A 57,671-nucleotide genomic window follows, 5' to 3' on the forward strand; every position below is an offset into this window, starting at 1 on the left:
AAACCAAGTCTTAATAGGGCGACTAGTTGCATGCTGTAGACCCGAAACCGGGTGACCTATCCATGGCCAGGTTGAAGCGAGGGTAAAACCTTGTGGAGGACCGAACCACGTTGCTGTTGAAAAAGCATGGGATGAGCTGTGGATAGCGGAGAAATTCCAATCGAACTCGGATATAGCTGGTTCTCCTCGAAATAGCTTTAGGGCTAGCGTCGGAAAATGTGAGTAGTGGAGGTAGAGCACTGAATAGGCTAGGGGGCATAGAGCTTACCGAACCTTATCAAACTCCGAATGCCATATACTATCAGTCCGGCAGTCAGACTATGAAAGATAAGTTCCATGGTCAAAAGGGAAACAGCCCAGATCGTCAGCTAAGGTCCCAAAGTGTAAGTTAAGTGGAAAAGGATGTGGGATTTCTAAGACAACTAGGATGTTGGCTTAGAAGCAGCCACTCATTAAAAGAGTGCGTAATAGCTCACTAGTCAAGAGATCCTGCGCCGAAAATGTCCGGGGCTCAAACTTACCACCGAAGCTACGGGTTCATACTTTAGTATGAGCGGTAGAGGAGCGTCGTAATTGGGTTGAAGTCGTACCGTAAGGAGCGGTGGACTGATTACGAGTGAGAATGTTGGCATTAGTAGCGAGATGTAGGCGAGAATCCTACAGGCCGAATATCTAAGGTTTCCTCAGGAAGGTTTGTCCTCTGAGGGTTAGTCGGGACCTAAGCCGAGGCCGAAAGGCGTAGGTGATGGACAATTGGTTGATATTCCAATACCACTACCATCGTTATTATCGAGGGTGTGACGGAGAAGGATAAGATGTGCTAGCTATTGGACGCTAGTCTAAGCATTTAGGGAGTAGGAACAGGAAAATCCGTTCCTATAATTCTGAGGTGTGATGGGGAAGGTTCCTTGTGAACCGAAGTATCTGATTCCATGCTTCCAAGAAAAGCATCTAGAGAGAGAAGTAGTGCCCGTACCGCAAACCGACACAGGTAGATGAGGAGAGAATCCTAAGGCCGACGGAAGAATTGCAGTTAAGGAACTAGGCAAATTGACCCCGTAACTTCGGAATAAGGGGTGCCTGCGAGAGCAGGTCGCAGAGAATAGGCACAAGCAACTGTTTAACAAAAACACAGGTCTCTGCTAAAGCGTAAGCTGATGTATAGGGGCTGACGCCTGCCCGGTGCTGGAAGGTTAAGGGGAATACTTAGCGCAAGCGAAGGTATGAACTTAAGCCCCAGTAAACGGCGGCCGTAACTATAACGGTCCTAAGGTAGCGAAATTCCTTGTCAGGTAAGTTCTGACCCGCACGAATGGCGTAATGACTTGTGCACTGTCTCAACTGCAAATCCGGCGAAGTTGTAGTACGAGTGAAGATGCTCGTTACCCGCGATTGGACGGAAAGACCCCGTAGAGCTTTACTGTAGCTTAGCATTGAATTTCGGTATTGTCTGTACAGGATAGGTGGGAGACTGGGAATTCAGGTCGCCAGATCTGAATGAGTCGTTGTTGGGATACCACCCCGACAGTACTGAAGTTCTAACTGGATGCCATGAAACTGGTGACAGGACATTGTTAGGTGGGCAGTTTGACTGGGGCGGTCGCCTCCTAAAATGTAACGGAGGCGCCCAAAGGTTCCCTCAGAACGGTCGGAAATCGTTCGAAGAGTGCAAAGGCAGAAGGGAGCCTGACTGCGACACATACAGGTGGAGCAGGGACGAAAGTCGGGCTTAGTGATCCGGTGGTACCTCGTGGGAGGGCCATCGCTCAACGGATAAAAGCTACCTCGGGGATAACAGGCTGATCTCCCCCAAGAGTTCACATCGACGGGGAGGTTTGGCACCTCGATGTCGGCTCGTCGCATCCTGGGGCTGAAGTAGGTCCCAAGGGTTGGGCTGTTCGCCCATTAAAGCGGCACGCGAGCTGGGTTCAGAACGTCGTGAGACAGTTCGGTCCCTATCCGTCGCGGGCGTAGGAAATTTGAGAGGAGCTGTCCTTAGTACGAGAGGACCGGGATGGACTGACCTATGGTGTACCAGTTGTTTCGCCAGAAGCATAGCTGGGTAGCTAAGTCGGGACGGGATAAACACTGAAAGCATCTAAGTGTGAAGCCCACCTCAAGATAAGATTTCCCATAGCGTAAGCTAGTAAGACCCCTTGAAGACGACAAGGTTGATAGGTCAGGGGTGTAAGTATAGTAATATATTTAGCTGACTGATACTAATAGGTCGAGGGCTTGACCAAATTAAAAAAGTTGTAATACATGATTTATATGCAATTTTGAAAGAACAAATCTTTCAAAAAAGTTTGACAAACTTAAATATTTGTAATATAATATTAAGTGTTGTAAATCTGGTGATGATGGCATAGAGGTAACACTCCTTTCCATACCGAACAGGACAGTTAAGGTCTATAGCGCTGATGGTACTGCATGGGTGACTGTGTGGAAGAGTAAGACGTCGCCAGGTATTCTTGTAAATACAAGATTGTTAATTTTATAAATTAGCAAATGGATCTTTAGCTCAGTTGGTTAGAGCAACCGGCTCATAACCGGTAGGTCTAGGGTTCGAGTCCCTGAAGGTCCACCATACGGGGGTATAGCTCAGTTGGGAGAGCACCTGCCTTGCACGCAGGGGGTCAAGAGTTCGAATCTCTTTATCTCCACCATTAAAAGTTATGATTTATTCATAACTTTTTTTTATTACAAAAAATTATTTTGTTATTATTTGATATAATATAAGTATATTTATATTAATAATAAGGAGAAATATAAAGTGGAATCAAAGCAAAGAAGAGAAAATATTTATAAATTATTAGTGGAAAGCAATGTTCCTATAAAAGGAAGTGAAATTGCAAAAAAGTATAATGTAACAAGACAGGTAATAGTTAAAGATATTGCAATATTGAGAGCAAAAGGCGATAAAATAATAGCTACTCCAGATGGTTATATTATACATACACATACAGATTCTGAGAGAGTAAAAGCAGTTATAGCTGTAATGCATAATGATAAAGGATTATATGATGAGATGAGTACTATAATTAAATATGGTGGAATTGTTGAAGATGTAATTGTTGAACATCCTCTTTACGGAGAAATAAGAGGTATGCTTATGGTAAAAAACTATAATGAAGTGACTAAATTTTGCGATAAATGCAAAAAGAAGAAAGCAAAGCTTTTGTCAGTTTTAACAAATGGAATTCATCTTCATACAATTTCAGCAGAAACAAAAGAACAAATTAATGATATAATAAAAGAGCTTAAAGAGAAAAAAATTATTATTTCAGAGTAGGGGATATTAAAAAATGGATTATGATGTATTAATTTTGGGCGGAGGAATTATAGGATGTGCTATAGCTTATAATTTATCTAAATATAATATAAATATAGCACTTATAGAAAAGAAATCAGATATAGCTGATGACATATCTGTAGCTAATACTGCTGTAATATATGATGGAGCAGAAACAGATGATGACATAATGGCTTCTTTAGAAAAGTGTGGTATGGAAATAATAAAAAATGATTGTAAAAAATTTGATGTTTATTACAAAAAAACTGGAGCTTTTAGAATTTCAAAAGATAAGACTGAAGTTAATAAAATTGATAAGATATTAAATCGTGCAGTTGGAAGAAATATAAAAGGAGTATCAATAAAATACCCTGAAGATATAAAAAAAATAGATCCAAATTTTAATATAAATGTTAATAATGCATTGTATTCAGAGAATGTATCGGTTATAAACCCTTATGATCTTACTATTTCATATGCAGAAGTTGCTGCAGATAATAATGTAACATTTAAACTTGAAGAAAAAGTAATTAATATAAAAAGTATATCTCAAGGTTTTAAAGTTACTACGAATAAAAATAAATTCACATGTAAAATAGTAATTAATACAATACCAAGTGAATTTTGTGAAAATATTGATAAAGATGATACTTATAAGAGTTTAGACAGAAAAATGAATTATATTCTTTTTAATAATATGGATAATGCGCATATGCCTGATAGTGTAATAATAAATGATATTAATAGTAATTTATTTATTATAAGTATTCCTACATCATCTAAAGCTACTCTTATAGGAATAAAAGGAAAAAAACAGAAGCCTACTCTTAATGAAAGTATTAATTATGCAAAGCAGATTTTTGGCAATATAAAACCTGAACAAATATTAAATGTTTTTACTGAAAATTATGGTAAAGATAATATTCGTATAGATAATAGTAATATAGATGAGGGTTATATAAAAGTTACTGGAAGTCATTATAGCAAAATAACAATTGCTCCTGCGATTGCATCTATAATTGAAAAAAATTTAAAAAATAAAATTAATATAACATTAAAAAAAGATTATGTGGATAAAAGAAGAGAAACTTATGTTTTTAATAATATGACTAATGAGGAAAGAAATAATATTATAAAAATAGATAAAAGGTATGGGAATATAGTATGTACATGCCATAATATAACAGAAGGTGAAATAATAGATTCTATTAGAAGACCTTTAGGTGCAAGGACGTTAAAAGGAGTAAAAAGACGAACAGGTATATCTATTGGAAACTGTAATGGCTCATATTGTAATATGAAAATAATGAAGATATTAGCTAGAGAGATGGATACAAGTTTAATAAATATAGTTGAAGATTCAGCAGATTCACAAATTATAACTAGCAAAATAAAACAATTTAATGAAATATAGCATAAATGTAATGAGATAGGGTGAGATTCATGAAAGAAGATATATTTACAAGTGTTGTAAGAGTAAAAGGAAATGATAAGTATAAGATAGTTCCTGTAAAGAGTAGTAAAAAAATGCGATTATCATTATGGAAAGAAGTTTCAAAAGTATTAAGCAGAATATATGTAAGTACTCCTATAGAAAGTGGAAGTATAATTTGTAAAAATATATTAAATACAGGAATAGATATAATTGCCGTTAAAAATATATTGACATAATTATATATTGATGATATAATAATATTTGTGTTGGAAATGGAAAGATGGTCGAGTTGGTTTAAGGCACCGGTCTTGAAAACCGGCGTGCGCGTAAGCGTACCTAGGGTTCGAATCCCTATCTTTCCGCCATTTTTTTTTATATTTTTTAATTGTAGAGCATGGAGAATTACTCAAGTGGTTGAAGAGGCGCCCTTGCTAAGGGTGTAGGTCGGGATTAACCGGCGCCCGAGTTCGAAACTCGGATTCTCCGCCAAGCATCTAACGAAAGTTGGATGCTTTTTTGTTTACATAAAAAAAGTTATATAAACATATTGACAGTTTCCAAGTTGGTTGTTATAATAGTATATGTCTTGGAAAGATGGTCGAGTTGGTTTAAGGCACCGGTCTTGAAAACCGGCGTGCGCGTAAGCGTACCTAGGGTTCGAATCCCTATCTTTCCGCCATTTTTTTATATTTTGAATTGTAGAGCATGGAGAATTACTCAAGTGGTTGAAGAGGCGCCCTTGCTAAGGGTGTAGGTCGGGATTAACCGGCGCCCGAGTTCGAAACTCGGATTCTCCGCCAAACATCTAACGAAAGTTAGATGTTTTTTTTTATTTAATTTAAAATTAGAATAAAAATATTAGAGTATAATTAGATTAAGAAAGAAATTCTAGAAGGGGTTAGTGTTATGAGTTTTAGGTTTATTTATGGAAGATCAGGTTCAGGCAAAACAATGCAATGTATATTAGAGATAAAAAACATTATAGACAAAGCTGAAAATGATTCTAAACTTCTTTTAATAGTTCCAGAACAATATACATTTGTTACTGAAAATAAAATACTAAAATATATAGGTGAAAAAGCTCTTTTAAGGACACAGGTATTAAGCTTTAAAAAAATGGCTCATATGGTGTTTGATGAGATAGGTGGAAGAGCTAAAAGTATAATCAATGAATCAGGAAAAAGAATGCTTATAAATAAAGTTTTAAATCAAAATATTGAATCACTTGATTATTTAAAAAAAATATCAAAAAGACATGGTTTTAATGATGTTGTCTCTGAAATAATATCAGAATTTAAAAAATATAATGTATCATATGATAGCCTTTATAATGTTTCACAGGAAATAGATAAAAAGGAACTATCGGAGAAATTAAATGATCTTGCAACTATCTATCAGAAGCTAGATGAAAAAATGCATGCAAATTATATAGATAGTGATGATGAGCTTACTTTATTATATAAGCTTCTCATGAAAGATAATATATTTAAAGATTCTTATATATGGGTGGATGAATTTTCTACATTTATTCCGCAACAGCTTAACATATTAGAAATACTTGCAAAAGGTGCTAAAGAGATGAATGTTACTCTTACTCTTGATAAAAAGTCTTCTAATGAATCGATATTTTTACCAGTATTAAAAACAGAATCAAAATTATTAAAACTTGTAGAAAATAATAATATATCATATAAAAAACCTATGTTTCTAAGTGAAAGTGATAATTTTAGATTTAAGAATAGTAAAGAACTTTTATATATTGAAAAGTATTTTTTTGCTTATCCAATAAAAACATATGATGGTAAAGTAAATAATGTTTCCATATATAAGGCTAACAATACTTATGAAGAGATAGAAAAAGTGGCTCAAAGAATTATAGAATTTGTAAGAGATAAGAATTATAGATATAAAGATATTTGTGTAGTATGTAGAAATATTGATGATTATGATAAAATAACTGCTGCTATTTTTGACGAATATGATATTCCATATTTTATAGATAGAAAATTAAATCTTGCAGGAAATCCTCTTATTATTTTTATAACTTCTATTTTTGAAATTCTTATTAGTAATTTTTCATATGAAAGTATGTTTAGATATCTTAAATCTGGACTTTTAAATATTGATAGGGCTGATATTGATAATTTAGAAAATTTTGTACTTGAGCGTGGCATAAAGGGATATTCATGGATTGAATACAAAAAAGATGATCAAATTGAGGAAAATGAAAAAGAAATGTGTTGCCTTATGAAAAAAATTTCTCATCCGCTTAAAGATTTTTTTGATAAAATATCTAAGAAAAATACTGTGAAAAATATTTGTACAAATTTATATAATTTTTTAAATGATATGAACGTATTTGAAAAAATTGACTCATGGATAGATGAGTTTAGTGAAAAAAAACTTGAATATAAAGTAAGAGAATATAGTCAGATAGAGCAAATAGTAATGGATACATTAGATCAAGCAGTAGATGTTATTGGAGATGACATTATTGATGTAAAGGAATTTTATCAGATACTCAATTATGGATTTTCAAATCAAGAAATAGGAGTTATTCCTGTAGCGCTTGATCAGGTAAATATAGGAGATGTAGGAAGAGTAAAGGGCAAAGATGCTAAGATAGTATTTATTGTTGGAGTAAATGATGGTGTATTCCCTAGTAATAGAAAAGAAGAGGGAATATTAAAAGATGATGATAGAAATATTTTAAATTCATTAGGAATTACTCTTGCGTCTGATACTAGAAAAAAAGTTTATGAAGAAGAATTTACTCTTTATACAGCACTCACTATAAGTAGTGAATATTTATTTTTATCATATCCAATTGCGGATTTTGAAGGAAAATCTTTAAGACCATCAGTAGTAATTCCTAAAATGAAAAAAATATTTAAAAATATTCATGAACAAAGTAGTATTTATGATTTGCAAAATGAAGATAATAATTATAAAAAAATTGTTGCACCAATACCAACTTTTAATGATCTTATTCTTGCAATAAGAAGGGACTTTGAAAAAAAAGATGTAGAAAGATATTGGCCTTCAGTTTTCAAATGGTATAAAAATGATGATAGATTTAAAGGCAAAATAGAAATAATGTTTGATGGTATTAATTATACTAATATAGGAGATACTGTTAATAAAAATAAACTTAGAGAATTATATAAAAATGATGTAGGAAAACTTTCTTTTAGTGTATCAAGAGTAGAAAAGTATGCATCGTGTCCATTTTCATATTTTATACAATATGGTTTAAAAGCAAAGAATAGAAAATTATATGAGTTTACCCCACCAGACATTGGCTCATTAGTACATGATATATTAGATAGATTTACGAAGAGAATAAAGAGTGAAGGGATATTATGGTCAGAACTTGATAATACTAAATGTAAGAATTATGTTGATTCATTGATTCAAGAAAGACTTGATCAAAATAATAATTCTATTTTATTGAGTTCTAAAAGGTATAAACATTTTGCTAAAAGAATTACAAATGTAATTTCAAAATCAATTTTAGTATTATCAAAACAGATATCTAATGGACAATTTGAAGTTTTTAAAACAGAATATCCATTTACAGATAAATCTCTAGAACTTAATGATAATGAAAAAGTATATTTTGAAGGTAGAATAGATAGAATTGATACTTTGGATTTAGATGGAAATGTTTATATAAGAATAATAGATTATAAAACAGGGAATAAAAAATTTGATTTAAATGAATTATATTATGGCATTCAGATTCAGCTTCTTGTATATCTTGATATTCTTTTAAAGAATTCAGAAAAAATATTAAATTCTCAGGCAAGGCCAGGAGCAGTATTATATTTTAAAGTAGATGATCCTATTATACAAACTAATTCAACAATATCAAAAGAAGAGGCTGAACGTAAAATATTAGAAAAATTGAAATTAAAGGGGCTTCTCATAAAAGATATAAAGGTTATTAAAGCGATGGATAAAGATATAGGAACTTCATCTCTTATAATTCCGGCTTCTATAAAAAAGGATGATAGCTTTTATGCTAAAAGTAGTGTAATTACCGAAGATGATTTTGACATATTAAGAAATTATGTAAATAAGAAAATGAAAGATTTATGTGAAGAAATGCTTAGTGGTAAGATAAGCATTAATCCTATAAAGAATTGTAATATAACATATTGCAGCTATTGTGAATATGCAGCTATATGTCAGTTTGATACTAATATTTCTGGCAATAAATATAATGCTATAAAAGCAAGGTCTAAAAAGGAAGTTTGGCAAGATATAAAAGATAAATTAGAAAAGGAAAAAAAGTAGGGGAGAAGGTATTATTTTATGGGATGGACAGATGAGCAGTTAGATGCGATAAAAACAAGAGGGAAAAATCTCTTAGTCTCAGCAGCAGCAGGTTCAGGAAAGACAGCTGTATTAGTTGAAAGAATAATAAAAATTATAACAGATTCAGATATTGGGGTTTCAATAGATAAACTTCTTGTTGTGACATTTACAAATGCAGCAGCATCAGAGATGAGAGAGAGGATAGCTTCTGCAATTTCAGAAAAACTACAAGAAAATCCTATGTCAGAGAATTTAAAACATCAACTTACTCTTTTAAATAGAGCGAATATTACTACTATGCATTCATTTTGTCTTGATGTAATAAGAAATAATTTTTATAAAATTGATATTGATCCAACTTTTAGAATAGGTGATGACACAGAAATAAGATTAATAAAAAGCGATATTCTAGATGAGTTATTTGATGAAAAGTATGAGAAAGAAGATGAAGAATTTAATAATCTTGCAGAAGTAATAAATACCTATAGAAGTGATGATAAATTAAAGGAACTTATTTTAAATGTATATAATTTTGTAATGTCAAATCCATGGCCTGAAAAATGGCTAAATGAGAAGTCAAATGATTTTAATATAAGTACCGTTTCTGAGCTTGAACATACTAAATGGATTACTGTTTTAAAAGAAAATATGAAAATTGAATTAGATGGAATGATAAGGCTTTTAGAAAAAGGCGTTGAAATTATAAAAGATACTCCTGAACTTAATGCATATTTAGATACATTTAATGATGATCTTTTAAGAATAAAGAATGCATATTCAAGTATTGACGAGGGATTAGATTTATTATATAAAAATCTTTTAAAAATGAATGATTTTGGAAGATTAAAAACAATAAAAAAGAATACAATTTCTGATGAAAGAACATTAGATTCTGTAAAAGGAATACGAGATAATGTAAAGAAAAAAGTAAAAGAATTATTAAATGGAGTCTTTTCTCAGAGTCCTGAAGATATGGCTAATAATATAAAAAATTGTTATCCTTATATGAAAGAATTATCGAAGGTTGTTATAGACTTTAAAAATAAATTTACTGATAAGAAAAAGGAAAAAAATATAGTTGATTTTAATGATCTAGAACACCTATGTCTTGAGATTTTATCAGAAAAAGATGAGGATGGAAATATAAAGCCTTCAGAAACAGCTTTAAGTTATAGAGATTATTTTGATGAAATTCTTATAGATGAATATCAAGATTCAAATGATGTACAGGAGGAAATAATTAATTTAATTTCAAAAAAACATTCGACTGAGCCTAATGTTTTTATGGTTGGAGATGTAAAGCAGAGCATATATAGATTCAGACAGGCAAAACCACAGTTATTTATAAAAAAGCAGAATGAATATGCAAGTGAGATTAACCAAACAAATAAGTTAATAAGACTTAATAAGAACTTTAGAAGTAGAGAAGAAATAATAAATGGAATTAATTTTCTTTTTAAAAATATTATGTCTCCTATAGTTGGTGAAGTAAACTATGATGAAGATGAAAAATTGAATTTAGGAGCAGAATATGATGAAGTTTCAGATGATTCATATTCAGGAGGAGCTATCGAGGTTAAGATAATAGATAAAGGTTCAGATGAAGTTTTAGATGATGATTCAGATAATGATTCAAATGTTGATTTAGAAGAGGTTCAAAATTCAAATATTGAAGGTATTGTTATAGCTGAAAAAATAAATAACCTTATGTCTCAATCTGAAAATAAGAAATTTAAAATATATGATAAAAATATTAGTAGTTATAGAGATTTGCAGTATAAAGATATTGTTATTCTTTTAAGAGCAACAAAAAATTATACAGAAGGTATTATGGAAGAGCTGGGCAAGAGGGGAATTCCTGCATATGCAGATACAGGAACAGGATATTTTGATACGATTGAAATAAAAACTATAATGTCACTTCTTAAGATAATAGATAATCCAATTCAAGATGTTCCACTTATTGCAATATTAAAATCTCCTATTATGAACTTTACTATGGAGGATTTAAGCAGTATACGTCTTGTAAATAAAAATGATTATTTTTATAACAATATAGTACAAATAGCTGATAATGAAGATACTCATAATGAATTATCAGGTAAATGCAAATATTTTTTAACAAAGCTTATTCAGTGGAGAAAAAAATCATTATATGTTTCTATTGATGAATTTATATGGTATTTATATATGGATACTTCATATTATGGTTTTGTAGGAGCTATGCCAAATGGAGTTTTAAGACAGGCTAATTTAAGAATATTATTTCAAAGAGCAAGGCAGTTTGAATCAACAAGTTTTAAAGGATTATTTAACTTTATAAATTATATTAATAAGTTAATAAAATCTTCAGGTGATATGGGTAGTGCTAAAATTATTGGTGAGAATGAAAATGTAGTAAGAATAATGAGTATTCATAAAAGTAAAGGGCTTGAATTCCCTGTAGTGTTTTTAGCAGGAACAGGTAAAAGATTTAATCTTATGGATATGAACGGCTTAATACTTTACCACGATGAGCTTGGTTTTGGACCTGATTATGTTGATTTATATAATAGAACAAGTATAGGAACAATAGCTAAAAATGCAATTAAGAAAAAAATAAAATTTGAAACTTTATCTGAAGAAATGAGAATACTATATGTTGCATGTACAAGAGCACGTGAAAAGCTAATTATAACAGGTTGCCTAAAAAATGCTTCTAAAAGTATAGAGAAATGGTTTAATTCTTCATGTATTAATGAAGGAAATATTCTTCCATCAGAGATATTAAGATCAAATTCATTTTTAGATTGGATAGGAATGGCTCTTTGCAAGAATCAAGAGGGAAATAAGATGTCTCAATATATAGGAGCTACTCAAAATACATTTTCTCTTTCAGAATCAAAATGGGATATTGATATAATAAAAAATGGCAGTATACAGATTGAAAATGAAGATGATTCTGAAGATAAAAAAGAAGTATATGAGATTAATGATGAGACAAGAGCTCAAGATGATAAAGAAGTTCAGCGTAAACTTGGCTTTGAATATAAATTTAAAGAATTAACAACATTAAAAAGTAATGTATCTGTTTCTGAATTAAAGAGAAAAAATGAAGAACAAAATTATGAGATATCAGATAATATATTTAGAAAGAAGAATAGGAATGTCTTAGTTCCTAAATTCTTGAGAGAAGATAAAGGATTATCTGCAAGTGAAAAAGGAACAGCTATGCATTTTGTTATGAAAAAATTAGATTTCTCTAAAGCTGATAGTGAAGAAAATATAAAGAAACAGATAGAGGATCTTTATAATGATAAATTTATTACTAAAAAAGAAGCAGAAAGCATAAATGTTAAAAAAATAATTATGTTTCTTAAAAGCAAGCTAGGAAAGATGATGCTTGAATCATATAAAAATAATGAAAAAATATATAGAGAATTTTTATTTTACACTAATATAAGTGCTTTAAAAGTTGATAAAAATCTAGGCGAAAAATATAAAGATTCTACAGTTAGACTTCAAGGAATAATAGATTGCTTTTTTGAATATAAAGGAAATATAATACTTTTTGATTATAAAACTGATTATGTTAAGAATAATGATGAACAAAGTTTAATTTTGAAATATAATAGTCAGATAGATTATTATAGCAATGCTATATTAAAAGTAACAGGCAAAAAAGTCTATAAAAAATATATATATTCATTCTATTTAAATAAAGAAATAGAAGTTAGTTAATAATTACTTTGGTATCTTTTGGAATGTTTTTAAAAATCCATTTTGAATTATCAGTTGATAGCCTAATACATCCGTGAGAAAGTGGAGTACCTAAAGTACTATCAATAATGGTTTCTTTATCTTTAGAAAATGGATATGAATGAAAAAGTATATTCCCATTTATTTGAGACCAATATTTTGCTCCTTCATTATACTTTTTTGAAAAGAACCAGTTACCTTTTTGCTGTATTGAAAAAATGCCTTCAGGAGTTTTATTTTGTTTAGTTCCTGTTGAACATGAAAATGTTTTTAATTTGTTCCAATTATTTTTATCACCTTCATATATATAAGTTTTTTGAAGGTCGGTGTCTACAAATATTAAATAATCTGTATTACTTTCTATATATGATGAATTTATATTTGAATCTGAAATACTATTAATATTATTTAAACATGATTTTGCTAAATAGTCATCTTTGGTAGTTTCTATTGTACTTTTACTATTTTCTATTTCAGAGTCATTTGGAAATAGGATGGACATTTTGTCTAAGGTATTTAAGGCTATAGAATAATAATCTTTTTTTACAAGTAATGATATATGGTTTAAAAGAATTTTTTTAACTGTACTTTTTGAGTATGTGTAATTACAAAGTTCATAAAGATGCCCTAATGCTTCATCATCAGAAATTTTATCTTCATTTATTTCATAAAATACTTGGAGAACTTTCCTATTAAAAAAATTATTTAAATCTTTATCTAAAAAAAGTTTTTTATAAGGGTTAAAGTTATCATTATGCATTAAAATAGAGTTTGCATATGAAAGATTTCTATTATTATAAGCAGTTTTAAATTCTTCTAAAAAAAGTTTATATGATATAAAACTTTTATAATTAAAAAAGCTGAAAGTAATAAAAAATATTAAAAATAGATTTATAAAATGTTTGTGAGTTTTATTAAGTTTCAAAATTATCATCCTATTCTATCAAATTATATATATTTAATTATTGACACAAAACATGATTTATAAACATATCGGGTTTAATGTATTTTGATTATGTGGTAATATAATTTAGTAAGTCTTACAGCATAAGGAGGAGTTTAATGAAAGGAAGGACAGATTTTTTTAAAAAGTTTATTACTTCAATATACGATTTGAGATTTTTTCCTGAATATATTCAGGAAGGCTTAAAAAAAACTATAATATATGGATTTTGTATATGTTTAATTTTAGGAACTGTGAAAGGTATATTCTTAGCAAATAGAATAAATAGCGAAGCAGATCTATTTTATAATAAATTAAGTAATTATGAATATAATATAAATATAAAAGATGGAACTTTAAGTTCTCTTAAGTCACCGATAGTATTAAAAAATAGAGATATTTTACTTTATTTAGATAATAATATAAATTGTGATGATTCAGAAAATATAAAAATTATATCAGTAAATCAGAATGTTAATTTATTTTTCTTAAAAGATGGATTATTATTAAAGAGTGATAAAATTAATAAAAAAATTAATTATAAAAATTATCTTAATAATATTACTTTAGGTACAGATAAAGCAAATAAAATGTTTAAAAGCGGTAAACTTATAATTATGGCTTCGGCATTAGTATTTACTATAGTAGAAACTTTTGCATCGCTTATATTAAATTGTATTATAGTAGCATGCATTACATATCTTATTGCCATTTTTATGAAGATGATTGTGAAGTACATGGCGTTATTTTCAATTTCGGTATATGCAGCAACACTTCCACTTATTATTACTACGATATTAGAATGTTTTAATTTAGGTGTAAATTTGGATATAGTATTTATAGTTGGAAATACTATGTATGTATGTTTTTCACTTTTTAATATAAAACAAGAATTAATTAATAATTTAAGGAAAAAGAATAAATTTAAATAAGAAAATGGTCTGAGGATAGATTTATCTTCAGACCATTTTCTTTAAGTTTTAAGTTTTAAGTATTTGCGAGTTGTATTTATATTACATACACATGTGTTTTGTATAAATACAATATACACTTTTATTTGGAATAAGTCAATATTTATATAAAAATATAAAAAAAACTTGTGGAAAAAAAAGGAACATGATATTATAGTATATAGGGTTGTATTTAATAAATTAAAGGAGAAAAATTAATGGTGGATAATAAAGTTTTAGACTATAGGGACTCAAAAGAAGAGATTAACTTAAGATTAGAACTAAAGAAATTATCAAAAGATGAACTTATAGACAAAGTAATTAATGTTTGTGATAAAGAAAAGAAAAAACAAGATTTTATTCTTAACATATCACATGATTTAAGAACGCCATTAAATATAATACTTAGTGTACTTCAGTGTTATAGAGGGGATTTTAATGAGGGGAAAAATACCGAGAAATATTTATCATGCATAAAAAGAAACTGCTATAAGATATTAAAACTTGTTAATAATCTTATAGATGCAACAAAACTTGAAAGTAATTATTATCATTTAAAAAAAGTAAATGTAGATATAATAAATATAATTGAATGGAATGTTTCTGCAATTGATAAATATGCAAAGCAGAAAAACATATCGCTTATTTTTGATACTAACGTTGAGGAATGTATAATGGCAGTTGATGTAGAGGCTCTTGATAGAATAATTGTAAACCTTTTATCAAATGCTATTAAATTTTCGAATAAGAATGGAAATATTTATATAAATGCTCTAAAAAAGAACAATAATATTTGTATCTCAGTTAGAGATGAAGGTATAGGTATACCTAAGGATGAGCAAAAAAACATTTTTTCAAGATTTGTAAAATCAAGAAAGAACAAAGAAAGTGAAGCTTGTGGAAGTGGAATAGGTCTAGATTTAGTTAGATATCTTGTTAATGCTCATGGTGGTGACATAGCATTAAAAAGTAAGGAAAATGTAGGATCAGAATTCATAGTATCGTTACCAATAATTAAGTTTAGTGATTCTAACGGAAATGATAATAAAAAAATAGTAAGCAGAAATAAAGTTGATATTTTAGATGTCGAATTTTCTGATATATATCTTGAATAGAATTCTATATAAAAAATAAAAAGGCCTGCATCAAAATGATTTTTAAAAATCATTTTGATGCAGGCCCTTTTGTTTTAAATTATTTAGTTTTAATATATCCTGCTGCTGTTAAAAGTTCTGCGGATAAAACTCCGCCGCCAGCTGCACCTCTTAATGTATTATGTGATAAACATACGAATTTGTAATCATAGAGTACATCTTCTCTTAATCTACCCATGCTGATTCCCATTCCGTTTTCATAATCACGGTCAAGTTTTGGCTGAGGTCTATTATCTTCCTGCATATATCTTAAAAATTTCTTTGGTGAAGATGGAAGATTTTTAACTATTTCTGGTACTTTGTAATTTTCCCATGCCTTTATTATTTCTTCTTTTGAAGGCTTCTTATCGAATTTAACAAATACGGCTGCAATATGTCCATTACTTACAGGTACTCTTAAACACTGTGTTGTAATAACTGGATTAGTTGCATTTACAATCTTTCCATCTTGAACTGTTCCCCAAATTTTAAGTGGTTCTTTTTCACTTTTTTCTTCTTCACCACCAATATAAGGAATAACATTATCAAGAATTTCAGGCATTTCTTTAAAAGTTTTTCCTGCTCCTGATATTGCTTGATATGTGCATGCTAAAATAACCTTTGGACCATATTCTTTTAAAGCATTAATTGCAGGAACATAACTTTGTATTGAGCAATTTGGTTTTACTGCAATAAATCCTCTCTTTGTACCAAGTCTCTTTTTCTGAGTTTCAATTACTTTCATATGATCTGAATTGATTTCAGGAATCATCATTGGAACATCTTCTACACCTCTATTTGCAGAGTTATTTGATACAACTGGTGTTTCATGTTTTGCGTATTTTTCTTCAAGCTTTTTTGTATCTTCTTTATTTAAAGATACTGCACAGAAAACAAAATCAACCTTTTCACAAACTGCATCTACATCATCTGCATCCATTACTACCATATTTTTAGCAGTCTCTGGTATATCAGAATCCATTTTCCATCTTCCGTCTACTGCCTTTTCATAAGGTACTCCTGCAGATCTTTTACTTGCAGCTAAAGCAGTAACTTCAAACCATGGATGGTTTTCAAGTAAAGTTATTAACCTTTGACCTACCATTCCTGTGGCTCCTATTACTCCAACTTTTAGTTTCTTTTCCATTATAAAATCACCCCAAATATTTATTTCTTTATTTATGTTTATATGATATCATTTAATTATAAATTAGTAAAATTGATAATTTTTATTGTTTGTATCAATTTTTTTTGATAATGGAGATGAATATATGGACTTTAGAGAACTTACAGCTTTTGTTACGATAGGAAAGCTTCAGAGCTTTACAGATACTGCAAATGAACTTGGATATGCACAATCAACTGTTACTACGCAGATTAAAAGTTTAGAAACAGAGCTTGGTGTAAAGTTATTTGATAGAATAGGAAAAAATGTTACTCTTACACATGAAGGAAGAAAAATACTTCCTTATGCTAAACAGATACTTAAATTATCAAACGATATAAAGACAGAACTTTCTGATGATAAAGTTCCGTCAGGTACAATTACAATAGGTGTTGCAGAATCTCTTTGTGTAATAAGGCTTCCTGAAATATTGAAAGAGTATAGAAAAATGTATCCTCAGGTAGAAGTTTCTTTGAAATTTGGAAGTTGTGCAGATTTTAGACATTATCTTAGAAATAATGTAATTGATGTTGCATTTTCACTTGGAGTTAAAATTGATTCAGAAGATTTTATATCTGATGTAGAAATAGAAGAGCCGATGCTTCTTCTTACATATAAAGATCATCCTCTTGCACATAAATTAGAAGTTACACCACACGATATAGTAGATGAACCTCTTGTTTTAACTGAAATGGGATGCAGCTATAGAGCGGCATTTGAAAATCTTCTTACTCAGTGTAATATAAAGCCTAATGTAGTTCTTGAAACAGGAAGCGTTCAGGCAATTAAGCAGCTTACAATAAGTGGTCTTGGAATTACACTTCTTCCTGAAGTTGCTGTAGATGATGAGATAAAGAGTGGAAGGCTTATTCCTCTTAACTGGACAGGACCTAAACTGCATGTGATTTCACAAGTTTTATATCATAAAGATAAATGGATTTCGCCTGCACTTAGTGAATTTTTAAAACTTAGTAAAAAAATAATAAAATCAAAATCAAGATAAATGAAAGATTTAAACTGCTGAATTTATTAATATAAGTTCAGCAGTTTTTTTATAAAAAATATATATTACTGTTGACAAGTACATATTATTATATTATTATAATATTGTATTAAGTAATTAGTACAATAATTCAATAGGAAGTGACTTTATGACATGGCAGTTTAATGGAGATAAACCAATATACCAACAAATTATGACATATATTAAACTAAAGATAATATCAGGAGTATATAAGCCTGGGGATAAGCTTCCTACAGTCAGGGAACTTGCAAATGACGCAGCAGTTAATCCTAATACGATGCAAAAAGCACTTACAGAGCTTGAAAGGGAAAATCTTGTATTTAGTGTTCGTACAACAGGTAGGTATATAACAAAAGAAAAAGACATAATAAATAATGTAAAAAAAAGCATGGCCGAAGGCGAGATAAGAAAGTTTATTAAGACAATGAAAAGCATAGGTCTTTCTAAAGAAGATATACGTATTCTTGTGTCTGATATGTTAAAGGAGATGTGAAAATGGAAAATGTAAATAATAATGTAAATAATAACGAAGTACCAATTCTTGAATGTAAAAATTTAAAAAAAATATTTTCTAATAAAAAAGCATTAAAGGGGATAAATTTAAAGTTTCCAAGAGGTAAAATAGTTGGACTTTTAGGACCAAATGGAAGTGGTAAAAGTACACTTATTAAACTTGCTAATGGGCTTCTTACCCCTACATCAGGAAAAATATTGATTAATGGAGAGGAACCTGGCATTAAGTCTAAGTCAGTAATATCATATCTTCCAGAAAGAACTTATTTGAATGACTGGATGAGAGTCAGAGAAATAATTCAATTTTTTTGTGATTTTTATAAGGATTTTGATAAAGAGAGAGCATATAAAATGCTTGAAAATTTAGATATAAATCCAGAAGACAAATTAAAAACAATGTCAAAAGGAACTAAGGAAAAAGTACAGCTTATTTTAGTAATGAGTAGACGTGCTCAAATTTATTTTCTAGATGAACCTATTGCTGGAGTTGATCCTGCTGCAAGAGACTACATTTTAAATACTATAATAAATAACTATGATAAAGATGCTACTGTAATAATATCTACTCACTTAATAAGTGATATTGAAAGAATATTAGATGATGTTATTTTTATTTCATATGGAGAAATATATCTTCAAAAAAGTGTAGATGAAATAAGAGAAAAAGAAGGGAAAAGCGTTGATGCTTTATTTAGGGAGGTATTTAAATGTTAAAAAATCTTATAAAATACGAATTTAAAGCGACAGGAAGACTGCTTATTCCTGCATATATAGCACTTATAGTACTTGCATTTTTAAATAAATTTTTAATATCATATCAACTTGTAGAATCAATAATGCACAGTTATACAGCAATAATTCAAGTAATAACTATGAGTGCATATGTTGGTACTATGGTTACTACAATAGTAATTACGCTTCTAATAATAATACAGCGTTTTTATAAAAATCTTTTAGGAAATCAAGGATATTTAATGAATACATTGCCTGTAAAAACATGGCATAATATTACAGCAAAACTTATAGTATCATCAATTTGGACTATAGCAAGTGGGTTTGTAGCTATAATATCTGTTCTTTTAATGTTCTCTAACTTTTCAGATTTTGGATGGCATGTAAGAAATTTTTTTACTTCAGTCTCTTATGCATTAGAAGAAGTGTATTTGCATGTTGGTATAAATATGTTTTTCTATTTTGCTGAAGCACTTATTTTATTTATAATTGTAGTTGCATCATCTATACTTAGAATATATAGTGCTATAGCAATAGGACATCTTGTATCACATAAAATAATAGCATCTTTTGGTGCATATATAGGACTTGGATTTATTTTCTATATATATCTCTTCATTTCACAAATAATAGGTATATTTGATGAAAATATTAGTGATAATATAAGTATATTTATAAAGAACAATCCTAATACTAGTGCTCACATAATTCTTTGGGGAATAATACTTGCAATCGGAATAGTAACAGCAATTTATTGGATTATTACAAATTATATTTTAAAAAATAAATTAAATCTTGAATAATAAAAATAAGCTATTACACTAGTTGCGTTTAGTGTAATAGCTTATTTATTATATAGAAGTTAAATTTATTTTTTGTATTATTCAGCTACTGCTTCTAAATCTTCTGAAGATTCTGCTTCAATTTTTTTCTCTTTTCTTTTAAGAAAATAATCTATTATTAAAGCAAGTGCACCATCTCCTGTTATGTTAGTTGCAGTTCCAAAACTATCTTGTGCAGAATGAAGAGCAATCATTATAGGTTTTTCTATATCACCAAATCCAAGCATACTTTCAAGAAGTCCTAATGCTGCCATAACTCCACCACCTGGAACTCCTGGAGCAGCAACCATTGTTATACCAAGCATAAATATAAATGGCATAATTACTGCAAATGTAGGATTATCTCCTCTGAGAAGCATAACTCCCATAGAAGCAAGAACAAGTGTTATTGTATCTCCTGCAAGATGTATAGTTGCACATAAAGGAATAACGAGTTCTGCAACTTCTGTCTTTACATCATTATTTTTAGTACATTCAAGTGTAACTGGTATTGTAGCAGCTGAAGACTGAGTACCTACTGCTGTTAAATATGCAGGGATCATTGTTTTAATTTTCTTAAATGGATTTTCTTTTCTAAATATAGCGGCAACTGAATATTGTAATATAATATAGAATATATGAAGGGAAAATATTATAACATAAACAGCTGCAAATGATTTTAATGTTGTAAAGATTTCGCCTGTCATACTTAGTTTAGCAAAAACTGTTCCTATATATACTGGAACAAGAGGAATTAAAATTTTGTTAATTATCATTGCAATTACTTGACTAAATTCTTCAAATCCCTTTAAAAGAGAACTATTTTTTATTTTTGAAAGACCTATTCCGAATATAAAAGCAAAAACTAATGCTGACATTACATTTAACATCGGTGGAATATCTATTTTAAAATATGGATCAATATTAAATGATGATTCAGAAGCGAGCGAAGCATTTGTTATTAAATTAGGAAGAAAAGTTGTACCTAATACGAATGCTAAAGTTCCTGCTATTATTGTTGATGTATATGCAAGAATAGTTGTACCCAAAAGGACTCTACCAGATTTTTTACCAAGTGAAGCTATTCCAGGAACTATAAATGCTATTATTATTAGAGGAATTACAAAGGAAAGAAATGTTCCAAACAATGTTCCGAATGTTGAGCATAATTTTATAGGGAATTCGAAACTTGCATTTCTACATAAAAGACCAAGTGAAATTCCGAGTATTAGTGCTATTGCTATACGTTTTATAAGTGTAAAATTTTTCAAAAAAATTCCTCCCTAGATTATTAATTTCTGTTTTTATATAACGAACATATGTGTTTTTTGCAAAAACATATGTATTCCATCTAAGTACAATATACTACAAAAGTAAGTAGTTAGTCAAATGAACTTGATTAATATAATTTTATGTGCTATGATAAAAGCTGTATTATGGAGTGTTAGTTAAACGGATATAACACACCGCTACGGACGGTGGGTTGAGGGTTCGATTCCTTCACGCTCTACCAGATTGAATGAAGAAACGGCTTAACTATGAGGGTTGAGCCGTTTTTGTTTTGTCATAAGGGGACAAAAAGGGGACACTTAAGAATAAAAAAATTTTAGATGATTTATTCAAAAATATCATCTAATAAATTTGCAGTTTTACTTTTCATATTTTCCATTACATGAGTATATGTATTTAAAGTCATTCTTATATCAGTATGTCCTAGCCTTTCGGACACAACCTTTATGTTTTCACCGCTAGATATTAATATTGTAGCATGGGTATGTCTTAATCCATGAAATGAAATTTGACTAAGATGTTTATAGCCTTTTGAAATATTTCTTTTTTCTTTTTTTATATCGTCAATTGATTTTTTATATTTAGTAATTTTTTTAGTAAAGTTCATTGATAAACTTCGAGGTATATACCTTTGTCCACTTTTATCAAGTACCACATAATCTAAATTATCTGCATTTCGGTTTTTTTTAAGTTCTATTAAGTGGCTTATTAATACTTTAGGAATACTAATAATTCTATAACTTGATGAGGTTTTTAAATCAGCTAACATTAAAACTTTTAAACTCTTATCATGGACAAGCTGATTATTAACTGTAATAGTTGCTTTTTCTAAATCAATATCACACCATCTTAATCCACATAATTCTCCGATTCTTAATCCCGTAAGGACATCTATAAATATAGGTGTATATAAATAATTGTCTTGTATTTCTGATAAAAAGAAATTAACTTCATCTTTTGTCCAATACTTAATTTTAGGTTTTTCTAGTTTTTGCTTTTGTATATCGGTAGGTAATTCATAAATTAATTTACTTGTTTTTGCATACTTTAAACAACCAGTTATAATATCCATAACCTTTTTAGCAGAAACAGCCTTAATTTTTTTCTCATTAATCAGCTTATTATAAAATTCTTGCATTACTGATGTGGTTAATGCAGTTAATTTATAATGTCCTAACATTGGGATTATGTGTGTATTCATTCGACTAATGTAATCATTTTTGGTATTCATAGATATAAGATGTACTTTATATTCAGAAAACCATTTATCAACTAAATAATCTTTAAATAATATATTGCTTTCAGTTGTAGCTACATAACCTTTATGTTTTTGGGAAGTAATTTCAGTTGCCCATCTTTCAGCCTCCTTTTTTGTTACTCAACACATAGCTCAAGCAGCGGCATTAGCGGCTATTATTCCAAAAGCTTTTGTAGGTGCAGCAAAGCATCATAAAAATGGTTTGATAAATTATAAAGTTGGAATATATTTAGCTATTGGAGGCATTATTGGGAGTCTTATTGGAGCAAATTGTGCAAATATACTTAGTGAAGATATGTTGTGTAAAATTTTTAGTGTCTTTTTTGCAGTCATAGGAATTCAATTATTAATAACTTCATTTAAAACAGTAGAAAAAAATAAAATTTAGACTTATAAAAATAAAGTTTTACAAATGAATAAGAAGTTTATGTTAATCATGGATGAATTATATGATACGTGAGTGATAAATTTACTAAAATTGAATACTAAGTTAAGGAAAAAGCTTGCCATATTCAATGTAATATGGTGAGTTTTGTTTTATTTGAATATAATGATTAGTAAAAACATCAGAAATAAGTTGATAAAGTCAAACAATATGATTGACAAAAGCAAGCATTTTTTATTATAATTTCATTATAAGTGGTAGGAGGTTATTTTGCTATGAATAAAAATCTTAAACGAAGTATTAGTGTTATTAGAAGATTCAATCGCTATTATACAAATGTATTAGGTCTATTAGACCAACATATTTTAGAAAGTGACTTATCATTATCAGAAGTACGTGTCTTACATGAAATTGAAAAAACGGAGCAATGCACGTCTAGAAGGCTATCAGATATTTTGTGTATGGACTCAGGATATTTAAGCAGAATACTGAAAAAGTTTTATAAAATGGGCTTTTTGACGAAAGAAAAATCATCTAAAGATGGTAGAGTACAATATTTATATCTTACATCAGATGGAAAAGAAAAAATGGATGATTTAAATAATAGTTCAGATGAACAAATTGCTCAAATTATAAAGTCATTGCCAGAAGCTGATAGGAATTGTTTAGTTCAGAATATGACATCAATAGAAACTATTTTAACGAATGGTGCAAATATTAAGTTATAGGACATTACTATTCGCACAGATATTCGTCCTGGAGATATAGGGTATATTACATATATGCATGGATGGATTTATCGAGAAGAATATGAATATTCTACTGCTTTTGAAGGATATGTAGCTGAATCATTTTATAAGTTTTGGCTCAATTATAATCCTGATAACGACTGTTTATGGTGTGCAGAACATAATGGAATTATAATAGGTTGTATTGGTATTGTAGGTTGTGGAGAACGTGCACAACTCCGATGGTTTTTGATTGACCCACATTATCGTAGTATTGGTCTTGGTAAGAAACTATTAGAGGAATCACTTGATTTTGTAAAAATGAAAAACTATAAGAGTGTTTATTTGGATATAACAAATGATTTAGAGAAAGCAATTAGCATGTATACAAGAGTCGGTTTTGTAAAGAAATTAGAGAAAGCAAATAATTTATGGCGAGAAGGGTTGACTGAACTTGAGTTTCAAATGAAGTTGTAGTAAAAAATTAAAATTCCAATTTATGTTTGAGTTTTATAAATAGTAAATTCGAAAGGAAATTATAATATGGAAATAGAAATTAAACTTGCTTATGAAAATAATAGAGAAATTAAAGAATTGTTTTTAGAATATATAGAAATGTTGCTTAAAAATGACTCGGATTTTGCAAAATACTTGGAATTGCAGAATTATGATTCTGAACTTCAACATTTATCAGATAAATATGGATTACCAAATGGTAGATTGTATATAGTAAAAGTCGAAAATGAATTTGCGGGATGTATTGGTTTAAGAAAAATAGATGATGAAAACTGTGAAATGAAGAGATTATATGTTAGACCTAAATTTCGTGGACATAAAATTGCAAATAAGTTGGTAGAAATGATTATTAATGATGCTAAAAGAATTGGATATAAAAGTATGCTTTTAGATACACTACCTTTCTTAGAAAGAGCTATATTATAGAATAGCATTTTATATGATGTTAAAAAATTTAAATATCTTCAAAATAAATAAAGAGCAAGCATTATTTGCATGACTAAATTTTAGTCAAAGTATTTAATGCTTGCCTTTTTTAGTATATTATTATTTTATATTATTCTTAGAAAGGAAAAAAGCAGAGCAACACCACCGACCAAAGTTTTGTTGCTCTGCTAACCATAAATTCTATGATAACTAATATTTATGATACAAAAATCATATCTAATTTAGATTCAAAAATCAAGTCATTAACGCAAAAATCCTATGATAAATTTATTAAAGACATAGATTTTCACAAACTTACTTGTTCCTGCGGAAGGTCCGGGCAGCTTGTAAAGCATGGTTATTACAAGAGAACTGTTAAAAACAGTGATGGCAAGATATCTATAACAATTCTTAGAGCAAAGTGTACATGTTGCAATAAAACTCATGCTATATTTCCAGAGTGTATTGTACCTTATTCTCAAATTCTTTTATGTGATCATATTTCAATTATTAATGCTTATAATTCCAAAGCTTCTTTTGAACCCATTATGATAGCTAATGAATTTATCGATGAAAGCAATATTTTTTATATAATAAAACAATATCTAGAGCATTGGAAGGAACGTATTACTTCATTTAAAATTTCATTAGATTTAAGTATTTCAAAGCAATGTTTAAAAAACTTTAAAAGACAATTTATGCAAATTAAATGCATCAATAATATTTTATTTTCGTAAAACCACATAACTTAGTTTTACTGTTAATTTATGTAGATATAAGCTTATATTGTAATAAAACAAAGGAGGCTTTTTCAAAATATGGACGAAAAAACTAGAAAAGAAATAGCACTTTTCAGGTACGGAATCTTGGCTCCTCTGATAAGTGGTACTTATGATGAAAATAAAAGTGTTAAACAATTTTTCCGAGATGCCGCAGGCAAAGTATATCAGACTCCAGATGGTGAAGATACTAAGGTAGCTGCTGCTACTCTTGAACGTTGGTATTACAATTACAAGAATAAGGGCTTTGAGGCACTCATACCTGTAAAACGATGCGACACTGGAAGAACACGTAAATTAGATTCTGATATTACAGAACAGATTAAATATTTAAAACAAGAATATCCAAGAATCCCAGCAACACTTATCTATCAAAAGCTTATTAACAATGGAACTATTGTTAAAGGAGATATTTCACTTTCAACAATTAATAGGTATGTTAATGTTCTTAAGCTTGAGAATAAATATTCTAAAAATAAAGATATGAAAAGATATGAGCGTGCTCATATAAATGAAGTATGGTGTGGTGACAGCAGCGTTGGACCTTATTTGAAGGTAGATGGTAAAAAGAAACGCGTTTACATAATAGCACTTATTGATGATGCTTCAAGATACATAACAGGAATAGATGTATTTTTTAATGATAATTTTGTAAATCTTATGTCTGTTTTAAAATCTGCTGTTACACGATTCGGGAAACCTAAAATCTTAAACTTTGATAATGGTGCTTCATATAAGAACAAGCAAATGGAACTTTTAGCAGCTAGAATAGGTACAACTATTAGTTATTGTGCACCCTATACCCCACAATCAAAAGCTAAAATTGAAAGGTGGTTTCGTACATTAAAAGATCAATGGATGTCCCAGCTTAATATGAATGATTTTAATAATTTAGATGAACTTAGGATAAGCCTTATTTCATATGTTAATAGCTATAATCAGCATATACATTCTTCTCTAGATGGACTATCTCCACAGGACAGGTTTTTCAAGGAATCTCACATGATTAAAAGGCTTACAGATGAACAAATTGAAACTTCCTTTTTACTTGAATATGAAAGAAGAGTATCAGCCGATAACGTAGTTATGATAGATGAAACAGAATATGAAGTTGATTATAGATACTCAAAACAAAGAATAACCCTAAGATATTCACCTGATTTAAGCAAAATTTATGTAGTTGATAAAAACACTTCTGAACTTACAGAAATAAAGCTTTTAAATAAGCATGATAATTCTGTTATAAAAAGGGAAAAAATAAAACTTACTGGAGGTCAAGAATAATGGATTATATAAGTAGATATGGAATGGATTTTAATCCGTTTATAAAAAATTCTAAGGAAATAGTAGTAGAAACTTCTGACTATAAAGAAGTTATTTGTAGACTTAATTATTTACTTAATAATAAAGGTTTCGGAATCCTGACCGGAGGTCCAGGGCGAGGTAAAAATACAATAATAAGAAACTGGTCTAATAGCCTTAATTCATCACTTTATAAAGTTATTTATAGTTCCCTTTCTACACTTACTGTTGCAGAATTTTATAAAAATATGGCTGCCCAGCTTGGACTAGAGCCAATGTGCAGAAAAATTGATAATTTCAAAATTATCCAAAATGAAATAACTAGATATTCAGTTGAAAAACGTATAACTCCTGTAATAATTATTGATGAAGCTAATTATGTAAGTAATGGAATACTTAATGATTTAAAAATGCTTTTTAATTTTGACATGGATTCAAGAGATCGTGCAATAGTACTTCTTGTGGGGCTTCCTCAGTTAAATAATACCATGAGGCTAGTTGCTAATGAGCCTTTAAGACAACGTATAACAATGAATTATAATTTAGATAATCTCACAAAATCAGAAACTAAAGACTATATATTAGCAAAGCTTACTGGTGCTAAATGTAATACTGATATTTTTGATGATACCGCTCTTGAAGCAATTGCTAACGCTTCGAACGGAGTTCCTAGAATTGTTAATAAAATCTGTGATTCTAGCCTTATGATAGGCAATACAAAAAATATGAATACAATTGATAGTGACATAATAATGCTTGCTGTTAATGAAACTGAACTTGGATAAAAGTAAAATCTGCAAATATCAATAAGGTATTTGTGGATTTTTTTGTAATATTCAGAATATTTATCATCATAAACCGTAACGAAGTAGCCTCATTTTCATTGAAGATTTTGAAGAATATATTCATTTTTAGCATCAAATAAAGTTATGATATTAGCATCAAATAATTTGACGTTCAATACTATATATTTATATAAGAAATTTGGATTCTATGAAATTGAATCATATAATAATAGTCCAATGGATACGTCAATTTATATGAAATTAGATTTGTACAGGTGAATTTCAATTTGTCTTAGTGAGTTAATAGATGCTTTTGTCATATTAACTCAGAACTTAAAAAGTATCAAAATAATATATAAGTATATATAGTATAATTAATGAGAAAAAGCAAAAGGAATACTTAGAGTAATAAGAGCTTTGAGTATTCCTTTTTCTATTTCAAATAGGAATAAAGATGATAAAGTTGTATAAAAAAGAACAACTAGGGGAATTAAAAGATTATGAATAGTAGAGTGAAAATATAAACACACAAACAGGGACACAAAGGGGACATTTTGCAAATTTGAGAGTAAAATTAAGTCAGATTATCATGAAGGCAATATGATGCGTATTTCAGAATTTGACTACATTCCATTTAAGGATTCGTTTGGCATTTTATGGAACTTAACAGGAGAAGTACAGTTGAATTTAAAAGAAAGCTATGATGTTGATATATACAAAATTGGTGGCAGCACATTTATGTTTTCTACAAGTGAAAAAGAAGTCAAAGAATATAAAATAGATAGAATTTTTAATTTAGAAGTTTATTTTGAAGATGAAGAAAGTTTAATTTTAAGTGGAAAAATAATTGCTGATTTTAAAGTCGCTGATAAAAACCATTATGAATTTTTATATTTAGATACGAGGGAAGCTATAAGGGATAAATTGTTTAAGAGAATATTTAGTAAGCAAGTACAAATGAAGCGTTTAATCAATAATAGAATTTAAATCTATGTTTAAAATTTATCTATATCTAAAATTATATCCGCAAGGCTGCCTATTATTACATCTTATTGGAAAATATCTAGCTGGTGGAATTTTAAGTGACGTAATTAATTTTGCCATTTCTTTTTCTTTGTGAGCATATGCACAAAGCAAATTACTTGTAAGAGCAACTCTTTTTTCAATTGGTTTTACGCATTTTAATTCTTCCATAAAACATTCACAAAAAAGTATTTGTAGACATTTAGACATTTTAGCTTCAGCTTCAAGAATCTCTAACAGATATTTTTCATATATTAGATAATAAGTCTTATCAGCACAAATGTTATTCATATATTGACCATCCTTATGAGTTATATTTTAACAATCTTTACCACAGTAGCAAGTTAAGCATTTGCAAATTACTTGTGGTGAAATTCCTAAGTCAGCAGCTTCTTTTTTAGTAGCTGCTGCAATTACTGTAGCAACTGAATTTTCTTTAGAAGTATATCCACATAATATTTTTTTTAAATAAGATATTTGTTTTTCTACTTCATCTGCTGTTGGAGTTTCACTAACCACATCTTTTAATGATTCAACTAAGTGGTTACAAAATAAATCTGCCATACCTTGTACAATATTAACTTCAGATTCGATTATAGATCTTACAGACGCTAAGTCTGAATGAGTTGGTGTAACTGACATTATTATTCCTCCTTAATTATTTTATAGAACATTTACAATCACAGTCATCTTTAATTAAAGCACTTTCTAATGCAACTTTGCATGAAAGTGAATTGAAAATATCTGCTATTGTAAGTTCTTTACATGCATAAGTGCAAAGAATATCTTTTATCAAAGATGATTCTGTATCAATATCAGCTATTGATTTAACATTTTCTACTAGTGTTCCTTCAGGAGAGGCATTATTATAAAATAAATCACTCATACATTCTAATAAACCTGCTTCTGCTTCTGCTATTGCATTTATATAAACATCGTTAGTTTCTGTACCATTAACCAAACTTTGCCAAGCCATACATAATTCCTCCGTTTTTTACATTTATTTTTTTCTTTCTACATAAAACAGTATATGAAAATTAGAGAATATTGTTACTAAATTAATATAATATTTTAAATCGAGCAATCCAATCGCTTTATAAGAACTGAGAAAAGAATATCATCTTTTCCAGCATTGTTTAAATTTATAGGAGACTGGGTATTTATAGACAAATTAAGGTTAGACATTGCTGAAGTTACTTTGATTATTGTCTGACCATAAAGAATTGTAGAAGAATTATCTACAATGTAATTACTATCAGAAACTTTACTTCCATTTAATTTTATAAAAGCAGTTACATTACCTAAATCAAGTACATAATGAATTTCATATATGCCAGGCTCTAATATAATAATATCAGCTGATGATATTGCGTGAGATATGCCCTTTAAATTAGAATTTCCATTGAAAACTAAATTATTTTCTCCAGCTGGTAAATTTAATGAATCCCCATCTTCAAATAAAAAAAATATATATCCATATGCATGTTGACAAATGGAGGGAACATCTTCAAAACATTTAAAACATCTATCCATATAATTATGGAAGTCATAACAACAATACATTTTATTCATCTCCTAGTGTAGTATAATAAATTTTATAAATATCTTTTTATATTCTTTTACTTTAAGATAATTTAAAAATTTATTTGATGATTAGTTATAATATATATTATTCTTAGACTAGATTTTGTTTACTCAATAATTTATATGGTGAAATATGTATTACAGACTATTTATAAATCATAAATAGTCTGTAATATACTGGCTCTTATTGAATCATAAGTAATAGAATCAGGAAGAGCTTTTTTTAATATAGAGATTTTTTCATATCCATGTTTTTTAATAGCATTTATTATTTCATCATTATGTTCTTCATTTATATATTCAGAGTAATCTATAGGACAAACAAAGCTATTTCCATCACTTAGATAGTTTTCTATATATCCCATAATTGTTGAAGCAGATATTTCAAGTTCGTTTGATATATCTGATATTTTTTCTGAAGAATTTAATTTGTCTATAACTATTTCATCATTTTTTCTTGTTTCTCCATCAATAATTACTTTCATTTTATCTTTATATATAAATGAAGAGTTTATATTATTTTTATCTTTATATGAAGTTACAGTATTTATTATTTTCAAACCAAAATCTGATATCTTTTTAGGACCAAGTCCTGAAATATCTTTTAATTCATCGTTAGATGATGGATATCTCGCTGATATTTCCTTTAAAGTTTTAAGAGGAATAACGGTATATGGTAATTTACCTTTTGAATCTGCAATTTTTTTTCTAGTCTCAAATAGTTCCTTTAAAAGAGAATCATCAGTAGTTACGTTTAATTCATTAGATGAAATTACATCTTTTGTTTTACTATCTAATGAGTCTTTAAAAGTGAAAGTTATATTAATATTTTTTTCTTTTATATAATCAGTAATTGCATTTATAAATTTATCACCATATTTCTGTGATTTTGATTCTCCTACTCCTGAAATATCCATAAACTCTTTTATAGATGATGGGTATCTATTTGACATTTCAAGAAGTGCAGAATCAGAGAATATCATATATGGAGGTAAATTTTCTTCTTTAGAAATTTCTGCTCTTAATAATTTTAATTTAGCAAACAAGTCATTTGATTCAAATACACGATTTACTTTTTCGTCTTGAATTAAAAGAACTTTTTGTTCACCTTTAAGAATTTTATAGCTCATTTTATTTAATTTTATAACAGGAAACTGTCCTTCTACCATATCAAGATAGCCATTTCCTATTAGTTTATTTATAAATTCTTTAAGATCATTTTTGTTATATTCTTTCATAAGTCCATATGTTGTAAGAGTATTGAAATTAAAAGACAAAAGTCGCTGATTTTTAGAGCCTTTAAGTACATCAATTATCATAGTAGAACCAAATGGGTGCTTCATTCTAAATATACATGATAATACTTTTTGTGCATCTATTGTTCTATCTTGCATTTCACCATTTCTATTACAGTTGCTACAATTATTGCAATTACTTTTAGGATTTTCTCCAAAATATTTTAGAATAAAGTTTTTATAGCATCCATCTGTGTAGACATATTGAGTCATTAATTGAAGCTTTGCGTATTGATTTGCACGTCTTTCAGGATTTTCTATTGAATGTTCAATAAGGTATTTGCACATATGTACATCACCTGGTGCAAATAGAAGAATACATTCACTTTTTTCTCCATCTCTTCCCGCTCTTCCTATTTCTTGATAATATCCTTCTATATTTTGCGGCATATTATAATGGATTACAAAACGAACATCAGATTTATCTATTCCCATACCAAAAGCATTTGTTGCAACTATTATATTTGATCTGTCATAAACAAAATCATCTTGATTTTTTGCTCTTTCTTCAGATGATAAACCTCCGTGATATAAAGTAGCATTAAAATCTGCCTTTATTAGTTTTGAATATAATTTTTCGGTATCTTTTCTTGTAAGGCAGTAAATTATTCCAGAAACATTCTTATTTTCATTAAGAAATTTTAAAATGTATTTATCTTTATTTACTCCTTTTAATACGGTTAAGGAAAGATTTTCTCTATCAAAACCTGATATAAACAATTTTGGATTTTTAAGATCAAGAAGCTTTACTATATCTTCTTGAACCTGAGTTGTTGCAGTTGCTGTAAAAGCACTTATTACTGGTCTTGTTTTTAAAAGATTTATAAAATCTTTTATGTATCTGTAACTTGTTCTAAAATCATGTCCCCACTGAGATACACAGTGTGCCTCATCTATTGCAACTTGTGATATTTGAATAGATGATATTGCAGATAAAAATTCGTTAGATTGAAGTCTTTCAGGGGCAACATATATAAGTTTAAATTCACCAATAGAAGCTTTATAGAGAATATTTTTTATATCTGAAATGCTTAAGGAACTATTTATGTATGCAGCATCTATTCCTGAAGTTTTAATGTTATCAACTTGATCTTTCATAAGAGAGATAAGAGGAGAAATTACAAGTGTTACGCCTTTCATCATAAGCGATGATATTTGGTAGCATATAGATTTTCCACCACCTGTTGGCATTATAGCAAGAGTATCGTTATTATTTACGATAGCATCTATTATTTCTTTTTGTTCTTTTCTAAAAGAATCATATCCAAAATATTCTTTTAGTAGTTCTTGTGCAGTTTTCAAAAGCAGACACTCCTTAATTTTTATTTATATATTAATTATAGACTATATTATTTTTATTCAAACAATTTATGGAATAAATAATATATAAATGTGTATATTATATATTATAAAAGTAGATTGGAGAAGAAATATGGGAATTAATACACTTATTAATTTACTTGATGAACATAATGAAGCAAACCTTATAGCAACAGATAAATTTATGCCACATAATGTTATTTATGTTTTTGATAAGCATCAATTTAAAATTTATAGACGAATAGAAGCTTATTATAAAAGAGTATTCCCTAAAATAAATGTTAGATATTTTCTTATGAATAATTATAGTGCTAGATCAGCAGAAATACTGCTTAATAAAGTAAATGCTGATGATACTATAATCAATATAACAGGGGGAAAGAGGATAGATTCTCTGATAATATTAAATATGGCTAAGTCTTTAAATTTTAGAGTTATTTATATTGATGCTTTGAAAAAAAAATTATATGAATTTGATGGCTTAGTTACAATTAGTAAAATAAAATTTAGAGATATGTTTCTTGAAGATATATTTAAAACAACAGGAATTAAAATAATAAATGATTCAAGTTATCTTTTAAACAACCATGACATAGTCAGAATTTCAAACATTATACATAACAATCTTGAACTTTGGGATAAGTATAAGATAAAGCTTTATAATAATGAGATATTTGAACATACATCATCAGAATGTAACAAAGTAGTTGTTCATATGGATAATATAGATGAAGATGAAAAAAATTTGATATCTAATTCGATAAGATATTTATATGAAAAAAAGATAATAAGATATAAGAATAAGAATAATCTTATAGAAGTTGATTTTATTAAAGAACATATAAGGAGTTTTATTTTTAAAAGTGGTACATGGCTCGAAATATTTACGGCAAATATAATAAGAGAAATTTATCAGATTGATGAGGTAAAATGTGGAGTCACATTTGTATGGAATAATGAAAAAATACGCGTTACAAATGAACTCGATGTTATCGCAGTGTATGATACAAATGTAATATGCATTTCATGCAAAGATAGTGAAAAATATGATGAAGATGCATTAAATGAACTTGATGTATATAGCAAAAGAATTGGAGGAGACAATGTTAAAAAGATACTTGTCTCAACAAAAATGCCCGCAAAAAGATGCGTTATAAAGAGAGCAGAAGCTATGAACATTCATATTATAATACTTGGTAAAAACATAAAAGAATTTAAAAATAAAATAAAAAAATATTGCAATATAAAATATTAAAAATATTTATTTTATATATTTAGTTCCTATATGTTCTCCAAAGTTTACTTTACATTCAAAACCTATAGAAGACTGCTTTTTAATATCTTCATCTAGTACGATTGAATTTTTTTGAAAGAATAAAATAGTAGTTGAACCACCAAATTTGAAATATCCTTTTTCATCGCCTTTTTCAACTTTTGAATTTTCTTTGTAAGTTTGGATTATTGATCCTACGCATGTTGCACCAACTTCTATCATTAAAACATCATTAAAATTATCTGATTTAAGAATTGACCATTCACGTTTGTTTTCACAAAATAGTTTTGGAATTCTTTCAAGTGCTATAGGATTAACAGAATAATAATGTCCTTTTATTTTATGGTTTTCAGATACTGTGCCAGAATCTATAAAATGAAATCTATGATAGTCAGTAGGACATAATCTTAGAATTATGCACGTACCACCTTGATATTTTTTTGCAATTTCATCATTATTAATAAGTTCTTTTAAGCTATAAGTTAAATGTTTTATTTGGATTATACTGTCTATATTTATATTCTCATGGGCTATAAGTCTTCCATCTCCAGGAGAAATTAATATATTTGAGTCATTAGAAAATGGTCTTGATGACTCTTTTAATTTTCTTGTAAAAAAATCATTAAAACATTTAAAATCATCTGATTTATTTTTACAGATATTCATGTCTATATTAAAATCATCTATAAATGGTTTTATTTTTTTTATACTCATTTTAGAATTACAATATTTTCCATATAAAGATGAAAATATTCTCTTCTTTATAATAAGTTCAGTAAAACCTTTTCCAAGAGGAGATTCATATGTCCATTCTATAGCTTTTTTTCCTGCAATTAATTCTTCTTCATAAGAACATGTTTTTCTATTATAAAATTTAATCATAAAATCAAATGACACCACTCTTTCTATACAGATACAGTATAATTCTATCATAAAATTTATATATTAGAAACTCTTTAATGATGATAAATGATATAATAATATTAGATTTCAATAAAAATAAATGGAGTGATATTCATGAACAAAACTAAAGAACTGATTTTTAAGTCTGCTATAAAAGTATTTTCGAATCAGGGCTACAAAGGGGCTACAATGGATGATATTGCTTTAAATGCGGGTCTTGCTAAAGGAACATTATACTATCATTTCAAAAGTAAGGAAGAGATCTTTCAATTTGTTATAAGAGAAGGCTTAAATGATCTTAGAAAGCTTGCGGAAAAGATAAAGAATTCTAATACAGATTATGTTTCTAAACTAATAGAGATATGTAAAGGTCAACTTACTTTTTTGTATACATTTACTGATTTGTGTAAAGTTGTAATGAGCCAGATATGGGGAAATGAACAAAGGCAGGAAAATTTAAGAAAAGAAGTTAGAGGATACATATATGTCTTGAAAGATTTACTTGAAGAGGGAAGATTGTTAAAAAAAATACAAGTACAAAATGTAGAACTCATGGCTTATCAGATATTTGGAACCTTTGCATCTGCGGCTATTTATGAATCACTCAATGTAGAAAAGATGAATTCTGATGATATAACTACTCAGACAGTAGTGTTTGCACTTAAAGGACTTGGAATTAATATAGATAAGTCTGAAATATAGGAAAATAAATAAATTTAGAATTTAATGAAAAATAATGTTTAATTTTTAACAATATATATGGTAATATATAATAAGGAAGACGTAGTTCTTTATTAATTTTTAAAAAATAAATATTTATGGAGGAATCTGGTTATGATAAAAATCACAATTGATGATAAGCAGATAGAGGTGGATGATCCTAGTAAATCAATATTAAATGTTGCAGTTGAAAATGGTATCAACATCACAAGCTTATGTTATTTAAGAGACTGTTCAAATGTTGGTAAATGTGGAGTCTGTGCAGTAGAAATTGAGGGAAAACCTAATCTTGCACTTGCCTGTCTTACTAAAGTTCAAGATGGTATGGTTGTAAGAACAAATACTGAAAAAGTTCAAGAAAGAGTAAAGGCAAGAGTATCAGCATTACTTGATAAACATGAATTTAAATGTGGACAATGTCCAAGAAGAGAAAACTGTGAATTCTTGAAACTTGTTATTAAAACTAAAGCAAGAGCCAGCAAACCATTAATAATTAAAGATAAAACAGAATACATAGATAATAGAAGTAATGCAATTAAATTAGACAGAAGTAAATGTGTTCTTTGTGGAAGATGTGTTGCTGCATGTAAGAAGTTTACTGCTACAAATTCAATTCAATTTATAAAGAGAAATGGTGAGAGAGCAGTAGGAACAGTTGGAGATAAGTGTTTTGATGAGACAACTTGTCTTTTATGTGGACAATGTGTTGCTGCATGTCCAGTTGGAGCACTTCAAGAAAAGCCTCATTTAGAAAGAGTAAAAGAAGCTTTAGCTGATAGCAAGAAACATGTTATAGTAGCAATAGCTCCAGCAGTAAGATCTGCTCTTGGAGAACTTTTCAATATGGGATTTGCACAAGATGTTACAGGAAAACTTTATACAGCTTTACGAAATCTTGGATTTGATAAAGTATTCGATATTAACTTCGGTGCAGATATGACAATAATGGAAGAAGCAACTGAACTTGTTCAGAGAATAAAAAAAGGTGGACCATTCCCTATGTTCACATCATGCTGCCCAGGATGGGTAAGACAAGTTAAAAATTATTTTCCTGAATATTTAGAAAATCTTTCATCAGCAAAATCACCTCAGCAGATATTTGGTGCTGCATCAAAAACATATTATCCATCAATTTCAGGTATAGATCCTAAAGATGTATTTACTGTAACTGTAATGCCTTGTAATTCTAAGAAGTATGAAGCAGATCTTGATGAAATGCAGATAGACGGATTAAGAGAAATCGATGCAGTAATTACAACAAGAGAAATTGCAAAGATGATAAAAGATGCAAAGATGAAATTTAAGGACTTAGAAGATGGCAAAGCTGATCCTGCAATGGGAGAATATAGTGGAGCTGGAGTAATCTTTGGAACTACAGGCGGAGTTATGGAAGCTGCTTTAAGAAGTGCAAAAGACTTTGTTGAAGGAAAAGATCTAGAAGATGTAGATTATAAAGAAGTAAGAGGTCTTAAAGGAATTAAAGAAGCAACAGTTAAATTTGGTGATAAAGAATATAATGTAGCTGTAATTAATGGAGCTGCAAATTCATTTGAGTTCTTTAAGAGCGAAGAATTTAAGAACAAACAATACCACTTTATCGAAGTTATGGCATGCCCAGGCGGATGCGTTAACGGAGGAGGACAACCTCACGTAAATGCTATAGATAGAGAAAAATTTGACTATAAAGCTTTAAGAGCTTCAGTTTTATATAATCAAGATGAAAACTTAGAAAAGAGAAAATCACACAAGAACCCTGCTATAATAAAGATGTATGATGAATATATGGGCAAGCCTGGTGAAGGAAAAGCACATGAACTTTTACATCATAAATATACAAAATAGAAAATATTAAATGGGAGATATGGTGAAATAAGCGCTATTTTTCATTTTAAATAAGGGAATCATAAAAGAGAATTCAAAAATTTGAATTCTCTTTTTTTGCATACATAAATAGATCATATAAAAAATGTCGAAAATAGGATAAAAATTTTTTATAAAAAACTTAATGAAAACATTGACAAAACATATACGTATAGGTTATGATAATGTCATAGAGCTTATACGTATATGTTTACTCTTATTTTAAGGAGGAAGTATTATGGGAAAATATACTGGGGATGCAAGAGAGCTACTCAAATATGTCGGAGGAAAGGAAAATATAAATGCAGTAACACATTGTGTTACAAGAATGAGATTTGTATTAAACGATCCATCAATTGCAGATAAAGATAGCATAGAAAAATTAAAATCAGTTAAAGGAACTTTTACACAGGCAGGACAATTTCAAGTTATTATTGGAAATGGCGTTTCAGATTTCTACAATGATTTTGTTGAAGTATCAGGAGTGTCAGGAGTTAATAAGGAAGATGCAAAAAAAGCAGCTAAATCAAACATGACACTACTTCAAAGAGTTATGGCAAATATAGCAGAAATATTTGCACCACTTATACCAGCAATAATTGTTGGAGGACTTATTTTAGGATTTAGAAATATTATTGGAGATATAAAATTATTTGAAGATGGTACAAAAACATTAATAGAAATATCAGTTTTTTGGAGTGGTGTTCATTCATTTTTATGGCTTATAGGAGAGGCTATATTTCACTTCTTACCTGTAGGAATAACTTGGTCTATAACAAAGAAAATGGGGACAACCCAGATACTAGGTATTGTTTTAGGTATCACTTTAGTTTCACCACAGTTATTAAATGCATATGCAGTTGCAGGTACTGCAGCAGCAGACATTCCATCATGGAATTTTGGATTTGCTACGGTTCATATGATTGGATATCAAGCACAGGTTATACCAGCAATACTTGCAGGATTTGTTCTTGTATTCCTTGAAAAAAATGTTAGGAAAATATGTCCTAATGTTATTTCAATGATTGTAGTTCCGTTTTTATCTTTAGTACCAGCAGTAATAGTTGCTCATGTTGTTTTAGGACCTGTAGGTTGGGCAATTGGATCATTTATTTCAAAAGTTGTTTATACATCATTAACATCTGCATTCGGATGGCTTTTTGCAGGAGTATTTGGTTTTGCATATGCACCACTTGTAATAACAGGTCTACATCATATGACAAATGCTATTGATCTTCAGCTTATGGCAGAACTTGGAGGAACTCCTCTTTGGCCTATGATTGCATTATCAAATATAGCACAAGGTTCAGCAGTACTTGGAATGATTCATCTTCAGAAAAAGCATGAAGAAGAAAAACAAGTATCAATACCAGCTTGTATATCAGCATACTTAGGTGTAACAGAACCAGCTTTATTTGGTGTAAACATGAAATATGTATTCCCATTTTTCTGTGGAATGACAGGTTCAGCCGTAGCTGCTATAGTTTCAGTATCAAGTGGAGTTATGGCTAATGCGATTGGAGTTGGAGGACTTCCAGGAATTCTTTCAATTCAGCCACAACATATGATTATGTTTGCTTTCTGTATGCTTATAGCAATTGTTATACCATTTGTATTAACAGTAATAGTAGGAAAAAAGAAATTAAAAGGATTTATATAAAAATATTTTAAGTTTTATGGGCAGAAAAAAGACATTCTGCCCATAAATAAAAAGGAGAAAATAAGATGAAAGATTTTAAAAAAAGTGTAGTTTATCAGATATATCCGAAATCTTTTAAAGATTCTAATGGAGATGGTATTGGGGATTTAAAAGGAATAATCGAAAAACTCGATTATTTAAAAGAGCTTGGTGTTGATTATATATGGATTACACCATTTTATGTTTCACCACAGAGAGATAATGGATATGATATTGCAGATTACTACAATATTGATCCTATATTTGGAACTATGAATGATTTTGAAAATCTTTCAAAAGAGTGTAAAAAAAGAAATATAAATATTATGCTTGACATGGTGTTTAACCATACATCAACTGAAAATGAATGGTTTAAAGAGGCGATTAAAGGAAACGAAAAATATAAGAATTTCTATATTTTTAAAGAAGGAAAAGGTAATAAAGCGCCAACTAACTGGGTATCAAAATTTGGAGGTTCTGCATGGGAATATGTAGATAAGTTTAATGAATACTATCTTCATTTATTTGATGTTACACAGGGAGATTTAAACTGGGAAAACAAAAATGTCAGAGATGAAGTTTATAAGATAGTTAATTTCTGGATAAAAAAAGGCGTAAAAGGATTTAGATTTGATGTAATAAATCTTATCTCAAAGCCTGAAGTTTTTGAAGATGATAATGAAGGTGATGGAAGAAGATTTTATACAGATGGACATAAAATTCATCAATATCTAAAAGAACTTAATAAAGAAACTTTTGGAAAAGATGATCAAATAGTTACAGTAGGAGAAATGTCATCAACTACTATGGATAACTGCATAAAATATTCAAATCCAGATGAAAAAGAATTATCTATGGTATTTAATTTTCATCACTTAAAGGTTGATTATGAGAACGGAAACAAATGGACATTGATGGACTTTGACTTTATGAAGTTAAAGCATATTTTTAAAGATTGGCAAGAAGGAATGGAAAAAGGAAACGGATGGAATGCTGTTTTCTGGTGCAACCATGACCAGCCAAGAGCTGTTTCAAGATTTGGAAATGATAAAGAGTACCGCTCTATAAGTGCTAAAATGTTAGCAACATGTATACATCTTATGAGAGGTACACCGTATATCTATCAAGGGGAAGAATTTGGAATGACTAATCCTTACTTTGATACTATTGAACAATATAGGGATATAGAATCAATTAATTATTACAATATATTAAAAAAGCAGGGTGTAGACGAAGATAAGATAATGAAAATACTGCAATCTAAATCTAGAGATAATTCAAGGACACCAATACAGTGGACTGATGAAAAAAATGCTGGATTTACAGAGGGTACATCATGGATACCAGTTGCTAAATCATACAAAAAGATAAATGCAGAAAGTGCATTAAAAGATAAAGATTCTGTATTTTATCATTACAAAAAGCTCATTGCACTTAGAAAAAAATATGATGTAATAGCATATGGAAGTTTCAAGATGATACTTGAAGATGATACTAAAGTAATGGCTTACGTTCGAGAATATAAGAATGAAAAATTAATTGTATTAAACAATTATTATGGAGAAAATACTGAAGTAAAATTAGACAAAGACCTAGAAAGTAAAGAAAGTTCAATATTAATTACAAATTATAAAGATAGTCAGAATTTAAAAGAAAAAGTAAAATTAAGACCTTATGAATCAATTGCATACTTAATAAGAAACTAAGCCTATAAATATTAACTATATATTATAAAATAATGCTTAATTAATTTTATATTTTATCAATTAAAAAATTGGTATATAATTTATACATGAATAGGAATAAAAATGATATACTAATAGTTTATGGAGGAATTAATGAGCAGCAAGTATTTTAATATATATAATGAAGTAGTTAATAAAATTGAAAATGGAATATATAAGGTAAATGATGCAGTTCCATCTGAAAGTGAAATAATGAAAGAATATAGTGTTTCAAGAGATACAGCTAGAAAAGCATTAACACGTTTAGAGCAGAATGGATATATTCTTAAGAAAAAAGGAAAACGTGCAACAGTTCTTGATATAAGCAAGTTTGATTTTCCTGTTTCAGGAGTCATAAGTTTTAAAGAATTAGCAAGTAATCTTGGTTCATCATCTAAAACAACAGTAGAAAGTCTTGAATGCACTAATCCAAGTGAGTCTATTAGAAGAAAGCTGGAACTTAGTTTAAATGATAAAGTATGGAAAATAGTAAGAGCACGAAATATTGACGGCGAAAATATTATTTTAGATAAAGACTATCTATCTAAAAAATATGTTGATAATCTTACTAAAGAAGTATGTGAAAATTCAATATATGAATATATTGAAGGCAAATTAAACTTAAAGATAGCATATGCCAAAAAAGAAATAGTAGTACAGAGCGCAACTGAAGAAGATAAAAAATATCTTGATATGAAAAGTTTTGATATGGTCGTTGTAGTAAAAAGTTATACATATCTTGATAATGCAAGTCTATTTCAATATACTGAATCAAGGCATAGACCTGATAAATTTAAGTTTGTTGATTTCGCTAGAAGACACAGAAGATAAAATAAAAAAGATCTCTATTAAAATTCTCAATTTAATATAAATAAAAGGGTGTAACACTTCTCTCGTTACACCCTTTTTTGTATCTAATTTTATTTATTATTATTTAAGAAATTAATAAATTCATCAAATGCCATGTTTCTGTCTATTATAGATCCGTCATCATTTATCTTTATTATTCTATTTGCAATTGTTTGAACAAATTGATGGTCATGAGATGCAAAGATTAGATTGCTGTTAAAATCTCTTAAACCATTATTTAAAGCAGTAATTGATTCAAGATCAAGATGATTTGTAGGCTGATCAAGCATAAGTACGTTAGCATTTGAAAGCATCATCTTTGAAAGCATACATCTTACCTTTTCTCCTCCAGATAAAACATTTGATTCTTTTAAAGCTTCTTCACCAGAGAATAACATTCTTCCAAGGAATCCTCTTATATAGCTTTCTGATTTTTCCTCTGAATACTGTCTAAGCCAGTCAACAAGAGTTAAATTACAATCATCAAAGTATTTAGAATTATCACTTGGGAAATATGATGTAGTTATTGTGATACCCCATTTAAATGATCCTTCATCGGCTTCAAGCTCACCTGCAAGTATTTTAAAAAGCGTAGTTATTGCAATTTCATTTCCAACAAGGGCTGTTTTATCGCCTTTATTAAGAAGAAAACTTACATTATCTAAAACTTTAACTCCATCTATTGTTTTTGATAAATTTTTAACTTCTAAAATATCATTTCCGACTTCTCTTTCTGGTTTAAAGCCTACAAATGGATATTTTCTGCTTGATGGTCTTATATCATCAAGTTCTATCTTATCTAATAATTTCTTTCTTGATGTAGCTTGTTTCGATTTTGAAGCGTTGGCACTAAATCTTGCTATAAAGTTTTGAAGTTCTTTAATTTTTTCTTCTTTCTTTTTATTCTGATCTTTTGCCATCTGAAGTGCAAGCTGACTTGATTCATACCAGAAATCATAATTTCCTACGTATAATTTAATCTTTCCAAAATCTACATCAGCCATATGTGTACATACTGCATTTAAAAAGTGTCTATCATGGGAAACTGTTATTACAATTCCCTCAAAGTTCATAAGGAAATCTTCAAGCCATGTAACGGCATCTAAATCAAGACCGTTAGTGGGCTCATCTAAAATTAATATTCCAGGATTTCCAAAAAGAGCCTGAGCTAAAAGAACTTTAACTTTTTGAGATTCTGTAAGTTCAGACATAAGCTTTGTATGTATATCTGTTGTAATTCCAAGTCCTTGAAGTATATTTGAAGCGTCTGATTCTGCTTCCCATCCGTTTAAATCTGCAAATTCTCCTTCAAGTTCTGAAGCTTTAATGCCGTCTGCATCTGAAAAATCAGGCTTTGCATAAAGTTCATCTTTTTCTTTCATTATTTTATAGAGCTTTTCATTGCCCATTATTACTGTTTCTAAAACATTGTAGCTGTCGTATTTATAGTGGTCCTGTTTAAGTATTGACATTCTTATGCCAGGGTCTATAATAACTTCTCCAGTATTAGGCTGTATTTCACCTGATAAAATTCTAAGAAATGTACTCTTACCAGCGCCATTTGCACCTATAACACCATAACAGTTTCCTGGAGTAAATTTTAAATTAACTTCATCATATAGTTTACGTCCACCGAATCTTAAACTAACATTTGATACAGTTATCAATATTTCATACCTCATTTCATATTTTTATATGGCTTAAAATAGCCAGTTATCAAATATTATATCATATACTACAGTGATAAAAAACGGAAATTTTAATAAATTTACATTTTTAAATCCCTGAACCTTGATATACATGATATAATGTCCTGCTTTCTTACCATTGCAAGGTTATATAACTTAAAATTACCTGAAAATAGAAAATTAAAGCCATCTTTTTGAAGAAGATTTAAAACTTCATCTGCAATTTCCTGTACTGTTTTTTTATTATCTGCAAGCTTTTCGTCAATATATTTAAGAATGTAACCAAGACATAAAAGCTGTTTAGAATCACAAATCTGTTCAACATATGACATGTCTATAGAGGACCTATTTATTAATATATTTTGTGCAGTAGCTTTTATTTTTACTCCCTTTTTTGAGATTGGAATAAAACCTTTTTTTATAACTCTAGTAAATTTTATATTTATGTTTTCATTAGAGTCTTTTATTCTTTTTAATATATCTCCACTCATTAAAGATTTTGCATCTAAGGTAACATCATAAGGGATGTAATTGTCCATTTTAATAACGGTATCTGCGATATCAAAGTAACCTCCAAAGCTTCCAACAACAATTACTGATGATATGCAAAGCTCTTTATATATAAGTTTTGCACGTTCTATAAATGGAGTTATAGGTTCTTTATCTTTTGATATTAATTTCTGCATTAAATCATCACGTATCATAAAGTTGGTTGCAGAGGTATCTTCATCAATAAGAAAAAGATTAGTTAAAGATTCAATAGCTTCAATTATATTTGCAGCCTGTGATGTGCTTCCACTTGCATTATCAGTTGAAAAAGATGTGGTGTCTTTTTTATTTGGAAGATTATTAATAAAGAGGGATATATCATCGTTATCTATGTATCTACCATCTTCTGCACGAATTTTCACAGCGGTTTCATCAGTAACTAAGTATTCTCTGCCGTCACCTTCTATATGATTATAGATACCAAGTTCAAGTGCTTTTAAAAGAGTTGATTTTCCGTGGTATCCGCCTCCTGCAATTAGTGTTATTCCTTTTTGTATACCCATTCCAACTATTGTACCTGCATGAGGGAGAGTTATTTTAACTTCCATAGATTTAGGTGATACAAATTTTACTGCTGATTTTAAAGGATTTTGTGATATTCCACTTTCACGAGGAAGAATTGAACCATTTCTTATAAATGCAATTAGATTTTTTTCTTTGATTTCTTTTCTTAAATAAAATTGATCTTCTGAAAGATTAATACGGTTTTCTATTTCCTTTTTATTTAAATTTTTGTATAATAATGTATTATCAATTATTTTAGGAAGAACACTAAAAAATATTTTTTTAAGTTCATCTGAAAGAATAGTCCTTCCTCGTGCTGGAAAACCAATTTCAAAACCAACTTCAATATATTCATCTGTAATAGATAAAGCAGATTTTTCAATTATTTCTTGACCACATGAAGAAATTTTTATTAGTCCGCTTTTACCAGAACCACTTAAATATGGTAAATATTTTTTTATATTGTTCGAAAAAAGACGTATAAGATAATCTTCAAGAGATATTTTTTTATATTTCTTATCATATAAATTATATGGAAACATTGCATAGTCATTTTTTACAGAAACTTTTACTCTAGATGGAGAGGCGAAAGGATCTGATTGTATATGTTCTAGTGAAAGGATAAAATAATCGAAGTCATAAGAACCTTTTAAGGATTTATATTTAGGGTAGCCTTTATGATTTATGGAAGTTAACATATCTTTTAAATAGGAACTACTTTTCATTATTTATCCTCCTTATCTGCGTTAAAGAAATTATCAATCATTTTTTCTGATGCGCGTCTATACATATTACTCATATTTACAAAAGAAAGAATAAGAAGAAACTTCTGATAAAATTCATCGGAAGAATCAAGATTTTTATTCATTAATTTTTCAATATTTGTACATACTAATTCTGAAGAATTTTTAAATTCATCTGTATTTAATTTATATAAATCAAGATATGTTTTATATAATTCTTCAAGCGGATATGCTGAGTCGTCTTCTAAAGATTCAACAATAGGCAAAAGAAGTGATTTAATATCATTTAATGATAATGAACCTTTAAGATTATATATAAGACTCATAAGTATAAGATGGTTTTTTGTATATTTTTTATTTTTTATTTTCATTAAAAGATGATCTTTAGCATAATTATTAATCATTGTTTTAGTTAAGACTTTATCATCAGGATATCTTTTTGTATCAGAAAGCTTTGTTTCAAAAAGCTGCATAACCTGATCCATATATAAATCTATATCAGGTATGTCTGAAGGATTTAAATTATTATTTTTGGCTGCTTCATTTATATAAGCATCTGTATTTATATTATTCAAATGTATTCATCTCCAAATCTAGTTATTAAAACTATATGATATAACATATAAGCTAATATTAATAGAAAACAGGAGAAAATTCAAGTATATAAAAGATATTTTGAAATATTCAGAAGAGGTAACCATAAACGAGCATTGAATTATAACTATTAATGTGAGATAGTTATATCATAATAACAAGTAGTTTTTAAAACTATATATTGAATGGAGGATATATATATGAATAAATATTTAAGAGAACCTGTAAATTGTCTAACTCATTTAACTGGTGCGGTGTTATCGCTTTTTGCACTTATTGCAATGATAATAAAGGCATATACAAGTAACTCATCAGTAATTACTATTGTTTCTGTAATAATCTTTGGAGTAAGCATGATCCTTTTGTATAGTGCATCTGCGGCATATCATTCTGTAATTGCAAAGCCTCAGATAATAAAAATATTTAAAAAAGTAGATCACTCTATGATTTTTATATTGATTGCTGGTTCATATACTCCGTTTTGTCTTGTTGCATTACACGGTAAAATAGGACTTGAACTTTTTATTGCAGTATCAGCATGTGCAGTACTTGGAATAATATTTAAAATATTCTGGGTTACATGTCCTAGATGGGTAAGCAGCACAATGTATATAGCAATTGGATGGTTTGCAATATTTGCATTTTTCCCTATAATGCATGCAATTTCAACACTAGGTATATTTTATCTTGTACTTGGAGGAGTAATGTACACAATAGGAGGAGTTATATATGCACTTAAAACAGATAAAATAAGAATAGGATGTTTTGGCAGACATGAAATATTTCATGTTTTTATAATGATAGGAACATTGTGTCATTTTATATGCATATTTAATTATGTAATTTAAATAAAATGAATTGATTACATCTTAAAGCTATAGTAAGATTAATAATGAAACAAACGGAAAGTAAATTATTAAAGGGGATGTAAAATAATGGCCTTTCGAGATCAGCTTAAGGATGTAAAAAGAATAGTTGTTAAGGTTGGTTCATCAACACTCACATATTCTAATGGAAATATTAATTTAAATAGAATAGAGAAGCTCACACGTGTTTTATCTGATATAGTTAATTCTGGTAGACAGGTAGTTTTGGTATCATCAGGTGCAATAGCAGTTGGAGTAAACAAACTAAAACTTAAAAAGAAACCAGAGTCTATACAGGAAAAGCAGGCAGTTGCATCTGTTGGACAGTGTGAGCTAATGCACGTTTATAGTAAATTTTTTGGAGAGTATAGTCATATCGTAGGTCAGGTCTTATTAACAAGAGATGTTATTGAAGACCACCACATAAGAAAGAATGTATGCAATACATTTGAAACTCTTTTAAATAAAAATATAATACCTATAGTTAATGAAAATGATACTGTAGCAATCGACGAGATTGAGAATATAGTACGATTTGGTGACAATGATAATTTATCAGCAATAGTATCAAAACTTATAAATGCAGATCTTCTTGTGATTTTATCAGATATAGATGGTTTCTATAATGATGATCCAAGAAAAAATAAGAACGCTAAGCTTTTAGATGAAGTTTTAGAAATAACTTCTGAACTTGAAGATTGTGCCAAAGGAGCAGGTACAATTCTTGGAACTGGAGGAATGGCAACAAAGATTATGGCAGCAAAGATGGCTACAGAGGCAGGAGTAAATATGGTTCTTGCAAATGGAAGTGAACCGCATATTCTTCTTAACATATTAAATGGGGATGATGTCGGAACTTTATTTGTAGCCAAGTAAGAAGGGGGATTATTTATTACTATGAGTTATTTATTAGATATTGCAAAAAAATCAAAAGAATCATCTTATGATATGCTTTGTGCTTCAACAGAAGATAAGAATGAAGCATTAAAACTTATGGCAGATGAGCTTATGAAAGCAGAAGATGAAATATTAAAAGAAAATAATGTAGACTTAAAAAATGCAGAAGAAAAAGGTACTTCACAGGCAATGCTTGATAGACTTTCACTAAGCCATGAAAGACTTAAATCTATGGCAGATGGACTTACTCAAATAGTAAAGCTTGATGATCCTGTAGGAGAAGTAATTTCAATGTGGCAAAGACCTAATGGTTTGCAGATAGGAAAAAAGAGAGTTCCACTTGGGGTAATTGGAATTATCTATGAAGCAAGACCTAATGTTACATGTGATGCTGCAGGACTATGTATAAAGTCAGGAAATGCAGTTATTCTAAGAGGTGGAAGTGAAGCTATAAATTCTAATAAGGCGATTATAAAAGCACTTAAAAAAGGAATTTCGCTTTCAAAACTTCCTGATGATTCATTAGCACTTGTTGAAAATACTGATAGAGAAGCAGCAAATCAGATGATGAAACTTAACGGTCTTATCGATGTTCTAATACCAAGAGGAGGAGCAGGACTTATACAGGCTGTAGTTAAAAATGCCACAGTTCCTGTAATTCAGACAGGTATAGGAAATTGTCATATATACGTTGATGAAAAATGTGATTTTGAGATGGCTAAAAATATAGTAGTAAATGCTAAAGCATCAAGACCTGCTGTATGTAATGCGGCAGAAAAACTTCTTGTAAATGAGAAAATAGCAAAAGATTTTCTCCCAATAGTAGTAAAAGCTTTAAGAGAGAATAATGTTGAAGTAAGAGGAGATCAAAAATCTCAAGTAATAATTGATGACATTATAAAAGCTGACGATTCAGATTGGTCAAAAGAATATACAGACTATATTATCGCAGTAAAGATAGTTAAAGATATTGATGAAGCGATAAAACATATAAATAAATTTGGAACAGGACATTCTGAAGCAATAGTTACAGACAGCTATAAGAATTCTCAAAAATTCCTTCAGAAAGTTGATGCAGCAGCTGTATATGTAAATGCGTCTACAAGATTTACAGACGGCGGTGAATTTGGATTCGGAGCTGAAATAGGAATAAGCACTCAAAAGCTTCATGCAAGAGGACCAATGGGACTTAAAGAACTCACAACTACTAAGTACATAATCTATGGAAATGGCCAGATAAGAAAATAGATTAATAAAAAAGAACTAAGACTGTAGTAGCCTTAGTTCTTTTTTTATGGAAAATAATAATATTCCTCTGGTCAGCTCATAGGGTTGTAGCTGCCAGAATTTTCAGAATATTTATTTAATTTAATTATAACATATATAAAAAGAAAATACAAATCGAACGGGTAACTATTTACATTTTTACTCATATCCTAATATTAATGAATAGTTATTTACTGAAAGGTGAAATAAATGAACAAACAAACAGAAGTATTAAGTGAAGTTCATATGCATAAAAAAGCGGTAGTAGTTTTAATAGAATCAAATAAAATACTTAGAAGAAGATTCTTTGATTTAGGAATAATTGAAGATACGATTATAGAGCCTTTATTTAAAAGTCCTATGGGAGATCCAACAGCTTATCTTATAAGAGGTGCTGTAATTGCACTAAGAAGCGATGAGGCAGAATATATAAGAGTATCATTATTGTAAAAATTGTGAGAGGAGTATTTAATGGGTCTTACTAAAAATTCTACAGGAATAGAGATAGTTAAAGACGTAACTAAAGGAAAAGGCAGTGATTTAACTATTGCGCTTGCAGGTAATCCTAATGTTGGTAAAAGCACTGTGTTTAATGCAATGACAGGGCTTAATCAGCATACAGGAAATTGGTCTGGAAAAACAGTTTCAAATGCACTTGGAAAATATATTTACAAAGATAAAGCAGTTACTGTAGTTGATCTTCCAGGAACATACTCTCTGCTTTCAGATTCAGAAGAAGAGGAGATTGCGAGGAATTACATCTGTTTTGAAAATCCTGATATAGTTGTTGTTGTAGCAGATGCAACATCACTTGAAAGAAATTTAAATCTCTTTCTTCAAATTTCTGAAATGACGGATAATGTCATTTTATGCGTTAATCTTATTGATGAAGCAAAAAAGCGTAATATAAATATCGATATAGATATGCTTTCTAATATATTAAATGTTACTGCTATAGAAACTGCGGCAAATAAAAAAATAGGAATAGAAGATTTAAAAAATGAGATTAATAATATGAGCGTAAGAGGAAGCAGAAAATCAAAAGTAATTAATTATAGTGAGAAGATAGAAAAAGCCATTTATGAAATCCAAAATTTATTAGGCTTTATTAATGCTACAGACAAAAAGCTTAGATGGATATCTTTAAGACTTCTTGAGGGAAATGAAAAAATAGTAAATATATTAACAGATACTTTTTATATATCAAAAGATATAATAAAAAAAATAGATTTAATAAGAGAAAAGACAAATCAAAATATGAAGGATAAAAGTGTATCGTCTGAATTAATAAGAACAATAATAAAAGAAGCAGAATCGGTAGCAAAGAAAGTGGTTTCAAATAAAGAGTCATATGATAAAAAAAGTTATAAGATAGATAAAATCTTAGTTTCAGAAAAATTTGGAATCCCAGCGATGATACTTTTGCTTATATTAATTTTATGGATAACAATATCTCTTGCAAATTATCCATCAGAACTTCTAAGCATTATGTTCGCTAAAATTAAAGAGTATCTGATAAATTTACTAATAAACAGCAATACACCTTTATGGATTCAAGGAATGCTACTTGATGGAGTATACTCAACACTTACATGGGTTATATCAGTAATGCTCCCACCTATGGCGATATTTTTTCCTATGTTTACGCTATTAGAGGATCTTGGATACCTTCCAAGAATTGCTTTTAATCTTGATAAATGCTTTAAGAGATGCTGCTCATGTGGAAAACAAGCTCTTACTATGTGTATGGGGCTTGGATGTAATGCAGCAGGTATAATTGGATGCAGAATTATTAACTCTCCAAAGGAAAAATTAATTGCTATACTTACAAATGTATTTATGCCATGCAATGGAAGATTTCCAACACTTATTGCTATATCAACTGTTTTTATAGCTGCAGTTTTAGGAAGTAAGGCAGGAAGTATAATGGCAGCAGTAATTGTTGCAGGTGTAATTGTGCTTGGAGTTTTGACAACGCTTCTTGTATCAAAGATATTATCAAAAACAATATTAAAAGGAATACCATCTCATTTTATTTTGGAACTTCCACCATATAGAAGACCACAGATAGGAAAAATACTTGTAAGGTCTCTTATTGATAGAACACTTTTTGTACTTGGAAGAGCTGTTGTAGTTGCAGCACCAGCAGGTATAGTAATATGGCTTTTTGCTAATATATATATAGGTGATGCTTCTCTTCTTACTTTATGTGCAAATTTTTTTGAACCTTTTGCAAATCTTATAGGTGTGGATGGATATATTGTAGTAGCATTTATTTTAGGTCTTCCTGCAAATGAAATAGTTATGCCAATACTTATAATGAGTTATTTAAGACAAAAAACAATGGCTGACGTTGATTCTATTTTAGGACTTAGAGATATTTTAGTTTCTAACGGATGGACACTTTTAACTGCAATAAACGTTATGATACTTTGTCTTATGCACTTTCCTTGTGCAACCACTCTTTTAACTATAAAAAAAGAAACCAAAAGTATTAAATGGACAGTTATTGCATTCTTAATTCCTACCGTTCTTGGAATTTTAGTGTGTCTATGCACAACATTTTGTTATAATGTTATAAAGGCAATAATTTAAATAAATGACAAAGGACAAATGAGGAATTTTCTGCTAGGTCGCAGAAATTTAGAATTGATAATGTGTTAATTGATAATTGTGGTTGTTTCTGCTTAGACGCAGAAACTAAAATATATGGGGGCTGTCGCATTAGCAATTTAAAATTGCTATTGGCAAGCTCCTTTTTAAATAATATTTCATTTTAAGTGGCTAAATAATTAACTTTGGAACAACAACTGTTATTGTGCAGTTTTTTTGTGCTGGTCCATCATAGGTATGGTCAAATGTTCTATCAAAATACCATGGTTTATTCTGTACAAGTTTAATTGTATGCTCACCTGGAGTTAAATCAGGTACTTTAAATATGACATAATTATGTCTACCATCAACGTCATGTCTAAGAAATAATTTTGAATCTGTAGATCTTCCTATATAGTTATTGTCTACATTTACAGCACAGTTATCAAAAGCATTAGTAACATAGTCAGTTACAATGAGTACAGTTTGACTATGTAAATAATATTTACCATTTTGCTCTTGTAGATCTTCTCCATTACCATTTTTAAATTCTCCAACTTCAGTTATTCCAAAGCCCCATCCTACATAGTATTAATTCTTGTAGATGCACTTACTTTTGTAACTACACTTAAAGACATAAGTAATACAGAAAATAAACAGATAGACATTACTTTGATTAATTTTTTCATATACTATTCCCCCTTTAAAGTATATAATATACTTATTTTCTTTTTTTTTTCAATTATTATATTTTTTAGTTATTATACGATAATAAATTATAACTAAATTTAATAAAGGAGAATATCTATGATTAATTTAAAAAAAGTAACAGAGAACATTATAAATAGTAACACCATTATAAAGAATGATGAAAATAATAATTTAAATCAAAATAACATTGCTAAATCAGATAATCAAAATATCAATACTGATTCAATAGAAATAAGCACCAAAGCCAAAACAATTGCAGAACAGAAAGAAAGTATAGATATATTTAATAAAACTTGTGAAGAAATGAATTTATCTCCTGAAGATCAAAGCAATATGTCTATAGACTATTTTTTCACTTGTGCAATAATGAAATCTAAAGGAATGCAAGTGCCGTTTCTTAATTTTAGTAATAAAACAACTACCTTCTCATTTATAGATAAAATAAAAGATTTTGCAACAAAAATTATTAAAAATGATATACAAATAGGACCTGTTCAAATTGATAATAGTTTTTTAGATTTTTGCGACAAATTCAAAAAAAATCTATCTCAAAAATAAATCATAATTTTTTTATTTTATAAGGGAGAACCTTCTCCCTTTGATCCTCTGATTAACGCATCCCATCATAACTCTGACAAGCTCCGGTATATATCCTTTGAAATTGTTATTTTAAAAAATAGTGAGAGAAAAAATTCTTTTTTACGTTATATTATATGTAAAAGCTTTTATGGAAATAAAAATGTGGAGGTCATTATGAAAAGCAATGAAAAAAATTATATTAGGCGGCTTAAAAATAAAAAAGAAGATGCGTTAGAATTTGTTGTAGATATGTATCTTCCTTTAATAAAATCCGCCGTATATAAAGTCTTATCTTCACTTAAAAAAGATGGCTTAATAGAAGAATGTATAAATGACGTATTTCTTTCTATTTGGAATAATTCAAGCAAGTTTAAGGGAGAAGAAGACGACTTTAAAAAATGGATATATAAAATATCAAAATACAAAGCTATAGATTATTACAGAAAAGAATGTAATAAAAACACACAGGAAATAGATGAAAATATGTATTCATCTAATGATACTGTTGAACAGAACTTAATAAATAAAGAGAATAGAAAAGAAGCGCTTAATCTTATTAATAAATTAGAAGAGACAGATAGAAAAATATTTATTATGAAGTTTTTCTTAGGAGATAAATCAGAGGCAATTGCTCAAAAGTTAAATTTAACAAGATCTGCAATAGATAATAGAGTTTACAGGGCAAAAAAGAAACTTTATAAAGATGCAGATATTATAAGGGAGGCGAATCTTTAATGAAAGATATATATGAATTATTAAATGATATAGAAGTAGATGATAAAGAAATGAAAGAAATTGAAGTTTCAGAAATTGAAAAAGAGAGAATAAAAAAGACACTTAGAAAGAAAATAAAAAAACAAAGCGTATTAAAAAAAGCTGTTATTGCAGCAGGACTTTCATCTGTATTTGTTTTAGGTGCAGTTTCATTTTCAATGAATAATCCTGTTTATGCAGAAAGTATACCGGTTATAGGCGATATATTTACATTTATTAATAGGGAAAATTCTAAGCTTTATTCAGGGTATCGTGAAAATGCAAATGAAATTAATGTAACAAAAGAAGATAAAGGAATAAGCATAACAATAAAAGATGCTATTTTTGATGGCAGAACATTTACTTATACTTATGAAATAAAATCAAATAAGGATTTAGGAGACAATATAACATTATCATCAGGACCTAGGATGATAAAAGATTATAGAGGAGGACTTGCTGGATCTTCAGGAGTAAAAAAAGTTTCAGACTGCACATATGTCGGTCAAGACGCATATACAATTAATGAAAAAAGAGACAGTATAGATTTTTTAATTGATATAGATAAAATAATTGATGAAGATGACTCTTCAATAATAACAGGAAACTGGAAATTTAATATAAATCTTGATGCTATAGAAGGTAAGACAACAGAAATAAATAAAGGTATAGAAAAAGATGGAATAAAAGTTAATATAGATAAAATTACTGAAACACCAATATCATGTATTGTTGAATATTCATACAAAGTATCAGATGATATTAAAAATAAGTTCTTTAATAGTCATGTAGGTTTAGATGCAAAAGATAATCTTGGGAATGTATATGAATCGGAAGACGATGGTGCTTATGGAAATACAAATGATCAAATATATCATGCAACAATTACTTTTGAAAAAATAAATTCTGATGCTACAAAACTTATTTTGACACCAAAAGCAGATTTATCTAATACAGGTGGCGGAGTATCTGGAGATGAAAACGGAGTGACAAAAGATTTAACACCTGTTATTGATGAAAATCATCCTGAAAGAGAAGAATTTACAATGGATGATATAGTTATAGAACTTAAGTAATTTATTAAAATAAGAAAGTTTTTTAATCTAAAGATTGAGGAACTTTCTTATTTTTTATATCTTTTTTATGAGCAAAGCTTTAAAATTAATATAGAAATATTTTAAGGAGAATCTATTATGAAGGATATTAATAAGTATACATTAATAACAGGTGCAAGCTCAGGATTTGGTTTTGAATTTGCAAAAATATTTGCTAAAGGTAATCACAATCTTATACTTATAGCAAGAAATATTCAAAAGTTAAAGTCTGCAAAAGAAGATATAAAGAGCTTATATAATGTGAATGTAGAGATATTATCAGTAGATTTATCTGTAGATAAAGCATGGGAAAAGATAGCTTGTTTTGTGGATAAAAAAAATATTGTTGTGGATTATCTTATAAATAATGCAGGGATAGGTAGCTTTGGATATTTTAAAGATGAAAAAGAAGGCTTTGAAGAAGAGATTATAAACATAAATATTACTTCATTAACTAAGCTTACAAAATATTTCTTTAAGAAAATGGCATTAAGAGGAGAAGGAAATATTTTAAATGTTTCATCAACAGCTGCATTTGTAGGAGGACCTAAAATGGCTCTTTATTATGCAAGTAAAGCTTATGTATTATCACTTACAGAAGCACTTCATGAAGAGGGAAAAGAGTTTAATGTTAATGTGTGCTGTTTATGTCCTGGCGCAGCTGACACTAATTTTCAAAAAAATGCAGGTATAAAAAAGTCGGACTTAGTAAAGAATTATTTAATGAGTGCTGAATTTGTAGCAAAAATAGGAGTGAATGGTCTTATAAAAAAGAAGGCAATTATAATTCCAGGGTATAAAAATAAATTGTTAATTTTTATAAATCGGCTTATATCTCGTTCATTTTCAAGGAAAATAATATTCAAATGTAATAAAAATTAATAAAAAGTGAATAAAAATACATAAATTATTTAAAAATATCTTGACATAGAGATTACTATATCATAAAATGTATTAAAAGGAATTAATAAAGTTAAGATACACTTTAACTTGGTCCAGTGAGGCCAGAAAGGGAGTATAACTATGAAATTTTTATATAAGGTATTTTTTAATACTTATTTTAAACAACAGTATACATATAAAAGAAAGATAGTGAAGAGAGCGTAGTTATGGTCTCTTTATTATCTTTTATTTTTATAAGGGTATAGAGTAGCTTCTAAGGTGTAATTTTAGCAAAAATATTTTTATAGGAGGCTTGAGCATGAAGGCAAAGCTTATATTGGAAAATGGTATGATTTTTGAAGGTAAAGCCTTTGGTTACCTTAAAGAAAGCGTTGGGGAAGTAGTTTTTACAACAGGGATGACAGGATATCAGGAAGTTTTAACTGATCCATCTTATTATGGTCAGATAGTAACTATGACATATCCTTTAATCGGAAATTACGGAATTAATCTTCAAGATATGGAATCTCAATCTGTAAAGGTCAGTGGATTTATTGTGAGAGAAAAATGTGATTCTCCAAGTAACTTTAGATGTGAATTTGAACTTGATACTTTCTTAAAACAGTCAAAAGTAATAGGACTTGAAGGAATTGATACAAGGGCATTAACAAAAGTATTAAGAAATAACGGAACAATGAAAGGAATAATAGCATTAGAAGACATTGATGAAAAGACAGTAAAAGAAAAGCTTGATTCCCTTTCTCTTAAAGATGCAGTAAAGGAAGTTACAACAAAAAAGAAGTACATAATTGAAGGAACAGGAAAACATGTTGCTGTTATAGATTATGGTATTAAAAATAATATATTAAGAAACTTCAAGAAAAGAGGATGTAAACTTACAGTATTCCCTGCAACAGCATCAGCACAGGAAATATTAGATGTAAATCCTGATCTTGTATTCTTATCAAATGGACCTGGAGATCCAAGAGACTTAGATTATGCAATAGAAAACATAAAACTTTTAATTGGAAAGAAACCAATAACAGGAATATGTCTTGGAAATCAGCTTATCGCACTTGCTTTAGGCGGAAAAATTGCAAAATTGAAGTTTGGTCATAGAGGATGCAACCATCCTGTTAAGGATCTTGAACAAAATATGGTTCATATTACTTCTCAGAATCATGGATATGTTGTTGAAACTCTTCCAGAAGATATGGAAATAACACACGTTAATATAAATGATGGAACTTGTGAAGGAATGAAACATAAGTCTCTTCCAATTTTCTCAGTTCAGTTCCACCCAGAAGCATCAGCTGGTCCAAAAGACAGCGAATATATATTTGATAAATTTTTACAATATGCACTATAGGAGGTTAGAAATATGCCATTAAATAAAAGTATTAAAAAAGTTTTAGTTATAGGTTCTGGTCCTATAGTAATAGGTCAGGCAGCAGAATTTGATTACTCAGGTACTCAGGCCTGTGAAGCATTAAGATCAGAAGGAATAGAAGTTGTACTTGTTAATTCAAATCCAGCAACAATAATGACAGATAAAGAGGTCGCAGATAAAGTATATTTAGAACCTCTTACTGTAGAATTTGTTGAAAAAGTTATTGCAAAAGAAAGACCAGATAGTCTTCTTGCAGGAATGGGCGGACAGACAGGATTAAATTTAGCAGTAGAACTTTATGAAAAAGGTGTTTTAGATAAATATAACGTAAAAGTAATCGGAACATCAGTTGAGTCAATAAAAGAAGGCGAAGACAGGGAACTATTCAGAAATATGATGAACAGAATAGGAGAACCTGTAATAAAAAGTGAAATTATAACAGATTTACAAGCTGGTCTTGATTTTGCAGATAAAATCGGATATCCAGTTATAGTAAGACCTGCATATACACTTGGTGGTTCAGGTGGTGGAATAGCTAATGATAAAGAAGAATTAAAAGTTATTTTAACAAATGGACTTCAGCTTAGTACAATTCATCAGGTACTTCTTGAAAAGAGTGTTAAAGGATGGAAAGAAATAGAATACGAGGTAATGAGAGATTCATACGGTAACTGCATTACAGTATGTAATATGGAAAACATTGATCCAGTTGGTATTCATACAGGAGACAGCATAGTTGTTGCACCATCTCAGACACTTTCAGATAAAGAATATCAGATGCTTAGAACTGCATCAATTA

General features: G+C 29.0%; 48 protein-coding genes, 7 tRNA genes and 2 rRNA genes (2 of these 57 running past the window's edge). 44 read left to right on the top strand and 13 right to left on the bottom strand.

The genetic code is table 11. From position 1 onward, the window contains the following. The 13 genes from MTX53_RS00065 to addA all read left to right on the top strand — a co-directional run. Window positions 1-2,243 (top strand): 23S ribosomal RNA (locus tag MTX53_RS00065); it begins 666 nt to the left of the window's first position. Window positions 2,244-2,350: 107 nt separating this feature from the next. Further along, window positions 2,351-2,467: ribosomal RNA gene (gene rrf / locus MTX53_RS00070) — 5S ribosomal RNA — on the top strand. A 43-nt stretch (window positions 2,468-2,510) separates the two neighbouring features. Continuing rightward, window positions 2,511-2,587 (top strand) — tRNA-Ile (locus MTX53_RS00075). Between the two features lie 3 nt (window positions 2,588-2,590). Beyond that, a tRNA-Ala gene (locus tag MTX53_RS00080) sits at window positions 2,591-2,666 on the top strand. 107 nt (window positions 2,667-2,773) lie between these two features. Continuing rightward, on the top strand, window positions 2,774-3,292 hold the full coding sequence (locus tag MTX53_RS00085; RefSeq protein WP_244834166.1) for a transcription repressor NadR: 519 nt from the start codon (window positions 2,774-2,776) through the stop codon (window positions 3,290-3,292). A gap of 13 nt (window positions 3,293-3,305) precedes the next feature. Beyond that, on the top strand, window positions 3,306-4,706 hold the full coding sequence (locus MTX53_RS00090; protein WP_244834167.1) for an FAD-dependent oxidoreductase: 1,401 nt from the start codon (window positions 3,306-3,308) through the stop codon (window positions 4,704-4,706). Between the two features lie 29 nt (window positions 4,707-4,735). After that, entirely contained in the window at window positions 4,736-4,963 is a 228-nt protein-coding gene (locus tag MTX53_RS00095) for a DUF1667 domain-containing protein (RefSeq protein ID WP_244834168.1), read from the top strand. Window positions 4,964-5,001: 38 nt separating this feature from the next. Then, window positions 5,002-5,092 (top strand) — tRNA-Ser (locus MTX53_RS00100). Between the two features lie 31 nt (window positions 5,093-5,123). After that, window positions 5,124-5,216, top strand: a tRNA-Ser gene (locus MTX53_RS00105). A gap of 99 nt (window positions 5,217-5,315) precedes the next feature. Further along, window positions 5,316-5,406 (top strand) — tRNA-Ser (locus tag MTX53_RS00110). A 28-nt stretch (window positions 5,407-5,434) separates the two neighbouring features. Further along, window positions 5,435-5,527, top strand: a tRNA-Ser gene (locus tag MTX53_RS00115). Between the two features lie 106 nt (window positions 5,528-5,633). Next, a complete protein-coding gene (addB, locus tag MTX53_RS00120) occupies window positions 5,634-9,026 on the top strand; it encodes a helicase-exonuclease AddAB subunit AddB (RefSeq protein ID WP_244834169.1) in 3,393 nt (1,130 codons plus the stop codon). An 18-nt stretch (window positions 9,027-9,044) separates the two neighbouring features. Next, window positions 9,045-12,767: a helicase-exonuclease AddAB subunit AddA gene (gene addA / locus MTX53_RS00125; RefSeq protein ID WP_244834170.1), complete on the top strand. Its 3,723-nt coding sequence runs from the start codon at window positions 9,045-9,047 to the stop codon at window positions 12,765-12,767. On the opposite strand, the gene MTX53_RS00130 is transcribed toward addA, so the two are convergent. Further along, window positions 12,760-13,710 (bottom strand): L,D-transpeptidase, encoded by a 951-nt coding sequence (locus MTX53_RS00130; protein WP_244834171.1) that lies wholly within the window; start codon window positions 13,708-13,710, stop codon window positions 12,760-12,762. The two genes, addA and MTX53_RS00130, sit on opposite strands and share 8 nt — an antisense overlap. 137 nt (window positions 13,711-13,847) lie before the next feature. Here MTX53_RS00130 and MTX53_RS00135 point away from each other — a divergent pair, with 137 nt between their 5' ends. Next, on the top strand, window positions 13,848-14,660 hold the full coding sequence (locus MTX53_RS00135) for a DUF1189 family protein (protein WP_244834172.1): 813 nt from the start codon (window positions 13,848-13,850) through the stop codon (window positions 14,658-14,660). 236 nt (window positions 14,661-14,896) lie between these two features. Then, the gene (locus tag MTX53_RS00140; protein ID WP_244834173.1) at window positions 14,897-15,793 is read left to right on the top strand and encodes a HAMP domain-containing sensor histidine kinase; all 897 of its coding nucleotides are present in this window, start codon (window positions 14,897-14,899) and stop codon (window positions 15,791-15,793) included. 79 nt (window positions 15,794-15,872) lie between these two features. Here the strand turns inward: MTX53_RS00140 and asd are convergent, their stop codons facing one another. Further along, window positions 15,873-16,958 carry an aspartate-semialdehyde dehydrogenase gene (asd, locus tag MTX53_RS00145; protein WP_244834174.1) on the bottom strand — a complete coding sequence of 362 codons (1,086 nt, stop codon included), beginning with the start codon at window positions 16,956-16,958 and terminating at the stop codon, window positions 15,873-15,875. 124 nt (window positions 16,959-17,082) lie between these two features. Between asd and MTX53_RS00150 the strand changes: the two genes are divergently transcribed. From MTX53_RS00150 to MTX53_RS00165, 4 genes are all read left to right on the top strand, one after another. After that, complete coding sequence (locus MTX53_RS00150; protein WP_244834175.1) at window positions 17,083-17,979, top strand: LysR family transcriptional regulator; 897 nt, start codon at window positions 17,083-17,085, stop codon at window positions 17,977-17,979. A 148-nt stretch (window positions 17,980-18,127) separates the two neighbouring features. Further along, complete coding sequence (locus MTX53_RS00155) at window positions 18,128-18,493, top strand: GntR family transcriptional regulator (protein ID WP_244834176.1); 366 nt, start codon at window positions 18,128-18,130, stop codon at window positions 18,491-18,493. A 2-nt stretch (window positions 18,494-18,495) separates the two neighbouring features. Then, on the top strand, window positions 18,496-19,227 hold the full coding sequence (locus MTX53_RS00160) for an ABC transporter ATP-binding protein (protein ID WP_244834177.1): 732 nt from the start codon (window positions 18,496-18,498) through the stop codon (window positions 19,225-19,227). Continuing rightward, window positions 19,221-20,048 carry an ABC transporter permease gene (locus MTX53_RS00165; protein WP_244834178.1) on the top strand — a complete coding sequence of 276 codons (828 nt, stop codon included), beginning with the start codon at window positions 19,221-19,223 and terminating at the stop codon, window positions 20,046-20,048. The genes MTX53_RS00160 and MTX53_RS00165 overlap by 7 nt, the downstream gene beginning before the upstream one ends. Before the next feature lie 77 nt (window positions 20,049-20,125). Here the strand turns inward: MTX53_RS00165 and MTX53_RS00170 are convergent, their stop codons facing one another. After that, complete coding sequence (locus MTX53_RS00170) at window positions 20,126-21,337, bottom strand: dicarboxylate/amino acid:cation symporter (RefSeq protein WP_244834179.1); 1,212 nt, start codon at window positions 21,335-21,337, stop codon at window positions 20,126-20,128. A gap of 167 nt (window positions 21,338-21,504) precedes the next feature. Between MTX53_RS00170 and MTX53_RS00175 the strand changes: the two genes are divergently transcribed. Beyond that, window positions 21,505-21,579 (top strand) — tRNA-Arg (locus tag MTX53_RS00175). Window positions 21,580-21,681: 102 nt separating this feature from the next. Here MTX53_RS00175 and MTX53_RS00180 read toward each other — a convergent pair. Beyond that, window positions 21,682-22,587: a site-specific integrase gene (locus MTX53_RS00180; protein ID WP_244834180.1), complete on the bottom strand. Its 906-nt coding sequence runs from the start codon at window positions 22,585-22,587 to the stop codon at window positions 21,682-21,684. A gap of 687 nt (window positions 22,588-23,274) precedes the next feature. Between MTX53_RS00180 and MTX53_RS00185 the strand changes: the two genes are divergently transcribed. From MTX53_RS00185 to MTX53_RS00220, 7 genes are all read left to right on the top strand, one after another. Next, entirely contained in the window at window positions 23,275-23,727 is a 453-nt protein-coding gene (locus MTX53_RS00185; protein WP_244834181.1) for a MarR family winged helix-turn-helix transcriptional regulator, read from the top strand. A 54-nt stretch (window positions 23,728-23,781) separates the two neighbouring features. Then, a complete protein-coding gene (locus MTX53_RS00190; protein WP_244834182.1) occupies window positions 23,782-24,204 on the top strand; it encodes a GNAT family N-acetyltransferase in 423 nt (140 codons plus the stop codon). Between the two features lie 66 nt (window positions 24,205-24,270). Then, window positions 24,271-24,669 (top strand): GNAT family N-acetyltransferase, encoded by a 399-nt coding sequence (locus MTX53_RS00195; RefSeq protein ID WP_244834183.1) that lies wholly within the window; start codon window positions 24,271-24,273, stop codon window positions 24,667-24,669. Window positions 24,670-24,872: 203 nt separating this feature from the next. Continuing rightward, on the top strand, window positions 24,873-25,406 hold the full coding sequence (locus tag MTX53_RS00200) for a DUF6431 domain-containing protein (protein ID WP_244833335.1): 534 nt from the start codon (window positions 24,873-24,875) through the stop codon (window positions 25,404-25,406). 81 nt (window positions 25,407-25,487) lie between these two features. Beyond that, complete coding sequence (locus tag MTX53_RS00205; RefSeq protein ID WP_244833926.1) at window positions 25,488-26,732, top strand: DDE-type integrase/transposase/recombinase; 1,245 nt, start codon at window positions 25,488-25,490, stop codon at window positions 26,730-26,732. Beyond that, window positions 26,732-27,535 (top strand): AAA family ATPase, encoded by an 804-nt coding sequence (locus MTX53_RS00210; protein ID WP_244834184.1) that lies wholly within the window; start codon window positions 26,732-26,734, stop codon window positions 27,533-27,535. The genes MTX53_RS00205 and MTX53_RS00210 overlap by 1 nt, the downstream gene beginning before the upstream one ends. Window positions 27,536-28,135: 600 nt before the next feature. Continuing rightward, a complete protein-coding gene (locus MTX53_RS00220; protein WP_244834185.1) occupies window positions 28,136-28,522 on the top strand; it encodes a hypothetical protein in 387 nt (128 codons plus the stop codon). A gap of 15 nt (window positions 28,523-28,537) precedes the next feature. On the opposite strand, the gene MTX53_RS00225 is transcribed toward MTX53_RS00220, so the two are convergent. From MTX53_RS00225 to recQ, 5 genes are all read right to left on the bottom strand, one after another. Then, complete coding sequence (locus tag MTX53_RS00225) at window positions 28,538-28,849, bottom strand: hypothetical protein (protein WP_244834186.1); 312 nt, start codon at window positions 28,847-28,849, stop codon at window positions 28,538-28,540. A 27-nt stretch (window positions 28,850-28,876) separates the two neighbouring features. After that, window positions 28,877-29,200: a hypothetical protein gene (locus tag MTX53_RS00230; protein WP_244834187.1), complete on the bottom strand. Its 324-nt coding sequence runs from the start codon at window positions 29,198-29,200 to the stop codon at window positions 28,877-28,879. Window positions 29,201-29,216: 16 nt separating this feature from the next. Beyond that, entirely contained in the window at window positions 29,217-29,534 is a 318-nt protein-coding gene (locus MTX53_RS00235) for a hypothetical protein (RefSeq protein WP_244834188.1), read from the bottom strand. 95 nt (window positions 29,535-29,629) lie between these two features. Beyond that, a complete protein-coding gene (locus tag MTX53_RS00240; protein WP_244834189.1) occupies window positions 29,630-30,121 on the bottom strand; it encodes a hypothetical protein in 492 nt (163 codons plus the stop codon). Window positions 30,122-30,291: 170 nt separating this feature from the next. Beyond that, complete coding sequence (gene recQ, locus MTX53_RS00245; protein WP_244834190.1) at window positions 30,292-32,739, bottom strand: DNA helicase RecQ; 2,448 nt, start codon at window positions 32,737-32,739, stop codon at window positions 30,292-30,294. Between the two features lie 130 nt (window positions 32,740-32,869). On the opposite strand from recQ, the gene MTX53_RS00250 reads away from it, so the two are divergent. Further along, complete coding sequence (locus MTX53_RS00250; protein WP_244834191.1) at window positions 32,870-34,012, top strand: DUF1887 family CARF protein; 1,143 nt, start codon at window positions 32,870-32,872, stop codon at window positions 34,010-34,012. 6 nt (window positions 34,013-34,018) lie between these two features. Here MTX53_RS00250 and MTX53_RS00255 read toward each other — a convergent pair whose 3' ends face one another. After that, a complete protein-coding gene (locus MTX53_RS00255; protein WP_244834192.1) occupies window positions 34,019-34,912 on the bottom strand; it encodes a phosphatidylserine decarboxylase in 894 nt (297 codons plus the stop codon). Between the two features lie 135 nt (window positions 34,913-35,047). Here MTX53_RS00255 and MTX53_RS00260 point away from each other — a divergent pair, with 135 nt between their 5' ends. The 5 genes from MTX53_RS00260 (at window position 35,048) to treR (ending at window position 41,746) form a co-directional block, all read left to right on the top strand. Continuing rightward, the gene (locus MTX53_RS00260; RefSeq protein ID WP_244834193.1) at window positions 35,048-35,635 is read left to right on the top strand and encodes a TetR/AcrR family transcriptional regulator; all 588 of its coding nucleotides are present in this window, start codon (window positions 35,048-35,050) and stop codon (window positions 35,633-35,635) included. A gap of 132 nt (window positions 35,636-35,767) precedes the next feature. Continuing rightward, the gene (locus MTX53_RS00265) at window positions 35,768-37,495 is read left to right on the top strand and encodes a ferredoxin hydrogenase (protein ID WP_244834194.1); all 1,728 of its coding nucleotides are present in this window, start codon (window positions 35,768-35,770) and stop codon (window positions 37,493-37,495) included. Window positions 37,496-37,751: 256 nt separating this feature from the next. Continuing rightward, a complete protein-coding gene (gene treP / locus MTX53_RS00270) occupies window positions 37,752-39,173 on the top strand; it encodes a PTS system trehalose-specific EIIBC component (protein WP_244834195.1) in 1,422 nt (473 codons plus the stop codon). Window positions 39,174-39,238: 65 nt separating this feature from the next. Continuing rightward, window positions 39,239-40,897: an alpha,alpha-phosphotrehalase gene (gene treC / locus MTX53_RS00275; protein WP_244834196.1), complete on the top strand. Its 1,659-nt coding sequence runs from the start codon at window positions 39,239-39,241 to the stop codon at window positions 40,895-40,897. A gap of 132 nt (window positions 40,898-41,029) precedes the next feature. Continuing rightward, window positions 41,030-41,746 carry a trehalose operon repressor gene (gene treR / locus MTX53_RS00280; RefSeq protein ID WP_244834197.1) on the top strand — a complete coding sequence of 239 codons (717 nt, stop codon included), beginning with the start codon at window positions 41,030-41,032 and terminating at the stop codon, window positions 41,744-41,746. Between the two features lie 89 nt (window positions 41,747-41,835). Here the strand turns inward: treR and MTX53_RS00285 are convergent, their stop codons facing one another. From MTX53_RS00285 to MTX53_RS00295, 3 genes are all read right to left on the bottom strand, one after another. Next, complete coding sequence (locus MTX53_RS00285) at window positions 41,836-43,431, bottom strand: ATP-binding cassette domain-containing protein (RefSeq protein ID WP_244834198.1); 1,596 nt, start codon at window positions 43,429-43,431, stop codon at window positions 41,836-41,838. A gap of 101 nt (window positions 43,432-43,532) precedes the next feature. Further along, window positions 43,533-45,230 (bottom strand): ABC-ATPase domain-containing protein, encoded by a 1,698-nt coding sequence (locus tag MTX53_RS00290; protein ID WP_244834199.1) that lies wholly within the window; start codon window positions 45,228-45,230, stop codon window positions 43,533-43,535. Beyond that, the gene (locus MTX53_RS00295) at window positions 45,230-45,823 is read right to left on the bottom strand and encodes a DUF1836 domain-containing protein (protein ID WP_244834200.1); all 594 of its coding nucleotides are present in this window, start codon (window positions 45,821-45,823) and stop codon (window positions 45,230-45,232) included. Before MTX53_RS00295 ends, MTX53_RS00290 begins: the two co-directional genes overlap by 1 nt. 219 nt (window positions 45,824-46,042) lie before the next feature. Between MTX53_RS00295 and MTX53_RS00300 the strand changes: the two genes are divergently transcribed. The 11 genes from MTX53_RS00300 to carB all read left to right on the top strand — a co-directional run. Continuing rightward, window positions 46,043-46,690, top strand: coding sequence for a hemolysin III family protein (locus MTX53_RS00300; RefSeq protein ID WP_244834201.1), 648 nt, complete (start codon window positions 46,043-46,045; stop codon window positions 46,688-46,690). 87 nt (window positions 46,691-46,777) lie between these two features. Further along, window positions 46,778-47,584, top strand: a complete 807-nt coding sequence (gene proB / locus MTX53_RS00305) for a glutamate 5-kinase (RefSeq protein ID WP_244834202.1) — start codon at window positions 46,778-46,780, stop codon at window positions 47,582-47,584. A gap of 21 nt (window positions 47,585-47,605) precedes the next feature. Then, complete coding sequence (locus tag MTX53_RS00310) at window positions 47,606-48,853, top strand: glutamate-5-semialdehyde dehydrogenase (RefSeq protein WP_244834203.1); 1,248 nt, start codon at window positions 47,606-47,608, stop codon at window positions 48,851-48,853. A gap of 228 nt (window positions 48,854-49,081) precedes the next feature. Further along, on the top strand, window positions 49,082-49,321 hold the full coding sequence (locus MTX53_RS00315; RefSeq protein WP_244834204.1) for a FeoA family protein: 240 nt from the start codon (window positions 49,082-49,084) through the stop codon (window positions 49,319-49,321). Window positions 49,322-49,342: 21 nt separating this feature from the next. After that, window positions 49,343-51,466: a ferrous iron transport protein B gene (gene feoB / locus MTX53_RS00320; RefSeq protein WP_244834205.1), complete on the top strand. Its 2,124-nt coding sequence runs from the start codon at window positions 49,343-49,345 to the stop codon at window positions 51,464-51,466. Window positions 51,467-52,270: 804 nt separating this feature from the next. Continuing rightward, window positions 52,271-52,732 (top strand): hypothetical protein, encoded by a 462-nt coding sequence (locus MTX53_RS00325; RefSeq protein WP_244834206.1) that lies wholly within the window; start codon window positions 52,271-52,273, stop codon window positions 52,730-52,732. A gap of 195 nt (window positions 52,733-52,927) precedes the next feature. Next, window positions 52,928-53,488: a sigma-70 family RNA polymerase sigma factor gene (locus MTX53_RS00330; protein WP_244834207.1), complete on the top strand. Its 561-nt coding sequence runs from the start codon at window positions 52,928-52,930 to the stop codon at window positions 53,486-53,488. Next, window positions 53,488-54,582, top strand: coding sequence for a DUF4179 domain-containing protein (locus tag MTX53_RS00335; protein WP_244834208.1), 1,095 nt, complete (start codon window positions 53,488-53,490; stop codon window positions 54,580-54,582). The genes MTX53_RS00330 and MTX53_RS00335 overlap by 1 nt, the downstream gene beginning before the upstream one ends. Window positions 54,583-54,699: 117 nt before the next feature. After that, on the top strand, window positions 54,700-55,482 hold the full coding sequence (locus MTX53_RS00340) for an SDR family oxidoreductase (protein WP_244834209.1): 783 nt from the start codon (window positions 54,700-54,702) through the stop codon (window positions 55,480-55,482). A 319-nt stretch (window positions 55,483-55,801) separates the two neighbouring features. After that, window positions 55,802-56,851, top strand: a complete 1,050-nt coding sequence (carA, locus tag MTX53_RS00345) for a glutamine-hydrolyzing carbamoyl-phosphate synthase small subunit (protein ID WP_244834210.1) — start codon at window positions 55,802-55,804, stop codon at window positions 56,849-56,851. Window positions 56,852-56,863: 12 nt separating this feature from the next. Next, window positions 56,864-57,671, top strand: the beginning of a protein-coding gene (gene carB, locus MTX53_RS00350) for a carbamoyl-phosphate synthase large subunit (protein ID WP_244834211.1). The gene runs 2,408 nt beyond the window's last position; the window shows 808 of its 3,216 coding nt (coding positions 1-808); it begins with the start codon at window positions 56,864-56,866; its stop codon lies off the right edge, out of view.

This window comes from Clostridium sp. BJN0001, from assembly GCF_022869825.1.
GTDB lineage: Bacteria > Bacillota > Clostridia > Clostridiales > Clostridiaceae > Clostridium.

What these genes read in the sequence shown, in the direction of transcription:
- MTX53_RS00090 (WP_244834167.1), top strand. Translation starts at nt 3,306, where the DNA reads ATGGATTATGATGTATTAATTTTGGGCGGAGGAATTATAGGATGTGCT.
- MTX53_RS00095 (WP_244834168.1), top strand. Translation starts at nt 4,736, where the DNA reads ATGAAAGAAGATATATTTACAAGTGTTGTAAGAGTAAAAGGAAATGAT.
- addB (WP_244834169.1), top strand. Translation starts at nt 5,634, where the DNA reads ATGAGTTTTAGGTTTATTTATGGAAGATCAGGTTCAGGCAAAACAATG.
- addA (WP_244834170.1), top strand. Translation starts at nt 9,045, where the DNA reads ATGGGATGGACAGATGAGCAGTTAGATGCGATAAAAACAAGAGGGAAA.
- MTX53_RS00135 (WP_244834172.1), top strand. Translation starts at nt 13,848, where the DNA reads ATGAAAGGAAGGACAGATTTTTTTAAAAAGTTTATTACTTCAATATAC.
- MTX53_RS00140 (WP_244834173.1), top strand. Translation starts at nt 14,897, where the DNA reads ATGGTGGATAATAAAGTTTTAGACTATAGGGACTCAAAAGAAGAGATT.
- asd (WP_244834174.1), bottom strand. Translation starts at nt 16,958, where the DNA reads ATGGAAAAGAAACTAAAAGTTGGAGTAATAGGAGCCACAGGAATGGTA.
- MTX53_RS00150 (WP_244834175.1), top strand. Translation starts at nt 17,083, where the DNA reads ATGGACTTTAGAGAACTTACAGCTTTTGTTACGATAGGAAAGCTTCAG.
- MTX53_RS00155 (WP_244834176.1), top strand. Translation starts at nt 18,128, where the DNA reads ATGACATGGCAGTTTAATGGAGATAAACCAATATACCAACAAATTATG.
- MTX53_RS00160 (WP_244834177.1), top strand. Translation starts at nt 18,496, where the DNA reads ATGGAAAATGTAAATAATAATGTAAATAATAACGAAGTACCAATTCTT.
- MTX53_RS00165 (WP_244834178.1), top strand. Translation starts at nt 19,221, where the DNA reads ATGTTAAAAAATCTTATAAAATACGAATTTAAAGCGACAGGAAGACTG.
- MTX53_RS00180 (WP_244834180.1), bottom strand. Translation starts at nt 22,587, where the DNA reads ATGAATACCAAAAATGATTACATTAGTCGAATGAATACACACATAATC.
- MTX53_RS00185 (WP_244834181.1), top strand. Translation starts at nt 23,275, where the DNA reads ATGAATAAAAATCTTAAACGAAGTATTAGTGTTATTAGAAGATTCAAT.
- MTX53_RS00190 (WP_244834182.1), top strand. Translation starts at nt 23,782, where the DNA reads ATGCATGGATGGATTTATCGAGAAGAATATGAATATTCTACTGCTTTT.
- MTX53_RS00195 (WP_244834183.1), top strand. Translation starts at nt 24,271, where the DNA reads ATGGAAATAGAAATTAAACTTGCTTATGAAAATAATAGAGAAATTAAA.
- MTX53_RS00200 (WP_244833335.1), top strand. Translation starts at nt 24,873, where the DNA reads ATGATAACTAATATTTATGATACAAAAATCATATCTAATTTAGATTCA.
- MTX53_RS00205 (WP_244833926.1), top strand. Translation starts at nt 25,488, where the DNA reads ATGGACGAAAAAACTAGAAAAGAAATAGCACTTTTCAGGTACGGAATC.
- MTX53_RS00210 (WP_244834184.1), top strand. Translation starts at nt 26,732, where the DNA reads ATGGATTATATAAGTAGATATGGAATGGATTTTAATCCGTTTATAAAA.
- MTX53_RS00220 (WP_244834185.1), top strand. Translation starts at nt 28,136, where the DNA reads ATGATGCGTATTTCAGAATTTGACTACATTCCATTTAAGGATTCGTTT.
- MTX53_RS00225 (WP_244834186.1), bottom strand. Translation starts at nt 28,849, where the DNA reads ATGAATAACATTTGTGCTGATAAGACTTATTATCTAATATATGAAAAA.
- MTX53_RS00230 (WP_244834187.1), bottom strand. Translation starts at nt 29,200, where the DNA reads ATGTCAGTTACACCAACTCATTCAGACTTAGCGTCTGTAAGATCTATA.
- MTX53_RS00235 (WP_244834188.1), bottom strand. Translation starts at nt 29,534, where the DNA reads ATGGCTTGGCAAAGTTTGGTTAATGGTACAGAAACTAACGATGTTTAT.
- MTX53_RS00240 (WP_244834189.1), bottom strand. Translation starts at nt 30,121, where the DNA reads ATGTATTGTTGTTATGACTTCCATAATTATATGGATAGATGTTTTAAA.
- MTX53_RS00250 (WP_244834191.1), top strand. Translation starts at nt 32,870, where the DNA reads ATGGGAATTAATACACTTATTAATTTACTTGATGAACATAATGAAGCA.
- MTX53_RS00255 (WP_244834192.1), bottom strand. Translation starts at nt 34,912, where the DNA reads ATGATTAAATTTTATAATAGAAAAACATGTTCTTATGAAGAAGAATTA.
- MTX53_RS00260 (WP_244834193.1), top strand. Translation starts at nt 35,048, where the DNA reads ATGAACAAAACTAAAGAACTGATTTTTAAGTCTGCTATAAAAGTATTT.
- MTX53_RS00265 (WP_244834194.1), top strand. Translation starts at nt 35,768, where the DNA reads ATGATAAAAATCACAATTGATGATAAGCAGATAGAGGTGGATGATCCT.
- treP (WP_244834195.1), top strand. Translation starts at nt 37,752, where the DNA reads ATGGGAAAATATACTGGGGATGCAAGAGAGCTACTCAAATATGTCGGA.
- treC (WP_244834196.1), top strand. Translation starts at nt 39,239, where the DNA reads ATGAAAGATTTTAAAAAAAGTGTAGTTTATCAGATATATCCGAAATCT.
- treR (WP_244834197.1), top strand. Translation starts at nt 41,030, where the DNA reads ATGAGCAGCAAGTATTTTAATATATATAATGAAGTAGTTAATAAAATT.
- MTX53_RS00290 (WP_244834199.1), bottom strand. Translation starts at nt 45,230, where the DNA reads ATGAAAAGTAGTTCCTATTTAAAAGATATGTTAACTTCCATAAATCAT.
- MTX53_RS00300 (WP_244834201.1), top strand. Translation starts at nt 46,043, where the DNA reads ATGAATAAATATTTAAGAGAACCTGTAAATTGTCTAACTCATTTAACT.
- proB (WP_244834202.1), top strand. Translation starts at nt 46,778, where the DNA reads ATGGCCTTTCGAGATCAGCTTAAGGATGTAAAAAGAATAGTTGTTAAG.
- MTX53_RS00310 (WP_244834203.1), top strand. Translation starts at nt 47,606, where the DNA reads ATGAGTTATTTATTAGATATTGCAAAAAAATCAAAAGAATCATCTTAT.
- MTX53_RS00315 (WP_244834204.1), top strand. Translation starts at nt 49,082, where the DNA reads ATGAACAAACAAACAGAAGTATTAAGTGAAGTTCATATGCATAAAAAA.
- feoB (WP_244834205.1), top strand. Translation starts at nt 49,343, where the DNA reads ATGGGTCTTACTAAAAATTCTACAGGAATAGAGATAGTTAAAGACGTA.
- MTX53_RS00325 (WP_244834206.1), top strand. Translation starts at nt 52,271, where the DNA reads ATGATTAATTTAAAAAAAGTAACAGAGAACATTATAAATAGTAACACC.
- MTX53_RS00330 (WP_244834207.1), top strand. Translation starts at nt 52,928, where the DNA reads ATGAAAAGCAATGAAAAAAATTATATTAGGCGGCTTAAAAATAAAAAA.
- MTX53_RS00335 (WP_244834208.1), top strand. Translation starts at nt 53,488, where the DNA reads ATGAAAGATATATATGAATTATTAAATGATATAGAAGTAGATGATAAA.
- MTX53_RS00340 (WP_244834209.1), top strand. Translation starts at nt 54,700, where the DNA reads ATGAAGGATATTAATAAGTATACATTAATAACAGGTGCAAGCTCAGGA.
- carA (WP_244834210.1), top strand. Translation starts at nt 55,802, where the DNA reads ATGAAGGCAAAGCTTATATTGGAAAATGGTATGATTTTTGAAGGTAAA.